The organism is Streptomyces albiflavescens, from assembly GCF_014645835.1.
GTDB classification, from domain to species: domain Bacteria; phylum Actinomycetota; class Actinomycetes; order Streptomycetales; family Streptomycetaceae; genus Streptomyces; species Streptomyces albiflavescens.
On the sequence record NZ_BMMM01000007.1, the window covers coordinates 417,593 to 472,558 of the forward strand.

Here is a 54,966-nt window from a genome sequence, read left to right on the forward strand (position 1 = left end):
GCTCAAGAACAACACGACGTTCCAGAACGCCGTCAAGGACGGCAAGTACGACGCCTGGGCGCTGGCCATGTCGGAGACGTTCAACACGAACAAGGACGACGTCACCGGCACGCCGAGCCTGGTGATGGACGGCAAGAAGCTCACCGGCTCCGACGGCAAGAACGCGCCGATGACGGTGGCCGAGTTCACCACGGCGATCGACGGGGCGCTCAAGGCCTGAGCCACCGGCACCGGGGCACCTGCCCCCGCCGACGGGCGCGTTGGGCGGCCAGTACTCGAAGAGCGGGCGAACTTTTGTCAGTTCGCCCGCTCTTGGCCTGTACTGATCGGTAACCTGATCGCCCGTGACCAGTCGATACAGATCTTCCGAGCCGCAAGACGTTCCGGGCGCCGTCAACTCCCGCGCCCCGCGCCGCCGTACGGTCGTCAAGGCCGCGGCCGCCACCGCGGTCCTCGCCGCCCCGCTCGCGGCAGCTCTGCCGGCCCGAGCCGCCGAAGCCCCCGCCTTTCTGCACGGTGTCGCCTCCGGCGATCCGCTGCCCGACGGCGTCCTGCTGTGGACCCGAGTGACGCCCACCTCCGAGGCGATACCCGGCTCCGGGCTGGGCCCGGACACCGAGGTCAGCTGGACCGTCGCCAAGGACAAGGCGTTCAACACGATCGTCGCCAAGGGCTCCACCACCGCGACGGCCTCCTCCGACCACACGGTCAAGGCGGACATCCGCGGCCTGGAACCGGCCACGGACTACTGGTTCCGCTTCTCCGCCGGCGGCACCGACTCGCCCGTCGCCCGCACCCGCACCGCCCCGGCCGCCGACGCCGCCGTGGCCGGTCTGCGCTTCGGCGTGGTCTCCTGCGCCAACTGGGAGGCGGGCTACTTCTCGCCGTACCGCCACCTGGCCGCGCGCGGCGACCTGGACGCCTGGCTGCACCTGGGCGACTACATCTACGAGTACAAGTCCGGTGAGTACGCGGCGCGTGGCACGGTCGTACGGCCGCACGCCCCCGCCAACGAGATCCTCACCCTCGCCGACTACCGCACCCGGCACGGTCGTTACAAGACCGACCCGGATCTGCAGGCGCTGCACCACAAGGCGCCTGTCGTCGCGATCTGGGACGACCACGAGTTCGCCGACAACTCCTGGTCGGGCGGTGCCGTCAACCACACCGAGGGCGCCGAGGGCACCTGGTCGGCACGTCAGGCCGCCGCGAAGCAGGCCTACTTCGAGTGGATGCCGGTCCGCCCGGCGGTCGCGGGCACCACCTACCGCCGGCTGCGCTTCGGCAAGCTCGCCGACCTCTCGCTGCTCGACCTGCGGTCCTTCCGCTCGCAGCAGGCGTCCACGGGCAGCGGCTCGGTCGACGACCCGGACCGTACGATCACCGGCCGGGCCCAGCTCGACTGGCTGAAGGCCGGGCTCAAGGCCTCCGACACCAGCTGGCGTCTGGTCGGCAACTCGGTGATGATCTCGCCGTTCTCGGTGGGCTCGCTCCCCGCGGACCTGCTCAAGCCGCTCGCCGAGCTGCTCGGACTGCCGAAGGAGGGCATCGCCCTCAACACCGACCAGTGGGACGGCTACACGGACGACCGCCGCGAACTGCTCGCGCATCTGCGTGCGAACGCGATCCGCAACACGGTCTTCCTGACCGGCGACATCCACATGGCCTGGGCCAACGACGTGCCGGTCGACGCCGGTACGTACCCGCTGTCCGCCTCGGCCGCCACGGAGTTCGTGGTCACCTCGGTGACCTCCGACAACCTCGACGACATCGTCAAGGTCCCGGAGGGCACCGTCTCCGCCGTGGCCTCGCCGATCATCCGCGCGGCCAACCGGCACGTCCACTGGGTCGACACCGACCGCCACGGTTACGGCGTCCTGGACATCACCGCCGACCGCGCGCAGATGGACTACTACGTGCTCTCCGACCGCACGGACCGGAACGCGACCTCGTCCTGGGTGCGTTCGTACCGCACGCGCACCGGCACGCAGAAGGTGGAGCGGACGTACGACCCGGTGTAAGGGCCGTTGGGCTCTGCGGACCGTCGGCGTTGTCGGGCTCTGCGGACCGTCGGCGTCGCAGGGCTCTGCGGACCGTCGGCGTCGTAGGGGCCTACAGACTGTCGAGGAAGCCGAGCGCCACCTTCCAGGTGGCCTCGGCCGCCTCCCCGTCGTAGTCGGGCAGGTCGGGGTCGGTGTACAGGTGACCGGCACCGGCGTACCGGTAGATCTCCACGTCGGCCCCCGCTCTCTGCATCTGGAGATACCAGGCACTCAGCCAGTCGTCCGTCTCGAACTGGTCGGGCTCGGCGACATGCAGCTGGACCGGCAGCTCGTCCACCGACGCGCTCTGAGCGATGTCCGACGTGCCGTGCAGGAGCAGCAGTCCGCGGGCCTTCTCGTCGCCGAGTGCCAGGGTCTGCGCGATGGAGGCGCCGAGCGAGAATCCCGCGTAGACCAGGCCGCGCTCGGAGTAGGGGGCGGCGGCCAGGACCGCGCGCTTGAGCAGCTCGTCCTTGCCGATCTCCTCGTTGAAGGCCATGCCCTCCTCCACGGTCTCGAAGGTGCGCCCGTCGAAGAGATCGGGCGTCCACACCTCGTGTCCCGCGGCGCGCAGCCGGTCCGCCGCGGCGCGCACCGCGGGCCGGGGCCCGTAGGTCGAGTGAAAGAGCATGATGTTCATGAGCCCCATGGTGCCAGCCGGGACCGACAACGCCGGGTGGCGGCCGTACCCACTTCCGTCCCGGCATCACATGTTCATCGTCGCCCGCGGCCGGTTACGGTCTCAGGCATGGTGAACGTACTGCGCCCGCTGATCGTCATAGGTGGCTCGGTCGTGCTCACGCTGCTCATCGGGTGGGCCGTGGACCACCTGCTGCGACGGGCCGACGACCGGCACCACGAGGCCACCCCGCTGTGGGGTCTGCTCCGACGCGGCCGTGTCCCCTTCCAGCTCGTCCTGTTCGCGGCCCTGCTCAGAGGCTCGTACGACCAGGCGAAGCTGCTGATGGAACACCGGGTCGGCGTCGGCCGGGCCCTGACGCTGACCCTCATCGGGTCCGCCGCGTGGCTGGTGGTACGCATCGCGACGGCGATCGTCGAGACCTCGTACACCCGCTACGCCGCCGCCCACCGCGACCCGGCGAGGGTCCGCCGGGTGCGCACGCAGGTGACGCTGATCCAGCGCGTGGTGTCCGCGATCGTCGCTGTGGTGGCGATCGCGTCGATGCTGCTCACGTTCCCGGCGATGCGCGCCGCCGGTGCCTCGCTGCTCGCCTCGGCCGGGATCCTCGGCATCGTCGCCGGTGTCGCCGCGCAGTCCACGCTCGCCAACCTCTTCGCCGGGCTGCAGATCGCCTTCGGCGACATGGTGCGCCTCGGCGACACCGTCGTGGTGGACGGCGAGTGGGGCACGGTCGAGGAGATCACGCTGACGTTCCTGACGGTACGGACGTGGGACGAACGCCGGATCACCATGCCGGTCTCGTACTTCACGTCCAAGCCCTTCGAGAACTGGTCGCGCGGCACTCCCCAGATGACCGGCATCGTCTTCTTCCACGTCGACCACTCCGCGCCCGTGGAGGCGATGCGCGAGAAGCTGCGCGACATCCTGCGCGAATCCCCGGCCTGGGACGGCCGCGACTACGGGCTGGCGGTCACCGACTCGACGCCGAACACCATGCAGGTACGTGCCCTGGTCACCGCGAAGGACGCGGACGACATCTGGACGGTCCGGGTCACGGTCCGCGAGCAGATGATCCGCTGGCTGACCGAGGAGCACCCCTACGCGCTCCCCCGCGTCAACACGGCGGAAGCGATGCTGCCGCCGGGCCGGGCACCACGTGCGGTGCGGGTCGAATCGGATGGAGCGGACGGGGCTGCGGCCCGTCCTGATCACGGTCGGACCCCGCACGAGCCACCACGGACGGGGCCGGGCCGCGGTTGACCCTCCGGCCGGACGGGCTAGGGGGCTTCTGATGGATCTCCGCGGCGTCGCGACGCCCGGCACGCACTCTCGCCGCACCGGACAAAAGCCCTAGTAGCTCCTCCCCCACGCTCGGCTTCGCTCGCGCGGGGGGACCCCCATCGAGGACTTCCGCCCGGCACGCCGAGAGCACGCACCGAACGCCGCTCCTTCTTCCACGGAGATCCATCAGAAACCCCCTAGGTCAAGCCGTTGCCCCGGGTCCCGGCGCGGAACGGGGGCTCAATGCCCGCGTTCCGCGCCCCCGTTGACCTGGATCACCTGCGCGGTGATGTGTCCGGCGCTCGGCGACGCCAGCCAGTGGAGAGTCCCGGCGACGTCCCCGGGCGTACCGGCCCGCCCCGTCGAGGTCTCCGCGACGAGCCGCTCCCGCCGGGCCGGTTCGATCTCGCCGCCGAAGAACCCGGTGTCCTCGACATAGCCGGGCGCCACCACGTTCACGGTGATGCCCCGCGGCCCCAACTCCCGGGCCAGATCGTAGGCGTACGGGTGCAGCGCGGCCTTGGACGCCGCGTACGCGCCGCTGCCGGATCCCCGGTAGGCGGCGATGGAGCTCAGGAACAGCAGCCGTCCGCCGGGCGAGGCCAGCCGCTCGCGCAAGGCCTCCGTGAGCAGGACCGCCGTCAGCGTGTTGAGCCGGAAGTTGACGGTCCAGTTGTGTGCGACGGCTTCGAGCGGGTCCTCGGTCTCGGCCTTCGGTTCCAGATTCCCGGCGCCGCCGGCACTGTGCACCAGCACGTCCACCGTGCCGAACTCGTTCCCCACGAACTCGGCGACACCGCGCACACTGTGCGGATCACTCAGATCGGCGGCGTACGTGAGCGCCCCGGGCACCCCGGCCTTCTCCAACATCTCGGCCCGCCGCCCGAGCAGCAGCACCCGATCTCCGTCCGCGGCGAACACCTGGGCCGCCGCCAGCCCGATCCCCGTACCGCCACCGCTGATCACCACGTTGCGCGCCATGAACCGATCCTACGAACCCGCACCCATCGACGGCGGGAACCACCCACGGAAGACCCGCACCAGTCAGCCGGTCAGAAGCAGGCTGTGCCCGGGCGGGCGAGCACCCGTCAACGCTCAGCGCGGCGTCACCGCAAGCTGCGTACGTCCAGGTGGCGCAACACCCGGTCCACGATCTCCGGATCGGCTCCCGGTTCACTCCGCGCCGACAACACCTCGTGCCGGGCCGCGCTCATCATCTCGCCCTGAATCCGCCGCATCCTCTTGACCCGCCGAGCCCGCTGCTCGTAGGCCTCCCTGCGCTCCTCGTCCCCCATGTCGGGACTGATCCGCACCCCGATGTCGAAGGCCCGCTTCAGCAACTGCTCGGACACCTCTTCCGGCAGTTCCTCGACCTCCTCGATCTCCTTCAGCCTCCGCTTCGCCGCCTTCGCGGCCCGGATCGCCAGCTCCTTCTCGAAGGCCTTCTCGACATCCGTGTCGGCCCGCACCCCGAGCTTCCTGACCAGCCAGGGCAGCGTGAGCCCCTGCAGTACGAGCGTCGCCATGATCACTCCGAACGCGATGAACACGATCTCGTCCCGGTCCGGGAACGCCGATCCGTCGTCCGTCTTCAGCGGAATCGCCAGCGCCAGGGCCACCGACGCGACGCCCCGCATCCCCGACCACCACATCACGACGGTCTCCCGCCACGAGGTCGGAATCTCCTCGTCGTAGTCCCGTTTCGCGTGCAGCCGTTTGGTCAGCCAGGTGGCCGGCAACAGCCACACCAGCCGTACGAGTACCACCACGACCACGATCGCCGCGGCCCACCCGAGCATCTCGCTCCATCGCCCGGCCGCCGTCCTGATCGCGTTGTGCAGCTCAAGACCGATCAGGCCGAACGCGACCCCGGTGACGAGCGTGTCCACCACATCCCAGAACGTGTATCCGGCGAGCCGCGTCATGACGTCGTCGGCGTCGGTGGCGTACTCCGCGAGGAACAGCGCGGCGGTGAGCACGGCGAGCACCCCGGACCCGTGCAGCTCCTCGGCGAGGACGTACGAGGCGTACGGCACGAGCAGCGTCAGCCCGATCTGCAGCGTGGCGTCGCCGAGCAGGTCCATCAGCTTGTTCGCGGCCCAGCCGAGTGCCACCCCGATGACCAGCGCGACGACAGCGGACAGCACGAGGTCGAGCCCGGCCTTCCACGGCGAGAAGGATCCGCTGACGACGGCGGCGATCGCGACGTGGTACAGCACGATGGCCGTCACGTCGTTGAAGAGCCCCTCCCCCTCCAGGATCGACACCAGCCGGCGCGGCAGCCCGAGCTGTCCCGCGACGGCGGTCGCCGCGACCGGGTCGGGCGGCGCCACCAGCGCTCCGAGCGCCACGGCGGCCGCGATGGGCAGGCCCGGCACGATCGCGGTGGCGACGACCGCCACGGCCGCGGTGGTGACGAACACCAGCGCCACGGCCAGCAGGAAGATCGGCCGCTTGTTGGCGGCGAACTGCCTCCAGGACGTCCGCCGCGCCGAGGCGTACAGCAGCGGCGGCAACAACAGAGGCAGGATCAGGTCCGGCCGGATGTTCACGTTGGGCACGAAGTCCAGCACGGCCAGCACGATCCCGAGAAGCGTCATCAGCACCGGCGCCGGCAGCCGGAGCCGGTCCCCCACCGGGACGCTCACCACGGCCCCGAGGAGCAGCATGAACAGCAGGGCCAGCTGGTCCACGGTCAGCGCTCCGGCGAGGTCTAGGCGATCAAGGGCGGCCAGACCTCCAGCCTGCCACGCGCTCATTCTTTCCGCCGCGACGGCCACCAGCGCGGCAGCACCTGACGGCGGGCCGGCCTGTGGGAAGGAAAACGCCCGCTACAGGCGCCCCCTGTTCCAGAGGGAGCCGCATCGCCCGGTCTACAGAGAGCGCCGCATCGCCCGGTCTACAGAGAGCGCTGCATCGCCCGGTGCGGAATGCCCGCGTCCGGGAACTCCTCGCCGTACGCCACGTACCCCAGCCGCTCGTAGAACCCCAGCGCGTGCGTCTGCGCGTGCAGGTCCACCGCGGCCAGTCCACGCGCGCGTGCCGCGTCCTCGATGGCGCGTACGAGGGCGGCGCCGACGCCGAGCCCGCGCGCCTCCCGCGTCACGGCGAGCCGACCGAGCGAGCCGACGGTGGGGTCGCCGTCGGTCTTCGCGGCCGCCGCCTCGCCGTACAGGAGCCGCCCGGTGCCGAGCGGCACCCCGTCCTCCCGGACCGCCAGCACATGCAGGGCGCCGGCGTCGTACGCGTCGTACTCGATGTCCTCGGGGACACCCTGTTCCCCGACGAAGACCTCTTTGCGCACCGCGAAGCACGCCTCGCGGTCGGCGGCGTCCTCGGCCACCCGCAGCACGTAGGAGCCGCTCCGCGCCTCGTGGGGCGCGCTCACGCGTAGCTCTCCTCGCGCACCTTGTCGAGCGCCTTCTGCAGGTCCTCGGGGTAGTCGCTCCCGAACTCCACCCACTGCCCGTCGCCGGGGTGCTCGAAGCCGAGCCGCACCGCGTGCAGCCACTGCCGGGTGAGGCCGAGCCGCTTGGCGAGCGTCGGGTCCGCGCCGTACGTCAGGTCGCCGACGCAGGGGTGCCGGTGGGCCGCCATGTGGACGCGGATCTGGTGCGTGCGCCCCGTCTCCAGCTTGACGTCGAGCAGCGAGGCCGCGCGGAACGCCTCGACCAGGTCGTAGTGCGTGATGGACGGCTTGCCCTCGGCCGTGACCGCCCACTTGTAGTCGAGGTTCGGGTGGCGTCCGATGGGCGCGTCGATGGTGCCGCTGGTCGGGTCCGGGTGGCCCTGCACGAGCGTGTGGTAGCGCTTGTCGACCGTGCGCTCCTTGAACTGGCGCTTGAGCGAGGTGTACGCGTACTCCGACTTGGCGACCACCATCAGGCCCGAGGTGCCCACGTCGAGGCGGTGCACGATGCCCTGGCGCTCGGAGGCTCCGGAGGTCGAGATCCGGTAGCCGGCGGCCGCGAGACCACCGATGACAGTCGGGCCCGACCAGCCGGGGCTGGGGTGCGCGGCCACGCCGACCGGCTTGACGATCACGACCACGTCATCGTCGTCGTGCACGATCTCCATGCCCTCGACGGGCTCGGCGACGATCTGCACGGGCGCGGGCGCCTGCGGCATCTCGACCTCGAGCCAGGCGCCGCCCTGCACCCGCTCGGACTTGCCGACCACCGAGCCGTCGACCGTGACCTTCCCCGCCGCGGCGAGCTCGGCGGCCTTCGTGCGGGAGAAGCCGAACATGCGGGAGATGGCGGCGTCGACGCGCTCGCCCTCCAGGCCGTCGGGCACGGGCAGGGTACGGATCTCGGGAATCGTGCTCACCCGTCGAGTATGCCGGACGGGTCCGACACCACTTGACCACTGCCCGAACATCAGTGCCCGCGGAGGGCACCTCGCGGGGTCAGTCCTGGTGGACGGTCCCGTCGGGGTCGAGCCCACGGAAGGACAGCAGCACGATCAGGATGCCGCCGCAGACGATCGCCGAGTCGGCCAGGTTGAAGACCGCGAAGTTCTTGGGCGCGATGAAGTCGACGACCGCGCCCTCGAAGACGCCGGGCGAGCGGAAGATCCGGTCGGTCAGGTTGCCCAGCGCACCGCCGAGGAGCAGGCCCAGCGCGATCGCCCAGGGCAGGCTGTAGAGCTTGCGCGCGAGCCGGGCGATGACCACGATCACGGCCGCGGCGATCACCGTGAAGATGATCGTGAAGGCCTCGCCGAAGCCGAAGGCCGCGCCCGCGTTGCGGATCGCCTCGAACTTCAGCCAGTCCCCGACGATCTCGATCGAGTCGTGGTGCTCCAGCTTCGCGACCACGATCATCTTGCTCACGAGGTCGAGGGCGTACGCCAGCACGGCGACCGTGAACAGGACAGCGATCCTTCGCTTGCCCTTCGGCCGCTCGTCCTTGGCCGGCGTCTCCTCCGCTCCGGAGTCCGCGGCCGAGTCCGCGCCGGACCGCTCGCCCGTGGCCGACTCGTCCGATCCGGACCGGTCGCCCGACACCGCGTTCCCGTCGGACTGCTCCGGACCGGCCCCCGCCGCTCCCGGGATGTCCGGCGTACCGATGATGCGCTCCGCCTCTGCCACGTGAGTGAGTCCCTCGACCTAGGTTCCTGACTGAGGACGAGGGTACGTCACACCCCCCGGGGCCCATGTGCTCAGGAGCCCTCCCGCGCCCTTCGGTGACGGCGATCCCGCTGCCGCTCGACCGTGGGTCGGCTAATGCCGTTCCTGCTTCTGCTTGCACTCGACGCACAGGGTGGCGCGCGGGAAGGCCTGCATCCGCGCCTTGCCGATGGGATTGCCGCAGTTCTCGCACAGTCCGTAGGTGCCCGCGTCGAGCTTCTCCAGGGCGCGCTCGGTCTGGATGAGCATCTCGCGCGCGTTGGCCGCGAGGGCCATCTCGTGCTCGCGCGTGATGTTCTTGGTGCCGGTGTCCGCCTGGTCGTCGCCCGCGCCGTCGCCGGAGTCGCGCATCAGGCCCACGAGGGCCTGCTCGGACGACGAGATCTCGGTGCGCAGCCGCAGCGCCTCCGACTGCAGCTCCGCGCGCGCCCCCTCGACCTCTTCCGGGGTCCAGGGATCCTCACCGGGGCGCACCGCGAGCTCGCCGGGTTCCGCAGCGGCGATCCGCGCCTTGGGGACCGGGGTGGGCTTCTTGGCCGCCGTGGCCGTGCCAGGAGGAGTCTTCTTCGCAACCACCGTCGTGGCTCCCGTCGTCTTCGCGGCCTGGGCCGCGCCCTCGGCCGCGGAAGCGACCGCCTTCTTGGCCGTACTGGTGCTCTTCCCGGCCGCGCTCCTCGCACCGGCCCTCTTCGTGGTGCCGCCCTTCGGCCCGGCGTCCTTCGCCGGCGCCGTCTCCTCCGGGAGGGTCCCCGTCGCGGCGGCCTTGGTTCCGGTGGCCTTGGTTCCGGTGGCCTTCTTGGCCACCACCTTCTTCGCCACCGCCGGCTTCTTCGCGTCGGCCTTCCTGACGACCGTCTTCGTAACCGTCGCCTTCGTAGGAGCCGTTTTGGTGGCTGCCGTTTTGGTCGCTGCCGTTTTGGTCGCTGCCGTCTTCGAAGCGGCCGCTTTGGTCGTCGCAGCCTTCGTAGTGGCCACCTTCTTGTTCACGGTCTTCGTGGCGGCCACCTTCTTGTTCACCGTCTTCGTCGTGGCCACCTTCTTGTTCACCGTCTTCGTCGTGGCCGTCTGCCTGCTCGCGGCCTTCGTCGCCGCCTTCGTCCCGGTCTCGGACGCCGTCTTGGTGGCCGCTTGGGAAGCCGTCTTCACCGGCTTGGCCGCGCCCGGCGCGGGCGCCACCCGCGCGCTCTTCTTCCCACCCACGTCCTTGGCCGCCGGACCCGTGGATCTGCTGGACGCCGACTGCTGTACGGCGGTCTTCTTCGCCACCATGGCCGCGGCCCCTTCACATATCGTGATCTCGCTCGCGAATCGTGCTGGGACGATAAATCGACTTCTGTCCCGCGGCAACGGGGCACACCCTCCGTTTGCCCGCCCCACGGGTCCCGCGCGCCGAGCCTGCATGCGTTGTGCCCAGCTCCCCGCCCGGTAATCCGCCGGGCCCGGCGTCCCAGGATCCGGACACCCGCGCCTCGCCATTCGGGTCACCGCGCAGGCCACCGGGGCACCCCGGAAAACCGGTCGGCCGCTGTCGCCGCGGCGCCGTACACTGGGCGGAGCGAGAAGCGTGGATGGGGACGAGTAGCGGCGAACGCGGCCAAGAGCGACCCGGGGACGGTGGAAGCCCGGGGGCAAGCGCGACGCGAAGATCACCCCGGAGCCGCCGGCAGAACACCCCCACGGGGGCCAGTAGACCCGGCATCGCGACCCCAATGAGGGGGCTCACTGGTGCACACGGGCACCGGGGAGCCAAGGAGGGTGGTACCGCGGGAGCGCGCCGCACACGGCGTCCGCAGCAGCTACGAGGTAGCAGCACAGGCTCTCGTCCCTCCGGACGGAAGGCAGAAAGTCCGCCGGAGGAAGCTCGCCGATGAAACCGACGCAGTACCGCCAGGTGCCCGCCCAGGTCGACCTGCCCGCCCTCGAGCACGCCGTGCTCGACTTCTGGCGCGAGCAGAAGATCTTCGCCAAGAGCCTTGAGCAGTCCGAGGGCCGCCCCGAGTGGGTGTTCTACGAGGGCCCGCCCACCGCCAACGGCATGCCGGGCGCCCACCACATCGAGGCTCGCGTCTTCAAGGACGTCTTCCCGCGCTTCCGCACCATGCGTGGCTACCACGTGGCGCGCAAGGCCGGCTGGGACTGCCACGGCCTCCCCGTGGAGCTGGCGGTCGAGAAGGAGCTCGGCTTCAGCGGCAAGCAGGACATCGAGGCCTACGGCATCGCCGAGTTCAACGCCAAGTGCCGCGAGTCCGTGACCCGCCACACCGACGCGTTCGCCGCGCTGACGAACCGCATGGGTTACTGGACCGACCTCGACGACCCCTACCGCACGATGGACCCCGAGTACATCGAGTCCGTGTGGTGGTCGCTCAAGGAGATCTTCAACAAGGGCCTGCTGGTCCAGGACCACCGCGTCGCCCCCTGGTGCCCGCGCTGCGGCACGGGCCTGTCGGACCACGAGCTGGCGCAGGGCTACGAGACGGTCGTCGACCCGTCCGTCTACGTCCGTTTCCCGCTCACCTCCGGTCCGCTGGCCGGCCAGGCCGCGCTCCTGGTGTGGACGACGACTCCCTGGACGCTCGTCTCCAACACCGCGGTCGCCGCGCACCCCGAGGTCACCTACGTGGTCGCGACGAACGGCGAGGAGAAGTTCGTCGTCGCCGAGCCGCTCGTCGAGAAGTCGCTCGGCGAGGGCTGGGAGACCACCGGAGAGACCTTCACCGGCGCCGAGATGGAGCGCTGGACGTATCAACGTCCGTTCGAGCTGGTGGAGTTCCCCGAGGGCACCGAAGCGCACTACGTCGTCAACGCCGAGTACGTGACGACCGAGGACGGTACGGGTCTGGTCCACCAGTCCCCCGCCTTCGGTGAGGACGACCTCAAGGTCTGCCGCGCCTACGGCCTGCCCGTCGTGAACCCCGTCCGCCCCGACGGCACCTTCGAGGAGGACGTCCCCCTCGTGGGCGGCATCTTCTTCAAGAAGGCGGACGAGAAGCTCACCGAGGACCTCCAGAACCGCGGTCTGCTCTTCAGGCACATCCCGTACGAGCACAGCTACCCGCACTGCTGGCGCTGCCACACCGCGCTGCTCTACTACGCGCAGCCGTCCTGGTACATCCGCACCACGGCCGTCAAGGACCGCCTCCTCCAGGAGAACGAGAAGACCAACTGGTTCCCGGAGTCGGTCAAGCACGGCCGCTACGGCGACTGGCTGAACAACAACATCGACTGGGCGCTCTCCCGCAACCGCTACTGGGGCACCCCGCTGCCGATCTGGCGCTGCGAGGACGACCACCTCACCGTCGTCGGCTCCCGCGCGGAGCTCACCGAGCTGACCGGCACCGACCAGTCGGGCCTGGACCCGCACCGCCCGTTCATCGACGACGTCACGTTCGCATGCCCTCAGTGTCAGCAGACGGCGACTCGCGTCCCGGAGGTCATCGACGCCTGGTACGACTCGGGTTCGATGCCGTTCGCGCAGTGGGGCTACCCGTACAAGAACAAGGAACTGTTCGAGAGCCGCTACCCGGCGCAGTTCATCAGCGAGGCCATCGACCAGACGCGTGGGTGGTTCTACACGCTCATGGCCGTCGGCACGCTGGTCTTCGACAAGTCCTCGTACGAGAACGTCGTGTGCCTGGGCCACATCCTCGCCGAGGACGGCCGCAAGATGTCCAAGCACCTGGGCAACATCCTGCAGCCGATCCCACTGATGGACCAGCACGGCGCGGACGCGGTGCGCTGGTTCATGGCGGCGGGTGGCTCCCCGTGGGCAGCGCGCCGCGTGGGCCACGGCACGATCCAGGAGGTGGTGCGCAAGACCCTCCTCACCTACTGGAACACGGTCGCTTTCCAGGCCCTCTACGCCCGCACCTCCGACTGGGCGCCCAGCCAGGCCGACCCGGCCCCGGCGGACCGCCCGGTCCTCGACCGCTGGCTGCTCTCCGAACTCCACGCGCTCACCGACCAGGTGACGCAGGCTCTGGAGGCGTACGACACCCAGCGCGCCGGAAAGCTCCTCTCGGCGTTCGTCGACGACCTGTCCAACTGGTACGTGCGCCGCTCGCGTCGTCGCTTCTGGCAGGGCGACAAGGCCGCGCTGCGCACGCTGCACGAGGTCGTGGAGACGGTCACGCGCCTGATGGCCCCGCTGACCCCGTTCATCACCGAGCGGGTCTGGCAGGACCTGGTCGTCCCGGTCACGCCGGGCGCCCCGGAGTCCGTGCACCTCTCCTCCTGGCCGGAAGCGGACCTGTCCGCCATCGACCCCGAGCTGTCGAGGCAGATGGTGCTGGTACGCCGTCTCGTGGAGCTCGGCCGTGCCACGCGCGCGGAGTCGGGCGTGAAGACGCGCCAGCCGCTGTCCCGCGCGCTGGTCGCGGCGGTGGGCTTCGAGACGCTCGACCGCGAGCTGCACGCGCAGATCACGGAAGAGCTGAACGTCAGCTCCCTCGCCTCACTCTCCGAAGTCGGCGGCTCACTGGTCGACACCACCGCCAAGGCGAACTTCCGCGCGCTCGGCAAGCGCTTCGGCAAGGGCGTCCAGGCGGTCGCGAAGGCCATCGCCGAGACGGACGCGGCGGCGCTGTCGCTGGCCCTGCGCGAGGGCACGGCGTCGGTGGAGGTCGACGGTGAGACGGTGACGCTGGCCCCGGACGAGGTGATCATCACGGAGACCCCGCGCGAGGGCTGGTCGGTGGCTTCCGACTCGGGCGCGACGGTCGCACTGGACCTGGAGATCACGGAGGAGCTGCGTCAGGCGGGTCTCGCCCGGGACGCGATCCGGCTGATCCAGGAGGCCCGCAAGAACAGCGGCCTCGACGTGGCCGACCGCATCGCGCTCCGCTGGACCTCCACGGACCCGGCCGTCATCGCGGCTCTGTCCGAACACTCCGACCTCATCGCCGACGAAGTCCTCGCCACGGACTTCGCCCAGGGCGAGGCCGACGACACCTACGGCACCCCGTTCACGGACGACTCCCTGTCCCTGACGTTCCGCCTCCGCAAGGCGTAGCACCGGGGGGCGGCGCAGGGCTTCTCGCCCCCCGCCGCCCCGCAAGGGGCGCGGGGAACTGCGCGACAAGCCCCCACCCACCCGCAGCCGAAACGCAACGCGGGGGCCAGGGGGCGCAGCCCCCAGGTACGGGACGGGCAGGGGCGGAGCGGGCGAAACAAACCCCGCCCCGCCCCACGCACACGCGAAGAAGGCCCGGGGCCGCCAGATATTTCTGGCGGGCCCCGGGCCTTCGGCGTTGCGTACCCACGCACAGATGCCCCAACGACCGCACAAAAGGGCGGGGCCCCCGGAATCCGGGGGCCCCGCCCTGAACGCTGCCGACGCCTAAGGCGTACTAGAGGCCGTCAGTTGTCGTCCTCGTCGATGAGGAACCCGCGCATCGGCGAGGGCGCCTGCTGCATCGGCGACGGCCCCTGGGGCCGCACCGGAGCCATCGGCTGGGTCATGGCCGGCGACATCTGCTGCTGCCCGCCGTAGGACGGCGCCGCAGGTGCCGGACCGCCACCCATGCCCTGGTTGCCGCCGTACGACGGCGCGCTGGCGCCTGCCGGGGCCATCGAGGGCGCGGAGGGCGACGGCAGGGAGGCCGTGGCCGGGGTGCGCGGCGGAGCGAGCGAGTCGTCCGCCTGCGTCTCCAGCTGGCGCAGCTGCGACTCCAGGTAGGACTTCAGCCGCGTGCGGTACTCGCGCTCGAAGCCTCGCAGGTCCTCGACCTTGCGCTCCAGCGTGGCGCGAGCGGACTCCAGGGAACCCATCGCGACGCGGTGCTTCTCCTGCGCGTCCCGCTCCAGGGCGTCGGCCTTGGCACGGGCGTCGCGCTCCAGACCCTCGGCGCGGCTGCGGGCCTCGCCGACGATCTTGTTGGCCTCGGAACGGGCCTCGGCGATCGCCTGGTCGGCGGTCTGCTGAGCCAGCGAGAGGACACGCGCGGCGCTGTCGCCACCGGGGCCCTGCTGCGGCATCTGCGGGCCGTGACCGCCCATGGGGCCACCCATGGGACCGCCCATCGGGCCACCCATCTGCTGCTGCATCTGCGGCTGCATCTGGCCGGGACCCTGGCCCATCGGCCCCTGACCCATCGGACCCTGGCCCATGGGGCCGGGACCCTGCGGACCACCCTGGCCGCTGGGGCCCGCGGGCAGCTGCGGCGCACCGCTGGGCAGCTGGGGCGGGCCACCCATGGGGCCGCCCATCTGCTGCTGCGGCGGGCCCGATATGCCGGCGGGCACAGGAGCGCCCGGACCGCGCATGCCCTGCGGCGGGCCCTGCTGCTGGTCCTGCTGCTCGGGCGGCTTGCGCATGCCCTGCTGTTGGTTCTGCGCGGCCGCGCGCGTGGCAGCGGCCAGCTTGGCGCGCAGGTCCTCGTTCTCGCGGAGCAGTCGCGTCAGTTCGGCTTCAACCTCGTCGAGGAAGGCATCGACCTCGTCCTCGTCATAGCCTTCTCGGAGGCGGACGGTCGTGAACTGCTTGTTCCGCACGTCCTCGGGGGTCAACGGCATCTCTTCACCTCAACGTAGTCGTCGGCATTCGGCAAGACCGTATCGTTCACAGCCGGCTCACGACGGAGATCAGGATGTAGACGATGATCATCAGTACGAAGAAGGACAGGTCGAGCGCCACGCCCCCGAGACGCAGCGGCGGAATGAACCGCCGCAGAAGCTTGAGCGGTGGATCGGTGACAGTGTAGGTGGCCTCGAGAACGACCACCATCGCCTTGCCGGGCTGCCATGAGCGGGCGAACTGGAAGACGTAGTCCATGACCAACCGGAAGATCAGCACGATGAGGAAACACATCAGCGCGATGTAGAGAACCTGCCCGACCACGCTCATGATCCGTGCTTCCCTCTCCCCTGTTTCCGTGCGTCATTCCGGTCCTGCGTCTCAGCTCTGGTTGAAGAACCCGCCCTCTGCGATGCGGGCCTTGTCCTCCGCCGTGACATCGACGTTAGCAGGCGACAACAGGAACACCTTCTGCGTCACCCGCTCGATGCTGCCGTGGAGACCAAACACCAAACCCGCCGCAAAGTCGACAAGTCGCTTCGCATCCGTGTCATCCATCTCAGTCAGATTCATGATCACCGGGGTGCCCTCACGGAAGTGTTCCCCGATGGTACGGGCCTCGTTGTAGGTCCGGGGGTGCAGCGTGGTGATCCGGTACGGCTCTCGTTCGGACACGACCTTGGGCATGATCACCGGGGCGTTCTTCTCCAGGCTTTGACGTTCTTGTGTGATGGACGCCACGGGGGCGATTCGCGCCGGACGCCCGGATTCCGCGGCGAGCGAAGCGGAATGGGGCACCGGATCGCGCGGCGCCGGAGGCTGCACCACTCGTACCGATTCATCCCGTAGAGACTGGTGTGCCTGATGTGACTGGTGCGGCGGCTCATGCCGCCGGCGGTCCCGCTCGGGCTCCGGATCAAGCTCGGGCTCGAAGTCGTCGTCGGGGTCGAATCCCCTGCCGTCGTACCCATCGTCCTCCACGAGGCCGAGGTAGACCGCCATCTTGCGCATCGCGCCGGCCATGCTCTGAGTCCTCCGCTCTGTGGTGGATCGGCTGACGACTTCCCAAGTGCCCGCGATCCACGAGGTCGTTATGCCCGCCTGTGGCGGTAATGACCATATTTTCTGCTGTGGTCCGACTTCTTGGCGACGTTACCCGAGCCTGGGTCGGACTCCGAGTACCGCAGTACCGACGCGTACATGTGTCGCTCCGGCTGCCACGGCCTGTTCGAGGTCCGTACTCATCCCTGCCGAGACCATGTTCGCAGCCGGATGGGCGCGGCGCAGGACAGTCGACAAATCCATCAGCCGCTCGAACGCCGCCTGTTGGCGCCCCGCGTACGGTCCGGTGAGCGGCGCGACGGTCATCAGCCCGTCGAGCCGGAGCCCTGGCGCCCGAGCGATGAGGTCGCCCAACTCTTCGATTCCGCCGGACCCTACGCCACCCCGCTCCCCTCTCCCGCTCTCCTCCACGTCCAGCGCGACCTGAATGAGACAGCCCACCTCACGCTCCGCCCGCACCGCCTCCTTCGACAGAGCCGTGACGAGCTTGGAACGATCGACGGACTGCACGAGATCCGCATAACCGACCACGGAACGCACCTTGTTGGTCTGCAACTGGCCGACAAAATGCCACAAGAGGGGCAGATCCGAACACTCCGCGGCCTTGGGCGCCGCGTCCTGATCCCGGTTCTCGGCGACATGACGCACACCGAGTTCCGACAGGATCCGCACATCGCTCGCGGGGTAGGTCTTGGTGACCACGATCAGGGTCACCTCTTCGCGCTTGCGCCCGGCGGCGATGCACGCCGCCGTGATGCGCTCTTCCACTTTCGCCAGATTTTCGGCGAGTTGAGCCTTACGGTCCGTCATGCCCCATCAGTCCAGCCAGACATAACCGGCGAGCCGCCCGGTGGTGCGGTCGCGCCGGTACGAGAAGTGGTCCCCCGATTCGAGCGTGCACACCGGCGACTGCTCCCGGTCGCGCACCCCGAGCCGTTCCAACTGTGCGTGCACTCCGGCGGTCACATCGACCGCGGGCGTGCCCCAACTGGTCTCGGCGTGCGCCGCCGGTTCGACGGCGGCGACATCGGCGCGCATCTGCTCCGGCACTTCGTAGCACCGCCCGCAGACGGCGGGTCCGGTGCGGGCGACGATCCGGCCGGGCTCGGCGCCGAGTTCGACCATGGCCCGTACCGCTGCGGGGACGACCCCGGCGATCATGCCGGGCCGGCCCGCGTGGGCGGCGGCCGCGACTCCGGCCACCGGATCGGCGAGCAGGACCGGCGTGCAGTCGGCGGTGAGAACGGCGAGGGCGAGCCCCCGTCGAACGGTGACGATCGCGTCGACGGACGGAATCTCCGAAGAGCCCCACGGCCCGTCCACCACCGCCACGTCCGGCCCGTGCACCTGGTTCATCCAGACCACCTGGGCCGGGTCAAGACCGAGCGCCTTGGCGGCCAGTTCTCGATTGGTCCGTACGGCGTCGGGGTCGTCGCCGACCGCTCCGCCGAGGTTGAGCTCCTCGTACGGAACGGCGCTCACCCCGCCCCACCGGTCGGTGAAGGCGAAGTGCGCGCCGCTCACTGTGCTCGTTTCGGAGCGCTGCCCTATCACTTGAGGAAGTCCGGCACGTCCAGCTCTTCGGCCGCGCTGTCCGAGTAGGCGCGGGACGGCGGGACCGGCGGGGAGGCCGGCAGCTCGTTCACCGGCTCCGGGGTCGGCTCCGGCGCCTCCTTCGGCGTGACGCTGCCGAGCGTGCCGAAGGACGGGCGGCTGTCGGGGGACCGTACCGGCGTGGGCTCCTCGCGCTGCTTGCCGGCCGAGCCGAGGACGTTGTCCCGCTTGGCCGGGGGCTGGCCGCCGTCGAATCCTGCGGCGATCACGGTGACCCGCACCTCGTCGCCGAGGGCGTCGTCGATGACCGCGCCGAAGATGATGTTGGCCTCGGGGTGCGCGGCCTCGCTGACCAGCTGGGCGGCTTCGTTGATCTCGAACAGACCGAGGTCGGAGCCGCCGGAGATGGAGAGCAGGACGCCGCGGGCGCCGTCGATGGAGGCTTCGAGGAGCGGCGAGGAGATCGCCATCTCGGCCGCGGCCACCGCGCGGTCGTCGCCGCGGGCCGAGCCGATGCCCATGAGCGCCGAACCCGCCTCGGACATCACGGACTTGACGTCGGCGAAGTCGAGGTTGATCAGACCCGGTGTGGTGATGAGGTCGGTGATGCCCTGAACACCGGAGAGCAGGACCTGGTCCGCCGACTTGAAGGCGTCGAGGACCGAGACCTGGCGGTCCGAGATGGACAGCAGCCGGTCGTTCGGGATGACGATGAGGGTGTCGACCTCTTCGCGGAGTTCGGCGATGCCGTCCTCGGCCTGGTTGGCCCGGCGCCGTCCCTCGAAGGTGAACGGGCGGGTGACCACGCCGATGGTGAGGGCGCCGAGCGAGCGGGCGATGTTGGCCACGACGGGTGCGCCGCCGGTGCCGGTGCCGCCGCCTTCACCGGCCGTCACGAAGACCATGTCGGCCCCCTTGAGGACCTCCTCGATCTCCTCGCGGTGGTCCTCGGCGGCCTTGCGGCCGACGGCCGGGTTGGCTCCGGCGCCGAGTCCGCGGGTCAGTTCGCGGCCGACGTCGAGCTTGACGTCGGCGTCGCTCATCAACAGCGCCTGCGCGTCGGTGTTGATGGCGATGAACTCGACGCCCTTGAGACCGACCTCGATCATCCGGTTGATGGCATTGACACCACCGCCGCCGACACCGATGACTTTGATGACTGCGAGGTAGTTCTGCGGTGCTGCCACGTCGAAGGCCTCTCGCCTCGAGTTACGTGTCGTCGCCTCGCACGCTCGCGATCCGACGACTGATGCCGAATGGGACGGTCCGAACGCCGACCCGAACCCTAACGCTGAAGTTTAGGGTTACCAGTGTGTCTGTTCCTTGGACTCTTCCGAACAGGACACTAAGTCGACAAGTGGCGCACGTTCAACGAACACGCCGAACCTCCCGTTTTTCTTTTCACCCTATGTGATCAGGCGTAGCGCTGCCCAACCAGGGTGCTGGCCTGCGCAGATGTGCGTCAACTCCCCGATGACGCAGGGGCGGTGGGAGCGCTTACGTCGAAGTGCCGGGCACCGGGAGCGGCTTTCATGAGAGCGGTAAGTGTCCTGGCCTTCGCGCGGCCCTTCTCGCCACTGCCCCACGCGACCGTGCGGCCGTCCTTCAACTCCAGCGAGATGGAGTCGTAGGAACGGACCTTGAGGGTACGGGTGTCACGGGCGACGGCGGCCGGAATGTCCCCGGCGACCCGCACCGCCTCGCGCACCAGTCGGTCGGTGCCGAAGCGGCGCAGCCGCGCCGACCGGGACACCGTCAATTCCAGTGCGGGCACACCCTTCGGAGCGTCGGAAACCGTAGCGAATCGCACGCCCTTGGCGTCCACTTCGATGAACTTTGCGCCCTTTTCGACAATCAGGACCGGCGTGCGTTCGGTCACTTTCAGGCCGATTCCATGCGGCCAGGAACGGACGACATCAACCGAGTCAATTCGGGGCAATTTCCGGCGCAGTCGTTCCCCAATGGCGTCGGTGTCGACGGAAATCAGTGGGGATCCGACCGGAACATCCGCCGCTTCTCGCACCTGCTCGGCCGTCAGCACCCGCATCCCGGAAGCCGACACACGCTCCACGCGCAGCCATTGCGAGCCGTACAGGACCCAGACCGTGGCGGCTCCGGCCAACACCACGGCGATCAAAAGGATGATGAGCGTACGAAGGCGACGCAGCCGCCCGAGACGGGGCGGCCGGGGCGGGCCGGACTCCAGCTTCTGCCGTTCGCCGCGCTCGGCGGTGTTCGGTCCGGCCACGCTCCCTGCCTTCCCTCATGCGGTGCTAGTGACGGCGAGAGGCGATCGCCTCGTACACCATGCCGACGAGCAGGTCGTCGGCGTCCCGGCGGCCGAACTCGCTGGCGGCACGGGACATCTCGTACAGCCGGTGCGGGTCGGCGAGCACGGGCAGCACGTTCTGCTGCACCCACTGGGGCGTGAGTTCCGCGTCGTCGACAAGGAGGCCACCGCCGGCCTTGACCACCGGCTGGGCGTTCAGCCGCTGTTCGCCGTTGCCGATGGGCAGCGGGACATAGGCGGCGGGCAGCCCGACGGCGGACAGTTCGGCGACGGTCATCGCGCCCGCGCGGCACAGCATCATGTCGGCCGCGGCGTACGCGAGGTCCATCCGGTCCACGTACGGTACCGGGATGTACGGGGGCATCCCCGGCATCTGATGCACCTGCGGCAGTTCGTTCTTCGGGCCGACCGCGTGCAGGATCTGGATGCCCGCCTGCTGGAGGTACGGAGCCGCCTGCTGGACCACCTCGTTGAGGCGGCGGGCGCCCTGCGAGCCGCCGGACACCAGCAGGGTCGGCAGCGCGGGGTCGAGGCCGAACGCGGCGCGCGCCTCGGGGCGTGCGGCGGCCCGGTCGAGGGTGGCGATGGAGCGGCGCAGCGGAATGCCGATGTAGCGGGCGTCGCGCAGCTTGCTGTCCGGCGTGGAGACGGCGACCCGGGCCGCGTACCGGGAGCCGATCTTGTTGGCGAGACCCGGCCGGGCGTTGGCCTCGTGGATCACGATCGGCACACCGAGGCGCTTGGCCGCGAGGTAGGCGGGCAGGGCCACATAGCCGCCGAAGCCGACGACCGCGTCCGCCTTGGTGCGCTCCAGGATCTGCTCGGCGGCCTTGATCGTGCCGCGCAGCCGTCCGGGGACGGTGATCAGCTCGGGCGTGGGCTTGCGCGGCAGCGGGACGGCGGGGATCAGCGCGAGTTCGTAGCCGCGCTCGGGTACGAGTCGGGTCTCAAGTCCGCGTTCCGTGCCCAGGGCCGTGATACCCACGGTCGGGTCCTGCCTGCGCAGGGCGTCCGCGAGGGCGAGCGCGGGCTCGATGTGGCCGGCGGTCCCCCCGCCGGCGAGTACGACATGCACCGAAATTCACCGCTCTCCGGACGAACGCGCCGCGGCGCGCCGTCGCATCGTGTTCCATCTCCGAGGCCCCGCGGCCCCCACGGAGCCTCTCACCGCAGCCCGCTTTCTACCAAAGCGAGGTTGCCGCATCGCGAGTGCCGCCCGCGCAGCGGGCTCGTCGCGCGCGAAGGCGATCAGCAGCCCGATGGCGAACATGGTCGGCAGCAGGGCGGAACCCCCGTAGGAGAACAGCGGGAGCGGGACTCCGGCGATCGGCAGCAGACCGAGCACCGCACCGATGTTGATCACGGCCTGGGCCGTGATCCAGGTGGTCACGCCTCCCGCGGCATACCTCACGAAGGGGTCCTCCGTGCGTCCGGCCACGCGGATACCCGCATAGCCTAGAGCCGCGAAGAGGGCGAGCACCGACAGCGTCCCCGCGAGGCCCAGTTCCTCACCGGTGACGGCGAAGATGAAGTCGGTGTGGGCTTCGGGCAGTTGGCCCCATTTTTCCACGCTCGCACCGAGTCCGGAACCGAAGAGGCCGCCGGAGGCGAGCGCGTAGATCCCGTGCACGGCCTGCCAGCACGAGGTGACGCCGGTGCCGGGTTCGGTGGCGCCGATGCAGGAGAACCGGGCCATGCGGTTCGGGCTGGTCTTGATGAGGATCACACCGAGCGTGCCGGCGATGGACAGCACGCCGACGAACAGCCGGGTCGGCGCACCCGCCAGCCACAGCAGTCCGAACAGGATCGCGGTGAGGATGATCGCCGTCCCCATGTCGCCGCCGAGCATGATCAGCCCGAGCAGCATGAACGCCACCGGGACGAGCGGCACCAGCATGTGCTTCCACTGCGTGAGCAGCCGCTTGTCCTCCTTGCGGGCGATCAGGTCGGCGCCCCACAGCACGAGGGCGAGCTTGCCGAACTCGCTGGGCTGGATCTGGAAGGAGCCGCCGAGGGAGATCCAGTTCTGGTTGCCGTTGATCGCCACTCCTATCCCGGGCACCTGCACCAGGATCATCAGGAAGACCGACCCGGCCAGCATCGGATACGCCAGCGCCCGGTGCAGCTTCACCGGCATCCGCGAGGCGACGAGCAGCAGCACCCCGCCGATCACGGCCGCCAGGAACTGCTTGCGGAAGAAGTACGACCCCGGCAGCGACAGCTGCAGCGCCGTGATCTGCGACGCCGAGTACACCATCACAAGCCCGAGCACGGTGATCAGCAGACTGCCGCCGAGGATCAGGTAGTACGCGGTCAGCGGCCGGTCCCAGGCCTTGCGGGCGCGGACGTAGAGGCGGCGTACGGGATTCTCGCGAGACGCGCGGGCGACGGGGGGCCGCCCGGTGGCCCGCTGCGCGGGAGGTCGGCCGGTACGGCTACTGGGCATCGGCGGCACCTGCCACGCTGTGGGAGGGCGTCCCGAAGGGTGTCCCCCCAGGCCGCTCGGGCACTGGAGGAGGGACGGGCCGGCACAGCGCCGTGCCACCGGCGGATAGCCGCCGACGAAGCCCCAGCCGGATCCGTGTCACGCGTCCCTCCCAGGTGTGCCCGGCGCCGTCAGGCGAGGCGGACCCGGGTCAGCCGTCGACGGCGTCGAGTTCGCGAACCGCCTCCGCGAAAGCGTCACCGCGCTTGTTGTAGTTGGCGAACATGTCCATGGAGGCGCAAGCCGGGGCCAACAGCACCGTGTCGCCGGTGTGGGCGAGCCCCCGCGCCTCCTGGACCGCCGCGAGCATCGCCCCAGTGTCGGTCCGCTCAAGGTCGACGACGGGTACTTCCGGCGCGTGTCGCGTGAGCGCTTCCCGGATGAGGGCACGGTCGGCACCGATCAGGACAACGCCCCGAAGCCGCTGTGCCGACTTGGCGACCAGCTCGTCGAAGGTCGCGCCCTTGGCGAGCCCGCCCGCGATCCACACGATCGACTCGTACGCCGCCAAAGACGCTTCCGCGGCATGGGTGTTGGTGGCCTTGGAGTCGTCGACATACGCGACCCCGTCCACGTCGGCGACGTGCGCGATGCGGTGGGCGTCCGGCTCGAAGGCCCGCAGCCCGTCGCGTACGGCCTGGGCGGGCACCCCGAAGGCGCGCGCCAGGGCCGCCGCCGCAAGGGCGTTGGCGATGTTGTGCGGGGCGGGCGGATTGACGTCCGACACCTCCGCCAGCTCCTGGGCGTTCTTCTGCCGGTTCTCGACGAAGGCGCGGTCGACCAGGATGCCTTCCACGACGCCGAGTTGGGACGGCCCCGGCGCGCCGAGCGTGAAGCCGATCGCCCGGCAGCCCTCCTCGACGTCCGCCTCGCGCACCAGATCCTCGGTGGCCTTGTCGGCCACGTTGTAGACGCAGGCGACCCGATTGCCTTCGTAGATACGGCCCTTGTCGGCGGCGTACGCCTCCATCGAGCCGTGCCAGTCGAGGTGATCGGGCGCCAGATTCAGTACGGCGGCGGAGTGGGCACGCAGCGAGGGCGCCCAGTGCAGCTGGTAGCTGGAGAGTTCGACGGCGAGTACGTCGTACTGCTCCTCGCCGAGGACCGCGTCAAGGAGCGAGACGCCAATATTGCCGACAGCAGCCGTGCGCAGTCCGGCCGCCTTCAGGATCGAGGCGAGCATCTGGACGGTCGTGGTCTTGCCGTTGGTGCCGGTGACCGCGAGCCAGGGCGCGGCGTCGGGGCCGCGCAGCCGCCAGGCGAGTTCGACGTCGCCCCAGACCGGGACGCCCGCCTCGGCGGCCGCGGCGAACAGCGGCTTGTCCGGCTTCCAGCCGGGCGCGGTCACGATGAGCTCGGTGCCCTCGGGCAGGGTCGCGCCGTCACCGAGGCGCACGGTGATGCCGAGCGCCTCCAGCTCCGCGGCCTGGGCCCGGGCGCGCTCGTCGTCGCCGTCGTTGACGACCGTGACGACCGCGCCGAGGCCGTGCAGCACCTTGGCCGCCGGGATGCCGGAGACGCCGAGCCCGGCGACGGTGACGTTCTTGCCCTGCCAGTCGGTCACTTCTTGGCTGCCCATCCTGCGTAGAAGAGGCCCAGACCCACAATGACGCACATGCCCTGAATGATCCAGAAGCGGACCACCACAAGGACTTCGGACCACCCCTTGAGTTCGAAGTGGTGCTGGAGGGGGGCCATGCGGAAGACGCGCTTGCCGGTCAGCCGGAAGGAGCCGACCTGGATGACCACCGACATGGTGATCAGGACGAAGAGACCGCCGAGCAGCGCGATCAGGAACTCGGTGCGGGAGCAGATCGCCAGACCCGCGAGCGCGCCGCCGAGAGCCAGCGAACCGGTGTCGCCCATGAAGATCTTGGCGGGCGAGGTGTTCCACCACAGGAAGCCGAAGCAGGCGCCCATCAGCGCGGAGGCGACGACCGCCAGGTCGAGTGGATCGCGCACTTCGTAGCAGGCGGCCGGGTTGGTCAGGGTCGTCGCGTTGGCGCAGGACTCCTGGAACTGCCAGACACCGATGAACGTGTACGCGCCGAAGACCATCACGGAGGCGCCGGTGGCGAGACCGTCCAGGCCGTCCGTGAGGTTCACGCCGTTCGACATGGCGAGGATCATGAACAGCGCCCAGACCACGAACAGCACCGGGCCGATGGACCAGCCGAAGTCCTGGACGAAGGAGAGCTTCGTGGAGGCCGGGGTGTTGCCGCGGTTGTCCGCGAACTGCAGCGAGAGCACCGCGAAGGCGATACCGACGGTCAGCTGGCCGGCCATCTTCGCCTTGGCCCGCAGACCCAGCGACCGACGCTTGACGATCTTGATGTAGTCGTCCAGGAAGCCCACCAGGCCCATGCCCGCCATCAGGCCGAGCACCAGCAGTCCGGAGAAGGTCGGCGGCTTGCCGGTGATCACCTTGCTCAGGAAGTACGCGATGAGCGTCGCGAGGATGAAGGCGATACCACCCATGGTGGGCGTACCGCGCTTGCTGTGGTGCTCTTTCGGCCCGTCGTCACGGATGTACTGGCCGTAGCCCTTGCGGGCTAGCAGCTTGATCAGCAGCGGGGTGCCGACCAAGGTCAGGAAGAGGCCAATGACTCCTGCGAACAGGATCTGCTTCATCATCGGGCGGCAACCTCACCCTCAACGCCACCGTCGAGCAGCGCCTGCGCCACCCGTTCGAGCCCGACCGACCTGGACGCCTTCACGAGTACGACGTCCCCTGGGCGCAGTTCACTGCGCAGCAGGTCGACAGCCGCCTGTGCGTCGGACACGTGCACCGACTCCTCACCCCACGAACCCTCGTTATATGCGCCCAGTTGGAGCCAGGACGCTTCCCTGCCCCCGACCGCGACGAGCTTGCTGACGTTGAGCCGGACGGCGAGCCGTCCGACCGCGTCGTGCTCGGCGAGCGCCTCGTCCCCGAGCTCGGCCATCTGACCGAGCACCGCCCAGGTCCGCCGCCCCTTGCCCATCGCCGCGAGCGCGCGCAGGGCGGCTCGCATGGACTCGGGGTTCGCGTTGTAGGCGTCGTTGACGACCGTCACGCCGTCCGGGCGCTCGGTGACCTCCATCCGCCAGCGGGAGAGGGAGCCCGCCTCGGAGAGCGCGCGGGCGATCTCGTCTGCGGACATGCCCAGCTCATGGGCGACGGCGGCCGCGGCGAGCGCGTTCGACACGTGGTGCTCACCGTACAGGCGCATGGTCACGTCACTGCACCCGGAGGGTGTGCGAAGGCTGAAGGAAGGCTGTCCAGTCTCCGTGAGACGGACGTTCTCGGCGCGTACGTCCGCTTCGTCGGACTCTCCGAAGAGGATTACGCGGGCCTTCGTACGGGACGCCATGGCGCGTACGAGGGGATCATCGGCGTTGAGGACCGCGGCGCCGTCCTCCGGGAGCCCTTCGACCAACTCACCCTTTGCCTGCGCGATTTGCTCGCGACCGCCGAACTCGCCGATGTGGGCGGTGCCGACGTTGAGGACGAGGCCGATCTTCGGCGGGGTGAGGTCCGCGAGGTAGCGGATGTGGCCGATGCCGCGCGCCCCCATCTCCAGCACCAGGAACTTGGTCTCCTCGGTGGCGCTGAGGGCGGTGAGCGGCAGCCCGATCTCATTGTTGAGCGAGCCGGGCGTGAAGACGGTCGGCGCCTTGCTCCGCAGCACCTGGGCGATCAGGTCCTTGGTGCTGGTCTTGCCCGCGGAACCGGTGAGGGCCACGAGGGTCGCGCCGAGCCGTTCGACGACCTGGCGCGCGAGAGCCCCGAGCGCCGCCTGTACGTCCGCGACGACGATCGCGGGCACGCCGACGGGGCGGGACGCCAGCACGGCGACCGCGCCGGCCTCGATCACCGCCTCGGCGAAGTCGTGGCCGTCCACGCGCTCGCCGGCGAAGGCGACGAAGAGGCTGCCTGTCTCCACCTCACGGGAGTCTCTGACGACCGGTCCGGTGACCTGTACCGCCGGATCCGGTATGTCGTACGTCTGCCCGCCGACGATTGCTGCGATCTCGGCGAGAGAGAGGGCGATCACAAGTTCATCCCTGGGTCTTCTGGATAGCTTCGCGAAGCACCTGGCGGTCGTCGAAGGGACGCACCACCCCGGCGATGTCCTGGCCCTGCTCGTGGCCCTTGCCCGCGACCAGCACGGTGTCGCCCGGCTCCGCGCGGGCGACGGCGGCGGCGATGGCTGCGGCCCGGTCCTCGAAGACCTGGACCTCACCGCGCTCGTGCGCCGGCACCTCGGCGGCGCCCGCGAGCATGGTCGCGAGGATCGCGAGGGGGTCCTCGGAGCGGGGGTTGTCGGAGGTCAGTACGGCCGTGTCGGCGAGCCGGGCCACGGCCGCGCCCATCGGCATCCGCTTGGTCCTGTCCCGGTCGCCGCCGCAGCCGAGCACTACGTGCAGACGACCGCTCGTCACCTTGCGCAGGGCGCGCAGGACCGATTCGACGGCGTCCGTCTTGTGGGCGTAGTCGACGACGGCCAGGTAGGGCTGGCCCACGTCCACGCGTTCCAGTCGGCCCGGGACGCCCGGTACGGCCGCGATGCCGTCGGCGGCGGTCTGCGGGTCGAGCCCGGCGACGGCGAGGGCGACGATCGCGGCGAGCGCGTTGGCCACATTGAAGGGGCCCGCGAGCGGCGACCTGGCGGAGATCCGCTCGCCCTTGGGGCCGACCGCGGTGAACGTCGAGTCCATGGGACCGACTTCGACGTCCTGGGCACGCCAGTCGGCGTCGGGGTGCCCCTCGGCGGAGAAGGTGACCACCGGGACGGTGGCCTCCTTGGCGAGCCTGCGGCCGTACTCGTCGTCGAGGTTGATGACGCCGAGTTTGCTGCGTTTCGGTGTGAACAGTTGCGCCTTGGCCCGGAAGTAGTCCTCCATGTCGGAGTGGAACTCCATGTGTTCCGGGCTGAGGTTGTTGAAGACGGCGATGTCGAAGACGCAGCCGTCGACTCGGCCGAGGACCAGCGCGTGGCTGGAGACCTCCATCGCGACCGCCTCGGCCCCGCGCTCGCGCATGACCGCGAAAAGGGCCTGGAGGTCGGTGGCTTCCGGGGTGGTGCGCTCCGACTTGATCCGCTCGTCGCCGATGCGCATCTCGACCGTGCCGATCAGGCCGGTGGAGCGAACCGTCTTCAGGCCGCCCTCGACCAGGTACGCCGTCGTGGTCTTGCCCGAGGTGCCGGTGATCCCGATCTGGAGCAGGTCGCGCCCGGGGTGACCGTAGATCGTCGCCGCGAGCTCGCCCATCCGTCCGCGCGGATCGTCGACGACCAGGACCGGCAGGCCCGTGGCGGCGCGCTCGGCGCCCGTCGGATCGGTCAGCACGGCGACGGCACCGAGACCGGCCGCCTGCGTCACGAAGTCCGCGCCGTGCAGGCGGGCGCCGGGCAGCGCGGCGTACAGGTCGCCGGGGCGCACGGCCCGCGAGTCATGGGTGATGCCCGTGACCTCCGCGGTTGACGCCGGGGCGGTGGCACCCAGCTGATCGGCCAGTTCCGCAAGGGGTGTGGCGGAGACGTGAACCGGTCGTGGCGGCCCCGGATATGTCACAGGAACGCCCTTCTGGGTGATTTGGGACTGATCAGCGTGTGGCACGGCGGTGAGCGTACCGGGCGCACCCCCGCCGGAGCGAAGCGAGGGGTTCGGCGGGGGCTGGTTCCCGGAGGCCGGGGTGATCGTTGTCACGAGCTGTTCCTGGTCCGTTGTGCGTGGGGGCTGATCAGGGCGTGCGGTCGGAGTGGATCACGGTGTGAAGCTGACGGGCAGGTTCGCGGCCTTCGCCCCGGTGGGCGGGACCTGGAGGGTCTTCAGGGCGAACTCCATGACCTGCTTGTAGATGGGTCCGCAGGTCTGGCCTCCGAAGTAGCTGCCCTTGGTGGCGTTCTGGATGGCGCAGTAGACGGTGACGCGCGGGTTGTCCGCGGGTGCGAATCCGGCGAATGACGAGGTGTAGCCGTGGTACTTGCCGGTGGCCGGATCCACGCGGTTGGCCGTACCCGTCTTGCCCGCGACTCGGTAGCCGGGGATACGTGCCTTGATGCCGGTGCCCTGCTCGTCGTCCACGACGGACTCCAGCATCTGGGCGAGGGTCTTCGCCGTCTTCTCGCTCACGACCCTTGTCTTCTTGGGGTGGGCGGCGGGGGTGAAGCGGCCGTCGGGCCCCTTCGTGCCGCGCACCAGCGTCGGCTCGATGCGTACGCCGCCGTTGGCGATCGTCGAGTAGACGGAGGCCGCCTGCATCGCGTTGATCGACACACCCTGGCCGAAAGGAATCGTGTACTGCTGCGAGGTCGACCATGTGTCGGGGGGCGCGAGGATGCCCGCGGTCTCGCCGGGGAAGCCGAGCCCGGTGTGACTGCCGATGCCGAACTTGCGCAGATACGAGTAGAGGACCCGGTTGGCCTCCTTCTGCGTCTTGCCGAGCTGGCCGGTCGCCAGGATCGTGCCGATGTTGCTGGACTTGGCGAGCACGCCGTTCAGCGTCAGGTGCCAGGTCGGGTGGTCGACGTCGTCCTGGAAGAGCCGGTCGCCGCGGTGCAGCCGGTTGGGCACGACCACATGTGTGTCGGGCGTGGCCACGTTCTCCTGGAGGACGGCGGCCATCGACATCAGCTTGGCGGTGGAGCCGGGCTCGTAGGCGTCCTGGAGGGCCGCGTTGCCCATGGCCGCCGAGTTGGCCTGGGAGAGGTCGTTCGGATCGAAGCCGGGCGAGTTGGCCATGGCGAGGATCTCGCCGGTCCGGGTGTCCTGCACTATCACGTACCCGCGGTCCGCCCTGGACTTCCTCACCTGCTCGGTGATCGCGTTCTGCGCGGCCCACTGGATGTCCCGGTCGATGGTCAGCTCGACGTCGGAGCCGGCCACGGCGGGCGTCTCGGTGGAGCCCGCGGTGGGCACCTGACGGCCGCCGGACTGGGCGTAGCGGATCTTGCCGTCCTTGCCGGCGAGTTCCTTGTTGAGCTGCTGCTCGACGCCGCCGCCGCCCTTGCCGTCGGCGTTGACCCAGCCCAGTATCCCGGCGGCGAGTTCGCCGTTCGGGTACACGCGCTTGCTGGCCGGGACCGCGAGGACGCCCGCGAGGACATTGACCGTGCTCTTGTCCGTCTCGGCCTTGGCTCCGAGCGTGGTCTTCAGGTCCTTGATCTGCTTCCAGACCTCGGGGGCCTGGCGATGCGCGAGCAGGGTGTAGCGGGTGTTCTTCGCCTTCAGCTTCTTGGCGACGGCGTCCATGCTCTGGCCGAGGATCGGGGAGAGCAGCGCCGCGGCCTGCTCGGGCGCGTCGCTCACCTTCGTCGCCGTCCGCGTGAACATCGTCGGATCGGCCGTGATGTCGTACGCGTCCACGCTCGTCGCCAACTCGATGCCGTTGCGGTCGGTGATCCCGCCGCGCTCGGCGGCCAGCGTGCGCCCGACGTACCGGTTCTGCTCGGCCTTCGCGGCATACGTGCTCGCGTCCACGGCCTGCACCTGGAGCAGCCGTACGACGAAGGCGACCATCACCAGGGTGAGCGCGAGGCTGACCATGCGCAGGCGGGGGCGGGGGCTGCCGAGCCGGATGACGCGGGGGCCGCTCGGCCGGAGTGCGCTCGGGCGGCGTGCGGGGCGGGCACCAGGGCCCGGGCGCCGCTGGCCTCCGGGGCGTACGGGCCTGGCGGGGCCGGGCACCCGGCGGCGCGGCGGTTCCCTGTCGGACACTTCCGTCACCTGCCAGGGGTCGTGGAGGGCTGTGCGGACGGGGCGGGGGCCGGGGGGACGGGGGCGGCCGCGGACGGCTGCGGGGCAGGCGTCGGAGCGGGACTCGGGGGCAGGCTCAGGGCGGGGGCGAGGGCCTCGGGCGCGAGCACCATCGGGGTGGTTGCGGAGGACTGCTGGGCGGCTCCCGGGACGCCCTTGACGGTGCCGTCGGGGTTGAGGAAGGCCGGGTCGCCGCCGGGGACCATGCCCAGTTCGCGGGCGCGGCGCTGGAGGGCGTCCGGGGCGGAGTAGGCGTCCACGTCCCGCTGCAGGGCCTGCTCCTCGTCGGTGAGGCTCTTGGTGTCCTTCTGCAGGTCGTCGAGGCGGAACGCTCCCTCGCTGAGCGCGGAGTTCAGCACGAGGAGCCCGATGAGACCGCCGCCGAGCAGGAGCACCACCAACAGGACGAAGGGGGTGCGGGCCGCCTGTCCGGCACCGGCCGGCAGCAGCCGCGCGAGCCGGGCGGCCCGCCCCCTGAGCTCCGGTTTCCTGCTCACGCGCCCTCCCTGCGGGTGTGGCGTCCCGACTGCACGGTCGCCTCTCGAGTCCGGCCTCCGGACCGCACGCTCGCCGCGCGGGTCCGGCCTCCGGGCTCGCCGAGCCCTCGCGGGTTTGGATCCCCACCCGACAACATCCCGTGGGTGTGGACATCCAACCCACGACACTTGGGGAGTTTGGGTTTCCGACTCACGCGCCCTCCCCCTCCCCGCGCCTCACTCGGCGTCCTCCCGGATGCGCTGCGCCCCCCGCAGCCGGGCGGGAGCCGCTCGCCGGTTCTCTGCCACCTCTTCCTCCGTGGGAAGTTCGGCACCGCGGGTGAGCAGCTTGAGCCGGGGCTGGTAGCGCTCGGGGACGACCGGCAGACCGGGCGGCGCGGTGGTGGCGGCGCCGGCCGCGAACACCTGCTTGACCAGCCGGTCCTCCAGCGAGTGGTACGACAGCACGGCGATGCGGCCACCGACGGCGAGCGCCTTCACGGCCGCCGGAATCGCCCTCTCCAGGACGCTGAGCTCGCCATTCACCTCGATGCGCAGCGCCTGGAAGGTGCGCTTGGCGGGGTTGCCGCCGGTGCGCTTGGCCGCCTGGGGCAGCGAGTCACGGATCAGCTCGACGAGCCGCGCGCTGTTGCTGAACGGCTCCTTCTCGCGCTCGCGCACGATCGCGGACACAATCCGCTTGGCCTGCTTCTCCTCGCCGTACGCGCGCAGGATCCGCACCAGCTCGCCGGCCGGATAGGTGTTGAGCACCTCGGCCGCGCTGATGCCGGTCGTCTGGTCCATGCGCATGTCGAGCGGGGCGTCCTGCGCATACGCGAACCCGCGATCCGCCTCGTCGAGTTGCATGGAGGAGACACCGAGGTCGAACAGCACGCCCTGGACGCGCGGGATGCCCAGGCGGTCGAGCACGTCGGGGAGTTCGTCATAGACCGCGTGCACGAGGGTGGCACGCTCGCCGAAGGGGGCGAGCCGCTCCCCGGAGAGGCGCAGCGCCTCCTTGTCGCGGTCGAGGGCCACGAGCCGGGCCTCCGGGAACCGGGTGAGCAGCGCCTCGCTGTGACCGCCGAGTCCCAGGGTGCAGTCGACGACGACGGCTCCCGGCTCGGTGAGGGCCGGGGCCAACATGTCCAGGCACCGCTGGAGCATCACCGGGACGTGTCGACTCTGGCTCAAGGGGCCCTCTCAGGTCCGGCGCGCCCGTACGCACCGCCGGGTCCCCACCCGCTCGAGAAGGGGAGGCCTGCTGGCGCCGGGTGAGTGGCGTCAGCCGACCGGGAGCGGGAGGAGGCCGAGCCGTACGTACGCGCCGCGCACGCGGGGAGACACCGGAAAATCGCCGGGTCTCCAGGGATAACACGAGCAGGGAGAGCCTCGTCTCCCGCTTCGCGTCACTTTAGTCCACGGTGTCTCGCGGTCAATCAACCGGCATGCGCGTCGCGAGGCCGGGAGCGTGCGAAGCGATAAATCGGAAAGAATCACACGGAAGGGTGCACTTCCGCCGCCCGTGTGGGTTACCTCACAAGAGGACGCGATGACGTTGTTCTCCCGATCTCACAGCAGGACCGGACCGCACGTGACCAGTACCGTCATAGCTATGACGACTTCTGCATCCGTTCCCACCGAGCCCCAAGACGCCATAGCCGGTGGCGGCACCGTCACGGACCGCCTCGTCGACGCGAACGAGCAGTACGCCGCCGCCTTCACCGACCCCGGGATGGACGCCCGTCCCGTCCTCCACGTCGCCGTGGTGGCCTGCATGGACGCCCGGCTCGACCTGCACGCCGCACTCGGCCTGGCGCTCGGCGACTGCCACACCATCCGCAACGCCGGCGGAGTCGTCACCGACGACGTGATCCGTTCCCTCACCATCAGCCAGCGGGCGCTCGGCACCCGCAGCGTGGTCCTCATCCACCACACCGGCTGCGGCCTGGAGTCCCTCACCGAGGAATTCCGCCACGACCTGGAGATGGAGGTCGGCCAGCGCCCCGCCTGGGCGGTCGAGTCGTTCCGGGACGTCGACCAGGACGTGCGGCAGTCGATGCAGCGCGTGCGCACCTCGCCGTTCCTCCTGCACACCGACGACGTACGCGGCTTCGTCTTCGACGTCACGACCGGTCTGCTGCGCGAGATCGACCCCGCCTGACCCGACTCCGCGGACCCCGTTCGCCCGCCCTCGACGCCTCGTGGGACTCTCTCTGCACGAAAAACCCCTGCCTTCCGGCGCCCAAAGGGCCGTAAGACCTGACATATCGCGGCCAGTTATCCACAGGCGAGTGACACGAACCGGTAACGGCAACAAGAATGCGGGTGTGGCATCACGCGGAACTATTCACGCGTGGTGTCCGTGTTTCGGGGTGGGCCGGTCCGCACAGGGCGTCGGCCCGAGAACGGGCCGAGGAGGGCCGGGTGACGACCTATGACGATCGAGCGAGCCTTACGGATCTGACCGCCACTGTGGAGCGTGTCCGCAGTTCGGTGGAAGGAGTGATCGAAGGCAAGCCTGAGGTCGTACGGCTTTCGCTGACCGTGCTGCTCGCCGAGGGGCATCTTCTGATCGAGGATGTCCCGGGCGTCGGCAAGACCATGCTCGCCAAGGCATTGGCGCGGTCCATCGACTGTTCGGTGCGGCGTATCCAGTTCACGCCCGACCTGCTGCCCTCGGACATCACGGGTGTGTCCATCTGGGACCAGCAGCGCCGGGACTTCGAGTTCAAGCCGGGCGCGATCTTCGCCCAGATCGTGATCGGCGACGAGATCAACCGCGCCTCGCCCAAGACGCAGTCCGCGCTCCTGGAGTCGATGGAGGAGCGCCAGGTCACCATCGACGGGCAGACCTACGAACTGCCCAGCCCCTTCATGGTGGTGGCCACGCAGAACCCGGTCGAGATGGAGGGCACCTACCCGCTGCCCGAGGCCCAGCGCGACCGTTTCATGGCCCGCGTCTCCATCGGCTACCCCAGTGCGGACGCCGAGTTGCAGATGCTGGACATCCACGGCGGGGTGAACCCGCTGGACGACCTCCAGCCGGTGGCGCACGCTCACGAGATCGTGAAGCTGATCGACGCGGTGCGCACGGTCCATGTCGCCGACCCGGTGCGGCGCTACGCGGTGGACCTGGTCGCGGCCACGCGCACGCACCCCGATCTCAGACTCGGCGCCTCGCCGCGTGCCACGCTGCACCTGCTGCGCGCGGCGAAGGCGTCCGCCGCCCTCAGTGGCCGGGAGTTCGCGCTGCCCGACGACATCCAGGCGCTCGCCGTGGCGGTCCTGGCCCATCGTCTGCTGCCCACGGCCCAGGCGCAGTTGAACCGCCGGACGGCCGAGCAGGTCGTCCAGGAGATCCTGCAGCGCACCCCGGTGCCCGCGGCTCCCCAGCAGCAGGCAGGCTTCACGATGGGCCGCGGCACGACCGCCTACGGCCAGCAGCCGCCCCGGAGGCTGTGATGACGCAAGGGGGCACGGGGCAGACCGCCGAGGAGGACAAGGGCGGGCTGCGCACCGCGCTCGCCGGGCTCACCACGCGCGGGCGCTCCTTCCTGGCCGCCGGAGTCGCCGCCGCGATCTGCGCGTACGTCCTGGGGCAGAGCGATCTGCTCCGGGTCGGCCTGCTCCTCGCGGTCCTGCCGCTGGTCTGCGCGACCGTGCTGTACCGCACCCGCTACCGGGTCGCGGGCAGCCGAAGGCTCTCCCCCGCGCGCGTGCCGGCCGGTTCCGAGGCCCGCGTCCATCTGCGGATGGACAACGTCTCGCGGCTGCCCACCGGACTGCTGATGCTCCAGGACCGGGTGCCGTACGTGCTCGGGCCGCGGCCCCGCTTCGTCCTGGACCGGGTCGAGGCGGGCGGCCGCCGCGAGGTGTCCTACCGCGTGCGCTCGGACCTGCGCGGCCGCTATCCGCTGGGACCGCTGCAGCTGCGGCTGACCGACCCCTTCGGGATGTGCGAGCTGACCCGTTCCTTCTCGACGTACGACACCCTGACGGTCATCCCGCGCGTGGAGGCGCTGCCGTCGGTGCGGCTGACCGGCGAGGCCAAGGGGTACGGCGACGGGCGCCAGCGCTCGCTGGCGCTGGCCGGCGAGGACGACATCATCCCGCGCGGGTACCGCTACGGCGACGACCTGCGCCGGGTGCACTGGCGCCTGACCGCGCGCTACGGCGAGTTGATGGTCCGCCGTGAGGAGCAGCCCCAGCGCTCCCGTTGCACGGTGCTGCTCGACACCCGGGGCATCGCCTTCCAGGGCGCGGGCCCGGACTCGGCCTTCGAGTGGGCCGTCTCGGGCTCGGCGTCGACGCTGGTGCACATGCTCGAACGCGGCTTCTCGGTAAGGCTGTTGACCGACACCGGCAGCTCGGTGCCCGGCGAGGGCGCCGACGGGTTCGCGGGCGCCAGCCAGGAGTCGGCGGACGCGGCCGGGATGATGATGGACACGCTCGCCGTCATCGACCACTCCGACGGCACAGGCCTGTCCCGGGCGTACGACGTGCTGCGCGGTGGGAACGAGGGGCTGCTGATCGCCTTCCTCGGCGATCTGGACGAGGAGCAGGCGTCCGTGCTCGGCAAGATGCGCCAGCGCAGCGGCGGGGCCGTCGCCTTCCTGCTCGACAGCGCGACCTGGGTGCGGGAACCGACGGACATCCCCGGCCCGTTGGACCGGAGCGAGGACCGATTGCGCATGCTGCGCGAGGCGGGCTGGACCGCCGTGATGGTGCCGCGGGGGGCGGGACTCGCCGACCTGTGGCGAGAGGCGGACCGACAGCGCACGCACATGGCGTCGACGGGGAGTACGACGGGGGGTGACGGCTCATGAGCGGGCGCGCGCGACTGGCACTGTGCGCGGCGGCTGCCACGATGATGGCTGCCTGCGCCCTGCTGCCACTGGTCGACCCGGCGACCTGGATCTTCCAGGCGGCGTTCCTGCTGGCGGTGCAGACCACAGCTGGGGCGCTGACCCGGCGGGTTCCGCTGGCCCGGCCGCTGACCGTGGCGGTGCAGGCGCTGGTGACGCTGATGCTGCTCACGCTGGCCTTCGCCCGGCAGCAGGCAGTCGTCGGGATCGTCCCGGGCCCCGACGCCTTCCACCAATTCGGGGTCCTGCTGCAGGCGGGCACCGACGATGTCGGGCGGTACTCGATTCCGGCGCCGCTGTCCGACGGCATCCGACTGATGCTGATCGGCGGCGTCCTGGTGATCGGGCTCGCGGTCGACGCGCTCGCGGTGACGTACCGCAGCGCGGCCCCCGCCGGGCTGCCGCTGCTCGCGCTGTACTCGGTCGCCGCGGGGCTCTCCGGAGGCGGCGCCGCATGGCTCTGGTTCCTCCTCGCGGCCGCCGGCTATCTGATGCTGCTGCTGGCCGAGGGCCGCGACCGGCTCTCCCAGTGGGGCCGCGTCTTCGGCGGGGCGCCCCGCACACCGGGCCCCGACTCCGCAGTCGGCGCCGTCGCACCGGTTCGCACCGGGCGGCGCATCGGCGCTGTCGCTCTGGGCATCGCCCTGGTGGTGCCACTCGGCCTGCCCTCCCTCGACGGCGGCCTACTGGGCCGCGCGGGAACGGGCGTTGGCACGGGCTCCGGGGGCGGCGGCACGATCTCCGCGGTGAACCCGCTGGTCTCTCTCCGCGACAGCTTGAACGTGGACGAGGACCGCCAGGTCATGTCCTACCGCACCGACACCGACGACACCCAGGACCTGTATCTGCGGATCGTCTCCCTCGACGACTTCGACGGCACCGCCTGGAAGCCCGCCCAGCGGCACATCCAGGCCGTGCCGGACACGTTCCCGACGCCGATCGGTCTCGGCAGCGACGTCCAGCGGGCCTCGATCCAGACCCGTATCTCGGCGGCCGACTGGTACGCGCAGGACTGGCTCCCGATGCCGTACCCGGCCAGCAAGGTGCAGATCAAGGGCAGCTGGCGGTACGAGCCCGTCGGACGCACGCTCGTCGGAGACCACGGCCAGAACACACGCGGCGCGCAGTACGAGGTCACAAGCCTGATCGTGCAGCCGACGGCGGCGCAGCTCGCGAGCGCGCCGGAGCCGTCGACGGCGCTGAAGCGCGAGTTCACCAAGGTGCCGGGGTCGTTGCCGCCGGTGGTCGCGGCGACCGCGCGCAAGGTCACCGAGGGCTCGACCAACCACTACGAGCAGGCGGTCAAGCTCCAGGACTACTTCGCCGTCAGCGGCAACTTCCGGTACGACACCCAGGTGCAGGTCGGCAGCGGCTCCGCCGCGATCGCGCGCTTCCTGAAGGAGAAGGAGGGCTTCTGCGTCCACTTCTCCTTCGCGATGGCCGCGATGGCCCGGACGCTGGGGATACCGGCCCGCGTGGCGGTGGGCTTCACGCCGGGCACCCCGCAGGCTGACGGTTCGATGTCGGTGGGGCTGCGGGACGCGCACGCCTGGCCCGAGCTGTACTTCGAGGGAGTGGGCTGGACCCGCTTCGAGCCCACCCCGAACCGGGGCACGGTGCCGCAGTACACCCAGACGGACACGCCCGGCACCGACGTTCCGAACGCGCCGAAGCCGACGCTGTCGACCTCCACGGCGCCCTCCGCCGCGCCGTCGGCCAGCGAGAGCTGCACGGCGCAGCAGCGGAAGCTGGAGGCGTGCCCGAGCGAGTCCTCGCCGGCGGCGGTGGGCTCCCACGACGACAGCTGGCCGTGGTTCAAGATCCTTGGGCTGACCTTGGCAGGTCTCCTGATCCTGGGAGTGCCGCTGCTGCCGATGCTCTGGCGGATGCGGCTCAGGGCCGTTCGGCTCGGCGGGCACGGCCGCACCGATGCGGACGCTGCGGCGTACACGCTGGGGGCCTGGCACGAGGTGACGGATACGGCGTGGGACCACGGGATCACGCCGGACGAGTCGCAGACGCCGCGCAAGGCCGCCGCGCGGATCGTCCGTCTCGGGGATCTCGATCCGACGGCGTCGGACGCGGTGCACCGGCTGGCCGCGGCCGTGGAGCAGGTGCTCTACGCCCCGCATCCGCGACCGGTGGCGGGCCTCGCGGACGACGCGCGGCGCATTGCGGACGCCCTGCGCACCTCCGCAAGCCGCGCCGGCCGCCTCCGCGCCCTCCTCGCGCCCCGGTCGGCCATCCGCATGGCCTGGGCCGCCTCGGCCCGCTGGACGGCCCTCAGAGCCCGTATGGCGGCCCGCAGGGAGACCTTGCTACGCCGCCCTTCGAGCCAGAACGGCTGATCGCCGGGCAGCATCCTGCGGCCCCCGTCCCGACTCGGGACGGGGGCCGCAGGCTGACCGCCACCACTGCGCTTTCGCCTGCGCTTCCGCCTTCCGTCACTGCTACCGCTACCGCTACCTCTGTGGGCCATCGCCCACGGGGAGATGGGGGTCCCCTGCTCGAGCAAAGCCGAGAGCTTGGGGGGAGGGTGGGCACAACCATCAGCGCAGGGTGCCGTTGCGACGAAGGTGCCCGGCACCAGGGCTGGGGTCGGTGGCAAACAGCGCGGCCCGGCGCTCTACGGAGTGCCGCTCTCTTTGGGACGGGTGCCGCCCCGGGCGGCGCGCAGGCGGGCGACGGCACGCCTACCCACAGCGAGGGGGACGAAGTCACCCGTGCCCGCGGCTGGGAGAGTTACGGCGCCGGGGGCTTCCGGGCATACGCGAGGGGTGTCCGCCCGGGTCGGGTGGACACCCCTCGCATGGTGTCTTCGGCTGCGGCGCTCGGAGGGCTAGTGGCCCTGTTCGTCGCGGCGACGCTGCCAGCGTTGTTCGATGCGGTCCATCACGGAGCGGCGCTGTCGGCCCTGGCGGCGAGCGGCGGGTGCGCCGGGCGCTGCCGGCTGTTCACCCGGCTTGGGAGCCTTGCGCCAACCGGTGACGGCAAGCACCGCACAGCCCAGCATGACGAGAAAGCCCACCACGCTCAGCCAGATCTGAACTGCGACCATTCCGGCCATGAGGAGCGCGATACCCACCAGGAAGCCCGCGACCGCCTGGTATACCCGTCGCCGGGTGTACGTACGCAGCCCGCTTCCCTCAAGCGCTGTCGCGAACTTGGGATCTTCGGCGTACAGCGCTCGCTCCATCTGCTCGAGCATTCGCTGCTCGTGCTCCGAGAGCGGCACGGAGTCCTCCTCATCGTGCAGTCGCCGGGGCGACCGGGGGTCCCCTTCAGGATAGGCAGGGAATCGCCCCCGTGAAACCCGCCCCTCTACGCCAATTCGCCAACCGGAACCCGCCATGGCACCCCGATCGACTGAGGCGTGCATTCCCCAGCGAACGGTCCGTCATGCCGGACGGTCTCCCTCGATCATACGGCGCCGAGCACCCGATCGGGGGGTCTGTGGCGTACTCCATCTGCCGACAAGCCCCTGATCAGCGGCGCACCACGGGAGGCGGCTCAGTCCTCGGCAGCCCCTCGCGTCTCACCGAGCACATGAAGCTGGGTCGCCACGGAGTGGAACGCGGCGAGCTCGGCCGCCGCCGCCTCCAGCTTCAGCAGCGCTTCCAGAGCCCCCGGTTCGGTGTCCACGAGGACCCCCGGAACCAGGTCGGCGAAGACCCGGACGCCGTGGACGGCAGCGACGCGAAGACCGGCGCCCTCGACCAGGGCGGTGAGCTGTTCCGCCGTGAAGCGGTGGGGTACGGGATCACTCTCGCCCCAGCGTCCGTCCGGGTCATCGAGCGCCTGCCTGGCCTCCTTGAAGTGCCCGGCCAGGGCGCGGGCCAGCACGGCTCCGCCCAGGCCCGCGGCGAGGAGGCTGAGCACGCCTTCGGGGCGCAGCGCGTCCACCACGTTGCGCACGCCCTCGGCCGGGTCGTCCACGTACTCCAGGACGCCGTGGCACAGCACCGCGTCGTAGCCACCGCGCTCGACCACGTCGAAGAGCCCGTGCGCATCGCCCTGGACGCCCTGCACTCGGTCGGCGACGCCGGCCTCGGCGGCCCGGCGCTCCAGCGCGAACAGCGCGTTCGGGCTGGGGTCCACGACCGTGACGCGGTGACCGAGGCGGGCCACCGGCACCGCGAAGTTGCCGCTCCCGCCCCCCGTGTCGAGGACGTCGAGGGACTCCCGCCCCGTGGCCTTGACCCTGCGGTCCAGAGCGTCCTTGAGGACCTCCCAGACCACGGCGGTACGGAGAGAAGCGCGGGGGCGCATCGGGTCCGACACGGCAGTTGACTCCTCGGCGCGGCACCGCCTCTTGCACGGCGGAGCGATCTTCGGGGCCTCCCGGTGGGGAGGCCGCGGGCGCCTCCACCCTATTGCCTCCGCAGCGCCCGCCGATCCTCCGTCTCACACGGCGGATCGTGGGGTGGGCGCACGGTCGCCGATACGTCGGCGCGCGGCTTCCGCGCCGGTCAGCCCGCGTCCGGCACCTCCTCGTCCGCGTCCTGTCGGGGCTGGGGCAGTACGGGCTGCAGCACGAGCATCCGCTCGACGAGGCGCAGGAACATCGCCACGTCCCGTATCAGGTCGTCGGCGTCGCGACTGCCGGCCGCGCCCTGGATGCCCGCCTCGGCGCGGGCGCGGCGGGTGGCTCCGGAGGCGAACAGGGCGCTCCACTCGGTGAGTTCGGGCGCGATTTCGGGGAGCACTTCCCAGGCGCTCCGAATGCGGGCCCGGCGTCGCGCCGTGGGCTCGGGGCGTCCCCGCGCGGCGAGGACGGCGGCGGCCGTGCGCAGGGCGGCCAAGTGGGCCGTCGCATAGCGCTCGTTGGGCGTTGGGAGGGCCGTCGCCTCCTCGAGTCCGGCGCGGGCCTGGGCGAGCAGATCGAGGGCGGCGGGCGGGGCCGTGGCCCGGCGCAGCACGGGGTGCACGTCGCTCGCCGGGCCGGTCAGTGAGGGGGCAGGGCCGGTGGCGCGGCGCCGGTGGGCGGCGGCTGCGGAAGAGCTGGCCATGACGAACCTCCTGTCGTCTGTGTGACGGCACTGTGGCCGTATGTGCCCATCGTGAGGTATGCCACTGACAATCCGTTCTGACCTGGGCTTTTGCTTCGATCGTAGGTTCGGGTTATTTTTGCACTGACCAGTCAGTTCAAAAGTAGTTCCAGGGGATGGGGAAGCGGTGGACGGTCCACAAGGACTGGGCGTCACGGCCGAGGGCTTCGGACTCGAGGGGCCCCGCGGCTGGGCGTTCCGCGGAGTCTTCGTCGACGCGGAGCCCGGCTCGCTGATCGCGATCGAGGGGCCCTCGGGATCCGGCCGTACGTGCCTGTTGCTCGCGCTCACGGGCCGGATGAAGCCGACCGAGGGGACGGCCGCCGTGGGCGGGTCGAGGCTGCCGAAGCAGATGGCCGCGGTGCGCCGGGCGAGCGCGCTCGCGCACGTACCCGGCGTCACGGACCTCGACCCGGCCCTGACCGTCGGGGAGCACCTGAGCGAACGGGCGCTGCTGCAACGGCGGTTCGGTGATTCCGTGCGCGGACTGCTGCGGCCGCGTGCGGAGCGGACCACCGAAGCGAAGCTGCGGATCGACACCGCTCTGGCCGCCGCAGGGCTCGACCGGGAGGCCCTGCCCAAGGGCTCCCGGACCGCCGTACGCGACCTGGAGCGGCTCGAAGCCCTGCGGCTGTCCGTCGCACTGGCCCTCATCGGCAGGCCGGGTCTGCTCGGCATCGACGACACCGACCTCAAGCTCTCCGACGCCGAACGGGCCGAGGCCTGGGCCCTGTTGAAGTCGCTCACCGAGTCGGGCACCACTGTCGTGGCGGTGTGCAGCGAGGCCCCGGAGGGCGCCACCGTCGTCAACCCCCAGAAGAACCCCCAGAAAAACCAGCAGCAGAACCAGCAGCAGAACCAGCAGAAGAACCAGCAGAAGGAGACGGCCGATGCGCTCGCCGAAACTGGCCGCGCTTGAGCTCAGGCGCTTCGGCCGGGGCAAGCTCCCGCGGGCCGCGCTGGCCGCGCTCCTGTTGCTGCCGCTGCTGTACGGCGCCCTCTACTTGTGGTCGTTCTGGGACCCGTACGGCCGCCTGGACCGCATCCCCGTGGCGCTCGTGAACGACGACAAGGGGGCGAGCGTCGCGGGCAAGAAGATCGCGGCGGGCGAGGACATCACCAGGGGGCTGCGCGACAGCGACACCTTCGAGTGGCACGAGGTGAGCGCCGCCGAGGCCCGCGAGGGCGTCGAGGACGGCACGTACTACCTGTCGTTGACCATGCCGGCCGACTTCAGCGAGCGGATCGCCTCCAGCTCCGGGAACACGCCGGAGACGGGCGCGCTCCAGGTGCGTACGAACGACGCCAACAACTACATCGTCGGGCAGATCTCCCGGACGGTGTTCAGCGAGGTGCGCACGGCCGCCTCCACCAAGACCTCGCGGTCGTTCCTCGACCGGATCTTCATCTCGTTCTCGGACATCCACGGAGCGACCGAGAAGGCCGCCAAGGGCGCCGACAAGCTCAAGGGCGGGATCGGCAAGGCGAAGCAGGGCTCCAAGGACCTCGCGGACGGCCTCAAGGAGGCCAAGAAGGGCAGCGGAAAGCTTTCCGGGGGCCTGAAGAAGCTCAACAAGGGCGCGGGTGACCTGGAGGACGGTTCGCGGCAGGTCGCGGACGGCACGCAGTCGCTGGCCGACAAGGTCAACGGGGTCGCGAACAAGGTGGGCCCCTTCCTGAAGGACAACGAGAAGTCGATCGGCGACACGGCCCAGCTCGTCGCCGACTCCGCCGCGGGGATCCGCCACAACCTCGACACCCTGGTGGAGACGGCCCCGGCCGCGGCCAAGGGTGCCCACACGGCCTCCACCGCGCTGAACGCCGTCTACAAGGCGCGCTGCGAGACCCTGCCGCTCCCCGACGCCGCGTGCCCCGACCTGAAGAAGGCCAAGGAGGCGGCCGCGGACGTGGCCGCGGTCGCCGACGACGTGAACACGCTGATCGACGACCAGGACGGCGATCTCGACAAGCTCGACAAGAACCTGGCCACGCTCCAGAAGCAGGCCCAGGCTCTCGCCGACCGCTCGCCACACCTCTCGGAGGACCTCGACGACGCCGTCTCCAAGATCAACAAGCTGAACGAAGGTGCCGAGAAGGTCGCCAAGGGGACCAAGAAGCTGCACACCGGGCTCGGCACGGCCAAGACCGGCGCGGCGGACCTCGACACGGGCGTCGGCAGGCTGAAGACGGGCGCGAACGACCTCGACGGCGGCATGTACAAGCTTGTCGGCGGCTCCGGGAAGCTCGCCGGCGGACTACACGACGGCGCCGATCAGATCCCCGACTACGACAAGCCCGACCGCGACCAGCGCACCCAGGTCATGGCCGACCCCGTGCAGCTCGCCTCCAGGGACCTGCACAAGGCGCCGAACTACGGCACCGGATTCGCCCCGTACTTCATCCCGCTGTCCCTGTGGGTGGGCGCCATGGTGGCGTACATGCTGATCCAGCCGCTCAACCGGCGCGCGCTCGCGGCGGGTGCCTCCGCGTGGCGCATCGCGCTGGCGGGCTGGCTTCCGGTGGCCGCCGTGGGCGTGCTGCAGACAGCGGCCCTGATGTCCGTGCTCCACTGGGCGATCGGCCTGGAGATGGCGCGGGCGGCCGGGACGGTGGGCTTCCTGTTCCTGGTGACGGCATGCTTCGCGGCGATCGTGCAGTGGCTGAACGCACGCTTCGGAGCGGCGGGCCGGATCCTCGTGCTCGCCTTGCTGATGCTCCAGCTGACGTCGGCGGGCGGCACGTATCCCGTCCAGACCAGCCCGGGCTTCTTCAACGCGATCCACCCGTTCCTGCCGATGAGTTACGTCGTCGAGGCCCTCAGGAGGCTCATCACGGGTGGCGGCCTGGGACCGGTATGGCAGGCGTGCGCCGTCCTGGTGGGCTTCACGGCGGGCGCCCTCGCGCTCACCGCCCTGTCGGCGCGCCGCAAGCAGGTGTGGACCCTCGACCGGCTGCACCCGGAGCTGAGCCTGTGACCGCTCACGCAGCCGCTCCTGTGACAATCGGGGCCATGGAAAGCAGCAGCACCACGGCGGGCGGCGGTGGCCGTCGCGAGGCGACCCGGCAGAAACTCTACGAGGCGGCCGTCACCCTGATCGCCGAACAGGGCTTCTCCGCCACGACGGTGGACGAGATCGCCGAGCGCGCCGGGGTCGCGAAGGGCACGGTCTACTACAACTTCGCCAGCAAATCGGTCCTCTTCGAAGAGCTGCTGCGGCACGGCGTGGGACTCCTCACCGCCTCCCTCCGGGAGGCGGCCGAGAAGACCGCGCGTGACGGCGGCAGCAAGGTCGACGCGCTGGACGCGATGATCCGGGCCGGGCTCGTCTTCATCGACCGCTACCCGGCCTTCACCCAGCTGTACGTGGCCGAGCTGTGGCGCACCAACCGGACCTGGCAGTCCACGCTGATGGTGGTCCGGCAGGAAGCGGTCGCGGTCGTCGAGGACGTGCTGCGCGACGGTGTGGCGAACGGCGAGCTCAGCGATGAGATCGACATCCCGCTGACGGCGTCCGCGCTGGTCGGCATGGTCCTGGTGGCGGCCCTGGACTGGCAGGCCTTCCAGCCGGAGCGCTCCCTGGACGACGTCCACGCGGCGCTGTCCCGGCTGCTCCAGGGGCGCGTCAGCGGCAACCGCTGAACCGGGACGCGGAGCGCGTACGAAAGCGCCGGTCCGATGTGGCCGCGTCCCCCGCGGGCCACCTCGAACCGGCGCTTCGCCGTACTCCCCCGTGCCTCCCCCTACACCCCCGTTGGGCCCCCGTTCGGTCGTCCCCGGGTTCCCCCGTGCCTCACTCCCGCCGACCGAGTCGGCGGAAGGAGCGGCCAAGGGCGCGAGATCCGTTCCGCCGCCCCGTGTCGGCGGTACCGGAGCCGCGCCCTCTTCCGTGCCTCCACTCTCTCGTTCGCGCAGGTCGGGCCCATCCGCGCGGGTACTCATCTCGCTCACTGAGTACGGATACTCAGTCCTGCGCACTCATGCCCAGGAAGCACCGTTGTCGACTGGTTACGATCGCGTCCGTGTCCGTACTCCCCCTGGTCTTCACCAGCGGCTGGGCCAGCGGCATCAACGCGTACGCGGTGGTGCTACTCCTCGGCGTCTTCGGCGCGACCGGTCTGAGTGACGACGTTCCTGAGTCCCTTCAGCGCCCTGAGATCCTGATCACGGCGGGCGTTCTCTTCCTCTGCGAGGCGGTCGCCGACAAGATCCCGTACGTGGACTCGGTGTGGGACTCGGTGCACACCGTGATCCGGCCGGTGGCGGGCGCCTGGGTCGGGGCGCTGCTCGCCGGGCAGAGCGGTTCCCTCTCGGATCTGGCGGCGGGCGCGATCGGAGGTTCGACAGCGCTCGCGAGCCACACCGTCAAGGCCGGGACGCGGATGGCGATCAACACCTCGCCGGAGCCGTTCAGCAACTTCGTGATGAGCACCGCCGAGGATCTCGGCGTCGCCGGGATCCTCACCTTCGCGATGTTCCACCCCGAGGCCGCGGCGATCATCGCGGGTGTCCTGCTGCTCGCCGGCCTTGTGGTGCTCTTCTTCCTCGTCTCGCGGATCAGGCGGTTCCTGCGCCGCCGGGCGCAGCGCCGGGAGGAGAGACGAGCGGCGCGGACGGGCGTACCACCTGACTGACCTCCGCGGACGGGACTGTCGGTGGCGGCCGATAAAGTCCCTGGCATGGCACGAATTGCGGTGATCGGCGCCGGGATGGGCGCGATGGCGACCGCCGCCCGGCTGGCCGTCGCGGGCCACCGGGTGGTGGTGTACGAGCGCGCGGCGACGTACGGCGGTGCGGTGCGCCGCTTCGAGCGCGACGGCTTCGCCTTCGACACGGGCCCGGGGCTGCTGCCGCTGCCCGCGGTCTACCGCGACCTGTTCGTCAAGACGGGCAAGCAGCCGCTGGAGGAGTGCGTCGAGCTGGTCCAGGTGGACCCCTCGTCGCGGCATCTCTTCGCCGACGGCACACAGATGTCCCTGCCGAACGCCTCGCGCGCCGGAGTCGTCGCCGCGCTGGACGAAGCCCTCGGGGCGGGCGCGGGCGAGCGCTGGGGCGACTTCCTGGTGCGGGCCCGCGAGGCCTGGGACCGCACGCGTCGGCCGCTCCTGGAGGAGCCGCTGTGGCCCAACTGGTCGGTGCTCGCCGACCGCGAGCCCTACCCCTCGGTCCCGCACAAGAAGCTGCTGCGCACCCGCCGGGCCACCACCCTCGCCGAGGTCGCCGCCTGGGAGCTGCGCGATCCGCGTCTCACGGCCCTCCTGGAGAACCACGCCCTCGCGTACGGGCTCGATCCGCGCACCGCCCCGGCCGGCGCCGCCGTGCTGCCCTACATGGAGCACGCCTTCGGCACCTGGTACGTGCGCGGGGGCATAGGGGAGTTGGCGCGCGCGATGTACGAGCGGTGCCTCGCCCGCAGAGTCGAGTTCCGCTTCGATGCCTCGGTGGCGCGGATCGCCGAGAAGAACGGCCGGGCGGCGGGCGTGGAGCTCGACGACGGCACGGTCGAGGACGCCGACTTCGTGGTCGCCGGCGTAGCGCCCGGTGTGCTGGACGGCCTGGTCCCGGGGACGGCGCTACGCGGGGCCGACGAAGTCCCGCCGCAGCGCGGGGCGTCGAGCCGGCTGACCGTGCTGCTGGCCCTGCGCGGTGGGCGGCCCGAGGAGGCGGCGCATCGGACGGTGGTCCACACGCCCGACCGCGAGGACGAGTTGAGCCGGCTCTTCGGTGAGCGCCCGGGACTCCCGGCCGCGCCCACCGTCACGGTGTCGCGCCCCGACGACCCCGCGCTGGTGCCGGACGCCGAGCACGAGGCGGCCACGCTGACCGTCACCGTGCCGTCGGGCCTTCCCGTGTCCGAGTCTGCAGTGGAGAGGGTCCTCGGCGTCGCCGAGCGCGCCCTGCCCGGCCTCCGCGACCGCCTGCTGTGGCACGAGGTGCGCACCCCGGCCGACATCGCGGAGGCGACCGGCGTGGACGGCGGCGCGGTCCCCGCCCCGGCGCTCGCCGCGGCGGACGGCCGTCTGCTGCACCCGTCGAACAGCACCCGTGTGCCTGGGCTGTTCGCGGTGGGCGGCTGGGCGCACCCGGGCGGCGGCCTCCCGCACTCGGGCATGTCGGGCGCGCTGGTGGCCGGACTGATCGTGGAGGGACCGGAGTTCCGGGGCTCGCAGTGAGCATGCCGGTGCGCCGATGGAGCGGCGGTCGCCCGGACGCCGACAGTCTCAGCGGTCCGGGCGGCAGGCCTCAGTACCGGTACTGCTCGTCGTACCCCGTGCCATTGCCATTCCCCTGGTACGGATACGGCTGCTCGGGCGGGAGTTCGCCGCCGTACGACTCGTCGGCGCGCTGCTGCGGCACCCAGACACCGCCGGACGGGGTCTCGCCGCCGTAGGTGCCGGTGGCGTACTGGTCCTGGCCGTAGCCCTGCTGCTGCATGTACTGCTGCTGATCGCCGCCGTACGTGGTGTCGTACGAGGCACCGGTGTACGTCTGCGTGCCGACGTACGGGTCGGAGTAAGCGGCGTACTGCTGCTGGCCGTTGTCGTAGGCGTACTGCTGCTGGTTGTAGCCGTCGTACGCGTAGGCCTGCTGGTCCTGGTTCTGCCCGGCCGTCGCGTAGGCCTGCTGGTCCTGGGACTGGGCGGCGCCGGCGTAGGACTGGTCGCCGGTCGCCGCGTACCCGGTGTCGCTGTAGATGCCGTACGAGCCGGTGTCGTCGGGCAGCGGCTGCGGCTCGTACACGGCGGTGGTCTCGGCGGCCGCGGGCCCGCCGGAACCCGTCGGCGTGTACCGGTCGGACTGCGCGGGCGAGAACACGTCGTCCTCGCCGGCGTACTCGTCGTCCTGCTGATAGGCAGCGCCGTCGGTCGCTTCGAGGTCCGAGACCTCCAACGTCGGGTCCTGGTACTCCGGCTCGCCGCGGCGCCGCTTGCTGGGCTTACCGGGCGCGGAGCGGCCGTTGATGGCCCAACCCTGGGCAAAGCCACGGCGGAACGACAGGGTGACGTACGTCTGGCCGAGAGCGAAGGCGGCCGCGCCCAGGCCGATGACGACCACGGAGGGCATCAGCACGCCGAGGACCACACCGAGGAAGCCGACGAAGGCGAGCAGCCGGTAGCGCAGCCGCGCCTTGTACTGCAGCAGCACCTCGCCTAGCAGCCACAGCGCGACAATGCCGAACGCGAAATAGAGGACCGTCCAGCCCATGTACGCCCCTCTCCCTGTGGCCGCTACGCAGTCTGTCGTACGCAGGTGCGACCGGTCTAGGCCCGCTGTGGGTGGTGCAGGCCCAGATTCTCGTAGATTTCCAGCGTCGCCGTGGAGTTGTTCAGCGTAATGAAGTGCAATCCGGGGACTCCCTCGGCCAGCAACCTCGCGCAGAACTCCGTCGCGAACTCGATGCCAATGGAGCGTACAGCCGCCGGATCGTCTTTGGCTGTGAGGATCCGCTCTTTCAGGGCGTCCGGGAACGAGGCGTTACTGAGCTTCGGGAGCCGCTCCAGCATCTTCACGCTCGTCACCGGCATGACCTCGGGGATGACCGGGGTCGCACAGCCGGCCGACGCGACGAGGTCGCGCAGGCGCAGATACGACTCCGGGTGGAAGAACATCTGCGTGATCGCGTAGTCGGCGCCGGCGCGGCACTTGTCGACGAAGTGCGCGACGTCCAGGTCCCATTCGGTGGACCGCGGGTGCATCTCCGGGAAGGCGGCGACGCCGACGCAGAAGTCGCCCGACTCCTTGATGAGTTGGACGAGTTCGGCCGCGTAGGTCAGGCCTCTCGGGTGCGGGACCCACTCGCCCATGGGGTCGCCGGGCGGGTCGCCGCGGACCGCGAGCATGTTGCGGATACCGGCGTCCGCGTACTGGCCGATGATGTTGCGCAGCTCGGCGATGGAGTGGTTGACCGCGGTCAGGTGGGCGACCGGCGTGAGCGTCGTGTCGACGACGATCTGCTGGGTCTCCTTGACCGTGCCCGCGCGTGTGGAGCCACCGGCTCCGTAGGTCACGGAAACGAAGTCGGGAGCGACGGCCTCGACCCGGCGGAGGGCCTTCCACAGGTTGCGCTCGCCCTTGGGGGTCTTCGGCGCGGAGAACTCGAACGAGTACGTCGTCTTGCCGGTCGCGAGCATGTCGCGCACGGTGCGTGCGCGATCAGTCCTGGTGGAAGCAGATCCGAGGGCCATACCCGCAGGTTAGCCAGGGGGCGCCGGTCCCCCAACCGAACCGATGGGATTTGTCCGATTCGTCGACTTCTTGTCCACCCCTCGGACACTTTTCGGACGGCGGAGCGGGACGGCCGCTCCGGACGGTCACCGGATGACTACCGGATGACTCCGGATGACTAGGCGTGACGAAGTCGCTTCGCGAACTCGTCGGCCGCCGCGCCCGGGTCGTCCGCCTCGGTGATCGCCCGTACGACGACGACACGCCGGGCGCCGGCCTCCAGCGCCTCGTCGAGATTGCCGAGGTCGATACCGCCGATGGCGAACCAGGGGCGGTCGGTACCCAGCGAGGCCGTGTAACGGACCAGGTCGAGCCCGGGCGCGTGGCGGCCCGGCTTGGTGGGGGTGGGCCAGCAGGGGCCGGTGCAGAAGTAGTCCACGCCCTCCTGGACGGCGGCGGCCGCCGCCTCGGACTCGGCGTGGGTGGAGCGGCCGATCAGGACGTCGTCGCCGAGGATGGCGCGGGCCGCGGGGACCGGGAGGTCGCCCTGGCCCAGATGGAGTACGTCGGCACCGATCGCGTGGGCGACGTCCGCCCGGTCGTTGACGGCGAGGAGCCGGCCGTGGCGTGCGCAGGCGTCCGCGAAGACCTGGAGGTGCTCCAGCTCCTCGGCTGCCTCCATGCCCTTGTCGCGCAGCTGCACGATGTCGACCCCGCCCTCCAGGACGGCGTCCAGGAACTCGGCGAGGTCACCCTGGCGCTTGCGGGCGTCCGTGCACAGGTAGACGCGGGCGTCGGCGAGCTGGGCGCGTGCGGTGGCGGCGGCGTTCTCGGGCATGCGTGTTTCCCCCGTTGTCGGTGCGTACGGACCGCGGTGGCCCGATGGCCTTTCGGCGCGTACGGACCACAGTGGTCCGTGGCTTCTCGGCGCGTACGGACCACGGCGGGTCCGTGGCCTTTCGGCGCGTACGGACCACGGCGGTCCGGTGGCCTTCGGCCGGGTGCTCGCCGTGGTCCGTACGCCGGACGGTTGTCAGGTCAGACGGCGAGCGCCTGGGCGCGGCGCTTCACCTCCGTGCCGCGATTCTCGCTCAGAGCCTGCGCGGGGGTGCCGGGCAGGGTCGGGTCGGGGGTGAAGAGCCACTCGAGCATCTCTTCGTCGGTGAAGCCGTCGTCCCGCAGGAGCGTCAGGGTGCCGGACAGGCCCTTGACGACCTTGTCCCCGTCGATGAAGGCGGCGGGGACGTGCAGCGCGCGGTTCTCACCACGGCGTACGGCGATCAGCTGGCCCTCCTTGACCAGCTGCCGGACGCGGGTCACCTCGACGCCGAGCTGTTCGGCGATGTCGGGGAGGGTGAGCCAGGCGGGGACGAGAGCATCGATCTTTGCGTCAATCTCGGTCACGGGACAAGCCTGCCATCCCGGACTGACACTCGGTACCCGAGTCCCGCCCTGGCCGGGGTATCGCGCTCCTGCGATCGGGTGGGTTTCGGCCGCTCGGCACCGCCGGAAAGGCCGCCGGACACCCGGTCGTGGCGTCACGCCGCGGCGCCGTCGCGCCGCGGCGATCTCCGGCTCCGCCGAATCGGGTGCGCCCTGCGCCGACGGTGAGGTCTCGGCTACACCGCCGTGGCCGCCTTCAGTGGCTTCGACGGGTCCGCCAGAAGTTCCGGGTTCATCGGGGTGCCCGCCTCGATGAGTCGGCGGCCCTGGGCCAGATCCCTGGGTCGGCCCACCGCCAGGAGGGCGACCAGGCGGGTGTCGCGCAGCCAGCAGACCGTCCAGGCGGCGCCGGAGGGGTCGCCGCGCCAGAGGGCCGTGTCGGCGGGGGCGTGGTGGCCGACGTACTGGACGAAACGGCCGAACTGCTCGGACCAGAAGTACGGGACGGGGTCGTACGCCGAGGGGGCCTCGCCGATGATGTTCGCGGCGACCGTGCGCGGACCCTGGAGGGCGTTGTCCCAGTGGTGGACCAGGAGGCGGTCCTCATACCTGCCCGAAGGGAAGGAGGCGCAGTCGCCGACCGCGTAGACGTCCGGTACGGAGGTGCGCAGATGGTCGTCGGCCACCACCTCGCGGTGGGCGCCGAGCGCGATGCCGGAGCCGGCCAGCCAGGCGGTCGCGGGGCGTGCGCCGATGCCGACGACCACGGCGCCCGCGGGTACCCGGGAACCGTCGTCCAGCACCACCGCGCCGGGCTCGATGCGCTCCACGCGCGCGTGCGTACGCAGCGAGGCACCGCTGTCCGCGTACCAAGCCGCCATCGGCGCGGCGACCTCGGCGGGCAGCGCGCCGGCGAGCGGCCGGTCGGCGGCCTCGACGACCGTCACCGCGCACCCCGCCTCGCGCGCCGCCGTGGCGAACTCTGCGCCGATCCAGCCGGCCCCGACGACGACGATGTCGTGCTGCTGGGCGAGGACGGGACGCAGCCGCTCGGCGTCGTCCAGGGTGCGCAGCAGATGGACCCCGGGCACTCCCTCCGCGCCCGGCAGCTGAATCGGTTCCGCGCCGGTCGCGATGACCAGGACGTCGTACGGCACGGGCCCGGTGGCGGTGTCCAGCTCATGGTCCTCGGGGCGCACGCCCAGCGCCTCGCGTCCGAGCTGCAGTTCGATGTCCAGCGCGTCGAAGTCGACGTCGAAGGCGGAGCCCTCGGCCTTGCCCAGCAGTACGGCCTTGGACAGCGGCGGCCGGTCGTACGGCTGATGAGGCTCCGCACCGATCAGCGTCACGCTGCCGGTGAAGCCCTGTTCGCGCAGGGCGACCGCGGTCTGCACACCGGCCATGCCCGCGCCCACGACGACGACTCGCCGTGCCGTACGCCCCTGCGCCTGCGTCTGCTCGCTCACCTGATCACCATAGACAACTGACAATTTGTCAGTCAGGGGACGTGCTCAGTGACCTGTTGCACACTGCACGTCCGCTGCTTCCACCGCTCACTCGTCCGCTTCTTCCACCACGCTCGTCCCGCTGCCCGTCTGCGACTCCCATTCCCAGGTCTCCTCCAGACGTACGCGCCCGTCGGGCAACTCGACCACGCGGGACACGCAGTGCCCCGACGCGGTGCTGCCGTCCCGCTTCAGCTGCACATACCGGAAGTCGAGGCGGTCCCCCTTTCGGGTACCCACGAGATGCCCGCGTACGACATCGCCGCCCGCGTAATCGGCCCAGATCTCGCCGTCCTTCTCGTGGTACGTAAACCGGGTGCGGGTACCCACCTGACCCGGCGCCTGGTCGGCGACCGGGGCGAGGACGAGGCCGTCGAGCGAGCGGGGCATGGACGGGGGCTCCCTTACTGAGACAGGTGGCGGCGGGCTAGGGTGGCCAACGTAAAGCACTCGCGGGAGCCCGGACGCACCGGGCTGAGAGGGAGGCTGGGACGGCCTCCGACCGTACGAACCTGATCCGGGTCATGCCGGCGAAGGGAGGGGCTGGACGCCCATGTCGCCTACACGTACGTCAGACGTTCTCGTCATCGGGGGCGGAATCATCGGGCTGGTGACGGCCTGGCGGGCCGCGCAACGCGGGTTCACGACCGCCCTGGTGGATCCCGAACCGGGCGGCGGAGCGGCCCAGGTCGCGGCCGGAATGCTTGCCGCCGTCACCGAACTGCACTACGGCGAGCAGACCCTGCTGGGCCTCAACCTCGCCTCCGCACGCCGCTATCCGGACTTCACCGCCGAGCTCACCGAGGCGACGGGCCAGGACCTCGGCTACCGCCAGTGCGGCACGCTGGCCGTCGCGCTGGACGCCGACGACCGCGCCCATCTGCGCGAACTGCACACCCTGCAACGTCAGTCGGGGCTCGACTCGGAGTGGCTGAGCGGGCGCGAGTGCCGCCGTCTGGAGCCGATGCTCGCACCCGGCGTACGCGGCGGTCTGCGGGTCGACGGCGACCACCAGGTCGATCCGCGACGACTCGCGGGTGCCCTGGTCACGGCGTGCGAGCGGGCCGGGGTGGTGTTCCACCGGACGTGGGCGGAGCGGCTGACCGTCGTACGGGACCGGGCAGCCGGAGTGGTCACCACGGACGGCACCGAGTTGACCGCGGGCCACGTGGTGCTCGCCGGCGGCAGCCTCAGCGGGCGCCTGGCGGGCGTACCCGACGACGTCCTGCCGCCCGTGCGCCCCGTGAAGGGGCAGGTGCTGCGGCTGACCGTGCCGCAGCGGTACGCGCCCTTCCTGAGCCGTACCGTCCGCGCCGTCGTGCGCGGAAGCCAGGTCTATCTGGTGCCGCGCGAGAACGGCGAGCTCGTCGTGGGCGCGACCAGCGAGGAGCTGGGCTGGGACACGACGGTGACGGCGGGCGGCGTGTACGAGCTGCTGCGCGACGCCCATGAGCTGGTGCCGGGGATCACCGAGCTGCCGCTCACGGAGACCCGGGCGGGGCTGCGCCCCGGCTCCCCCGACAACGCGCCGCTGCTCGGACCGACCGAACTGGACGGCCTCCTCCTCGCCACCGGGCACTACCGCAACGGCGTGCTCCTCACGCCCGTCACCGGTGACGCGATGGCGCACGTCCTGACCACCGGTGAACTCCCTGATGTGGCCCGCCCCTTCACCCCCCGGCGCTTCGGCGCCGCCGCCCTCACGGAGCAGCCCGCATGAACATCTTCGTGAACGGAGAGCGGCAGCGGATCGCCGCGGGGACCGCTCTCGACACGCTCGTCGCGGCCCTCACCGTCGCCCCGTCCGGCGTGGCCGCCGCGCTCAACGAAACCGTCGTCCCGCGCGCGCAGTGGTCGTCCACCGCCCTCTCCGAGGGTGACCGCGTGGAAGTCCTCACTGCCGTCCAAGGAGGCTGACCCATGGCCGACGATCCCTTTGTCCTCGGTGGTACGTCCTTCTCGTCCCGGCTGATCATGGGTACGGGCGGTGCGCCCAGCCTCGATGTGCTGGAGCGCGCGCTGGTGGCGTCCGGTACGGAGTTGACGACGGTCGCGATGCGACGCGTGAACGCGTCCGTGCACGGCTCGGTCCTGTCCGTGCTCGACAAGCTCGGCATCCGGGTGCTGCCGAACACGGCGGGCTGTTTCACCGCGGGCGAGGCCGTGCTGACCGCCCGTCTCGCGCGGGAAGCCCTGGGCACGGACCTGGTCAAGCTGGAGGTCATCGCCGACGAGCGCACGCTGCTGCCCGACCCGATCGAGTTGCTGGAGGCCGCGGAGACGCTCGTCGACGACGGGTTCACCGTGTTGCCGTACACGAACGACGACCCCGTCCTGGCACGGAAGCTGGAGGACGTCGGCTGCGCCGCGATCATGCCGCTCGGTTCGCCCATCGGGTCCGGGCTGGGGATCAGGAACCCGCACAACTTCCAGCTGATCGTGGAGCACGCGCGCGTGCCGGTCATTCTGGACGCGGGGGCCGGTACGGCGTCCGACGCGGCGCTCGCGATGGAGCTGGGGTGCGCCGGTGTGATGCTTGCCTCGGCGGTGACGCGGGCGCAGGAGCCCGTCCTGATGGCGGAGGCCATGAAGCACGCGGTGGACGCCGGGCGGCTCGCCCACCGTGCGGGACGGATTCCTCGGCGGCACTTCGCCGAGGCGTCGTCTCCTTCGGAGGGCTTGGCGCGCTTGGATCCCGAGAGGCCCGCCTTCTAGACGAGTCATTCCGATGTGATCAGTGGTCATAAGCGATCAAGGATCGTATGGCGGGCTGGCCG

General features: G+C 70.7%; 48 protein-coding genes and 1 riboswitch (1 of these 49 running past the window's edge). Of the genes, 16 read left to right on the plus strand and 32 right to left on the minus strand.

Annotated features, from left to right (window positions below; translation table 11 throughout):
* Positions 1-220, plus strand: the 3' end of a protein-coding gene (locus IEY95_RS21670; RefSeq protein ID WP_189187733.1) for a thioredoxin domain-containing protein. 629 nt of this gene lie to the left of the window's left edge; only the last 220 of its 849 coding nucleotides appear in the window; the start codon falls outside the window, past its left edge; it ends in the stop codon at positions 218-220.
* 124 nt (positions 221-344) lie between these two features.
* Entirely contained in the window at positions 345-2,021 is a 1,677-nt protein-coding gene (locus tag IEY95_RS21675) for an alkaline phosphatase D family protein (RefSeq protein ID WP_189187734.1), read from the plus strand.
* A gap of 91 nt (positions 2,022-2,112) precedes the next feature.
* Here IEY95_RS21675 and IEY95_RS21680 read toward each other — a convergent pair whose 3' ends face one another.
* Entirely contained in the window at positions 2,113-2,682 is a 570-nt protein-coding gene (locus IEY95_RS21680) for a dienelactone hydrolase family protein (RefSeq protein WP_189187735.1), read from the minus strand.
* Between the two features lie 108 nt (positions 2,683-2,790).
* Between IEY95_RS21680 and IEY95_RS21685 the strand changes: the two genes are divergently transcribed.
* On the plus strand, positions 2,791-3,945 hold the full coding sequence (locus IEY95_RS21685) for a mechanosensitive ion channel family protein (protein ID WP_189187736.1): 1,155 nt from the start codon (positions 2,791-2,793) through the stop codon (positions 3,943-3,945).
* Between the two features lie 261 nt (positions 3,946-4,206).
* Here IEY95_RS21685 and IEY95_RS21690 read toward each other — a convergent pair whose 3' ends face one another.
* The 6 genes from IEY95_RS21690 to IEY95_RS21715 all read right to left on the minus strand — a co-directional run bounded on the left by IEY95_RS21690 (position 4,207) and on the right by IEY95_RS21715 (position 10,366).
* On the minus strand, positions 4,207-4,947 hold the full coding sequence (locus tag IEY95_RS21690) for an SDR family NAD(P)-dependent oxidoreductase (RefSeq protein ID WP_189187737.1): 741 nt from the start codon (positions 4,945-4,947) through the stop codon (positions 4,207-4,209).
* Between the two features lie 125 nt (positions 4,948-5,072).
* Positions 5,073-6,659 (minus strand): Na+/H+ antiporter, encoded by a 1,587-nt coding sequence (locus tag IEY95_RS21695; RefSeq protein WP_189187794.1) that lies wholly within the window; start codon positions 6,657-6,659, stop codon positions 5,073-5,075.
* 206 nt (positions 6,660-6,865) lie between these two features.
* Positions 6,866-7,354 (minus strand): GNAT family N-acetyltransferase, encoded by a 489-nt coding sequence (locus IEY95_RS21700; protein WP_189187738.1) that lies wholly within the window; start codon positions 7,352-7,354, stop codon positions 6,866-6,868.
* Positions 7,351-8,295 carry an RluA family pseudouridine synthase gene (locus IEY95_RS21705; RefSeq protein WP_189187739.1) on the minus strand — a complete coding sequence of 315 codons (945 nt, stop codon included), beginning with the start codon at positions 8,293-8,295 and terminating at the stop codon, positions 7,351-7,353. Before IEY95_RS21705 ends, IEY95_RS21700 begins: the two co-directional genes overlap by 4 nt.
* Positions 8,296-8,374: 79 nt before the next feature.
* Positions 8,375-9,058 (minus strand): signal peptidase II, encoded by a 684-nt coding sequence (gene lspA, locus IEY95_RS21710; protein WP_189187740.1) that lies wholly within the window; start codon positions 9,056-9,058, stop codon positions 8,375-8,377.
* Positions 9,059-9,190: 132 nt separating this feature from the next.
* On the minus strand, positions 9,191-10,366 hold the full coding sequence (locus tag IEY95_RS21715; RefSeq protein WP_189187741.1) for a TraR/DksA C4-type zinc finger protein: 1,176 nt from the start codon (positions 10,364-10,366) through the stop codon (positions 9,191-9,193).
* A gap of 598 nt (positions 10,367-10,964) precedes the next feature.
* Between IEY95_RS21715 and ileS the strand changes: the two genes are divergently transcribed.
* The gene (ileS, locus tag IEY95_RS21720; RefSeq protein WP_189187742.1) at positions 10,965-14,108 is read left to right on the plus strand and encodes an isoleucine--tRNA ligase; all 3,144 of its coding nucleotides are present in this window, start codon (positions 10,965-10,967) and stop codon (positions 14,106-14,108) included.
* A 347-nt stretch (positions 14,109-14,455) separates the two neighbouring features.
* Here ileS and IEY95_RS21725 read toward each other — a convergent pair whose 3' ends face one another.
* From IEY95_RS21725 to rsmH, 16 genes are all read right to left on the minus strand, one after another.
* Positions 14,456-15,610, minus strand: coding sequence for a DivIVA domain-containing protein (locus IEY95_RS21725; protein WP_189187743.1), 1,155 nt, complete (start codon positions 15,608-15,610; stop codon positions 14,456-14,458).
* A 46-nt stretch (positions 15,611-15,656) separates the two neighbouring features.
* On the minus strand, positions 15,657-15,941 hold the full coding sequence (locus tag IEY95_RS21730) for a YggT family protein (RefSeq protein ID WP_028803186.1): 285 nt from the start codon (positions 15,939-15,941) through the stop codon (positions 15,657-15,659).
* A 51-nt stretch (positions 15,942-15,992) separates the two neighbouring features.
* A complete protein-coding gene (locus tag IEY95_RS21735; RefSeq protein ID WP_189187744.1) occupies positions 15,993-16,634 on the minus strand; it encodes a cell division protein SepF in 642 nt (213 codons plus the stop codon).
* 129 nt (positions 16,635-16,763) lie between these two features.
* Positions 16,764-17,483, minus strand: a complete 720-nt coding sequence (locus IEY95_RS21740) for a YggS family pyridoxal phosphate-dependent enzyme (RefSeq protein ID WP_189187745.1) — start codon at positions 17,481-17,483, stop codon at positions 16,764-16,766.
* Positions 17,484-17,489: 6 nt separating this feature from the next.
* Entirely contained in the window at positions 17,490-18,227 is a 738-nt protein-coding gene (pgeF, locus tag IEY95_RS21745; protein ID WP_189187746.1) for a peptidoglycan editing factor PgeF, read from the minus strand.
* Positions 18,224-19,414: a cell division protein FtsZ gene (gene ftsZ, locus IEY95_RS21750; protein WP_189187747.1), complete on the minus strand. Its 1,191-nt coding sequence runs from the start codon at positions 19,412-19,414 to the stop codon at positions 18,224-18,226. Before ftsZ ends, pgeF begins: the two co-directional genes overlap by 4 nt.
* Before the next feature lie 275 nt (positions 19,415-19,689).
* Positions 19,690-20,475: a cell division protein FtsQ/DivIB gene (locus IEY95_RS21755; protein WP_189187748.1), complete on the minus strand. Its 786-nt coding sequence runs from the start codon at positions 20,473-20,475 to the stop codon at positions 19,690-19,692.
* Between the two features lie 25 nt (positions 20,476-20,500).
* Complete coding sequence (murG, locus tag IEY95_RS21760) at positions 20,501-21,592, minus strand: undecaprenyldiphospho-muramoylpentapeptide beta-N-acetylglucosaminyltransferase (RefSeq protein WP_189187749.1); 1,092 nt, start codon at positions 21,590-21,592, stop codon at positions 20,501-20,503.
* Positions 21,593-21,598: 6 nt separating this feature from the next.
* Positions 21,599-22,963, minus strand: coding sequence for a putative lipid II flippase FtsW (gene ftsW / locus IEY95_RS21765; protein ID WP_189187750.1), 1,365 nt, complete (start codon positions 22,961-22,963; stop codon positions 21,599-21,601).
* A gap of 190 nt (positions 22,964-23,153) precedes the next feature.
* Positions 23,154-24,581, minus strand: a complete 1,428-nt coding sequence (murD, locus tag IEY95_RS21770) for a UDP-N-acetylmuramoyl-L-alanine--D-glutamate ligase (RefSeq protein WP_189187751.1) — start codon at positions 24,579-24,581, stop codon at positions 23,154-23,156.
* Positions 24,563-25,636 carry a phospho-N-acetylmuramoyl-pentapeptide-transferase gene (gene mraY / locus IEY95_RS21775; RefSeq protein ID WP_189187752.1) on the minus strand — a complete coding sequence of 358 codons (1,074 nt, stop codon included), beginning with the start codon at positions 25,634-25,636 and terminating at the stop codon, positions 24,563-24,565. The genes murD and mraY overlap by 19 nt, the downstream gene beginning before the upstream one ends.
* A complete protein-coding gene (locus IEY95_RS21780) occupies positions 25,633-27,039 on the minus strand; it encodes a UDP-N-acetylmuramoyl-tripeptide--D-alanyl-D-alanine ligase (RefSeq protein WP_189187753.1) in 1,407 nt (468 codons plus the stop codon). Before IEY95_RS21780 ends, mraY begins: the two co-directional genes overlap by 4 nt.
* 4 nt (positions 27,040-27,043) lie before the next feature.
* Complete coding sequence (locus tag IEY95_RS21785) at positions 27,044-28,561, minus strand: UDP-N-acetylmuramoyl-L-alanyl-D-glutamate--2,6-diaminopimelate ligase (RefSeq protein WP_189187795.1); 1,518 nt, start codon at positions 28,559-28,561, stop codon at positions 27,044-27,046.
* Between the two features lie 192 nt (positions 28,562-28,753).
* Entirely contained in the window at positions 28,754-30,706 is a 1,953-nt protein-coding gene (locus IEY95_RS21790; protein WP_308429329.1) for a peptidoglycan D,D-transpeptidase FtsI family protein, read from the minus strand.
* Positions 30,707-30,711: 5 nt separating this feature from the next.
* On the minus strand, positions 30,712-31,242 hold the full coding sequence (ftsL, locus tag IEY95_RS21795; protein WP_189187755.1) for a cell division protein FtsL: 531 nt from the start codon (positions 31,240-31,242) through the stop codon (positions 30,712-30,714).
* 216 nt (positions 31,243-31,458) lie between these two features.
* Positions 31,459-32,415 carry a 16S rRNA (cytosine(1402)-N(4))-methyltransferase RsmH gene (gene rsmH, locus IEY95_RS21800; protein WP_189187756.1) on the minus strand — a complete coding sequence of 319 codons (957 nt, stop codon included), beginning with the start codon at positions 32,413-32,415 and terminating at the stop codon, positions 31,459-31,461.
* A gap of 421 nt (positions 32,416-32,836) precedes the next feature.
* Between rsmH and IEY95_RS21805 the strand changes: the two genes are divergently transcribed.
* The 4 genes from IEY95_RS21805 (at position 32,837) to IEY95_RS21820 (ending at position 38,437) form a co-directional block, all read left to right on the plus strand.
* On the plus strand, positions 32,837-33,385 hold the full coding sequence (locus IEY95_RS21805; RefSeq protein WP_189187757.1) for a beta-class carbonic anhydrase: 549 nt from the start codon (positions 32,837-32,839) through the stop codon (positions 33,383-33,385).
* Positions 33,386-33,648: 263 nt separating this feature from the next.
* Complete coding sequence (locus IEY95_RS21810) at positions 33,649-34,686, plus strand: AAA family ATPase (protein ID WP_189187758.1); 1,038 nt, start codon at positions 33,649-33,651, stop codon at positions 34,684-34,686.
* Entirely contained in the window at positions 34,686-36,050 is a 1,365-nt protein-coding gene (locus IEY95_RS21815) for a DUF58 domain-containing protein (RefSeq protein WP_189187759.1), read from the plus strand. The genes IEY95_RS21810 and IEY95_RS21815 overlap by 1 nt, the downstream gene beginning before the upstream one ends.
* The gene (locus IEY95_RS21820) at positions 36,047-38,437 is read left to right on the plus strand and encodes a transglutaminase TgpA family protein (RefSeq protein WP_189187760.1); all 2,391 of its coding nucleotides are present in this window, start codon (positions 36,047-36,049) and stop codon (positions 38,435-38,437) included. The genes IEY95_RS21815 and IEY95_RS21820 overlap by 4 nt, the downstream gene beginning before the upstream one ends.
* Positions 38,438-38,928: 491 nt before the next feature.
* On the opposite strand, the gene IEY95_RS21825 is transcribed toward IEY95_RS21820, so the two are convergent.
* From IEY95_RS21825 to IEY95_RS21835, 3 genes are all read right to left on the minus strand, one after another.
* Positions 38,929-39,324 carry an SCO2097 family morphological protein gene (locus tag IEY95_RS21825; RefSeq protein ID WP_189187761.1) on the minus strand — a complete coding sequence of 132 codons (396 nt, stop codon included), beginning with the start codon at positions 39,322-39,324 and terminating at the stop codon, positions 38,929-38,931.
* A gap of 275 nt (positions 39,325-39,599) precedes the next feature.
* Positions 39,600-40,370 carry a methyltransferase gene (locus IEY95_RS21830; RefSeq protein ID WP_189187762.1) on the minus strand — a complete coding sequence of 257 codons (771 nt, stop codon included), beginning with the start codon at positions 40,368-40,370 and terminating at the stop codon, positions 39,600-39,602.
* Positions 40,371-40,558: 188 nt separating this feature from the next.
* Positions 40,559-41,098 carry an SAV_6107 family HEPN domain-containing protein gene (locus IEY95_RS21835; protein ID WP_189187763.1) on the minus strand — a complete coding sequence of 180 codons (540 nt, stop codon included), beginning with the start codon at positions 41,096-41,098 and terminating at the stop codon, positions 40,559-40,561.
* A gap of 166 nt (positions 41,099-41,264) precedes the next feature.
* Here IEY95_RS21835 and IEY95_RS21840 point away from each other — a divergent pair, with 166 nt between their 5' ends.
* The 5 genes from IEY95_RS21840 to IEY95_RS21860 all read left to right on the plus strand — a co-directional run bounded on the left by IEY95_RS21840 (position 41,265) and on the right by IEY95_RS21860 (position 47,308).
* Positions 41,265-42,056, plus strand: a complete 792-nt coding sequence (locus tag IEY95_RS21840) for an ATP-binding cassette domain-containing protein (RefSeq protein ID WP_189187764.1) — start codon at positions 41,265-41,267, stop codon at positions 42,054-42,056.
* Positions 42,028-44,112: a YhgE/Pip domain-containing protein gene (locus IEY95_RS21845; RefSeq protein ID WP_189187765.1), complete on the plus strand. Its 2,085-nt coding sequence runs from the start codon at positions 42,028-42,030 to the stop codon at positions 44,110-44,112. The genes IEY95_RS21840 and IEY95_RS21845 overlap by 29 nt, the downstream gene beginning before the upstream one ends.
* A gap of 35 nt (positions 44,113-44,147) precedes the next feature.
* Positions 44,148-44,777 carry a TetR/AcrR family transcriptional regulator gene (locus tag IEY95_RS21850; RefSeq protein WP_189187766.1) on the plus strand — a complete coding sequence of 210 codons (630 nt, stop codon included), beginning with the start codon at positions 44,148-44,150 and terminating at the stop codon, positions 44,775-44,777.
* Positions 44,778-45,157: 380 nt separating this feature from the next.
* Positions 45,158-45,769 carry a DUF4126 domain-containing protein gene (locus IEY95_RS21855; protein WP_189187767.1) on the plus strand — a complete coding sequence of 204 codons (612 nt, stop codon included), beginning with the start codon at positions 45,158-45,160 and terminating at the stop codon, positions 45,767-45,769.
* A gap of 45 nt (positions 45,770-45,814) precedes the next feature.
* Positions 45,815-47,308 (plus strand): phytoene desaturase family protein, encoded by a 1,494-nt coding sequence (locus tag IEY95_RS21860; protein WP_189187768.1) that lies wholly within the window; start codon positions 45,815-45,817, stop codon positions 47,306-47,308.
* 70 nt (positions 47,309-47,378) lie between these two features.
* On the opposite strand, the gene IEY95_RS21865 is transcribed toward IEY95_RS21860, so the two are convergent.
* From IEY95_RS21865 to IEY95_RS21890, 6 genes are all read right to left on the minus strand, one after another.
* Positions 47,379-48,341, minus strand: coding sequence for an SCO2102 family sporulation regulator (locus tag IEY95_RS21865; RefSeq protein ID WP_189187769.1), 963 nt, complete (start codon positions 48,339-48,341; stop codon positions 47,379-47,381).
* 56 nt (positions 48,342-48,397) lie between these two features.
* Complete coding sequence (gene metF, locus IEY95_RS21870) at positions 48,398-49,321, minus strand: methylenetetrahydrofolate reductase [NAD(P)H] (protein WP_189187770.1); 924 nt, start codon at positions 49,319-49,321, stop codon at positions 48,398-48,400.
* Between the two features lie 158 nt (positions 49,322-49,479).
* The gene (thiE, locus tag IEY95_RS21875; RefSeq protein ID WP_189187771.1) at positions 49,480-50,139 is read right to left on the minus strand and encodes a thiamine phosphate synthase; all 660 of its coding nucleotides are present in this window, start codon (positions 50,137-50,139) and stop codon (positions 49,480-49,482) included.
* A 200-nt stretch (positions 50,140-50,339) separates the two neighbouring features.
* Positions 50,340-50,705 (minus strand): Rv2175c family DNA-binding protein, encoded by a 366-nt coding sequence (locus tag IEY95_RS21880; protein ID WP_028803215.1) that lies wholly within the window; start codon positions 50,703-50,705, stop codon positions 50,340-50,342.
* A 215-nt stretch (positions 50,706-50,920) separates the two neighbouring features.
* Positions 50,921-52,150, minus strand: coding sequence for an NAD(P)/FAD-dependent oxidoreductase (locus tag IEY95_RS21885; RefSeq protein WP_189187772.1), 1,230 nt, complete (start codon positions 52,148-52,150; stop codon positions 50,921-50,923).
* An 87-nt stretch (positions 52,151-52,237) separates the two neighbouring features.
* A complete protein-coding gene (locus IEY95_RS21890) occupies positions 52,238-52,579 on the minus strand; it encodes an avidin-fold protein (protein WP_189187773.1) in 342 nt (113 codons plus the stop codon).
* A gap of 52 nt (positions 52,580-52,631) precedes the next feature.
* Positions 52,632-52,745, plus strand: a riboswitch (TPP riboswitch).
* Here IEY95_RS21890 and thiO point away from each other — a divergent pair.
* The 3 genes from thiO to IEY95_RS21905 all read left to right on the plus strand — a co-directional run bounded on the left by thiO (position 52,743) and on the right by IEY95_RS21905 (position 54,904).
* Complete coding sequence (gene thiO, locus IEY95_RS21895) at positions 52,743-53,909, plus strand: glycine oxidase ThiO (RefSeq protein ID WP_189187774.1); 1,167 nt, start codon at positions 52,743-52,745, stop codon at positions 53,907-53,909. Its footprint overlaps the riboswitch before it by 3 nt.
* Entirely contained in the window at positions 53,906-54,106 is a 201-nt protein-coding gene (gene thiS / locus IEY95_RS21900; RefSeq protein WP_189187775.1) for a sulfur carrier protein ThiS, read from the plus strand. The genes thiO and thiS overlap by 4 nt, the downstream gene beginning before the upstream one ends.
* 3 nt (positions 54,107-54,109) lie before the next feature.
* The gene (locus tag IEY95_RS21905; protein WP_189187776.1) at positions 54,110-54,904 is read left to right on the plus strand and encodes a thiazole synthase; all 795 of its coding nucleotides are present in this window, start codon (positions 54,110-54,112) and stop codon (positions 54,902-54,904) included.
* Positions 54,905-54,966 lie beyond the last annotated feature (62 nt).

Bases quoted from the DNA above. Each gene is read 5' to 3' on its own strand.
- metF (WP_189187770.1), bottom strand. From the start codon at position 49,321: ATGGCCCTCGGATCTGCTTCCACCAGGACTGATCGCGCACGCACCGTG.
- IEY95_RS21680 (WP_189187735.1), bottom strand. From the start codon at position 2,682: ATGAACATCATGCTCTTTCACTCGACCTACGGGCCCCGGCCCGCGGTG.
- ftsW (WP_189187750.1), bottom strand. From the start codon at position 22,963: ATGCCCAGTAGCCGTACCGGCCGACCTCCCGCGCAGCGGGCCACCGGG.
- IEY95_RS21835 (WP_189187763.1), bottom strand. From the start codon at position 41,098: ATGGCCAGCTCTTCCGCAGCCGCCGCCCACCGGCGCCGCGCCACCGGC.
- IEY95_RS21815 (WP_189187759.1), top strand. From the start codon at position 34,686: ATGACGCAAGGGGGCACGGGGCAGACCGCCGAGGAGGACAAGGGCGGG.
- ileS (WP_189187742.1), top strand. From the start codon at position 10,965: ATGAAACCGACGCAGTACCGCCAGGTGCCCGCCCAGGTCGACCTGCCC.
- murD (WP_189187751.1), bottom strand. From the start codon at position 24,581: ATGGGCAGCCAAGAAGTGACCGACTGGCAGGGCAAGAACGTCACCGTC.
- thiO (WP_189187774.1), top strand. From the start codon at position 52,743: ATGTCGCCTACACGTACGTCAGACGTTCTCGTCATCGGGGGCGGAATC.
- thiE (WP_189187771.1), bottom strand. From the start codon at position 50,139: ATGCCCGAGAACGCCGCCGCCACCGCACGCGCCCAGCTCGCCGACGCC.
- IEY95_RS21820 (WP_189187760.1), top strand. From the start codon at position 36,047: ATGAGCGGGCGCGCGCGACTGGCACTGTGCGCGGCGGCTGCCACGATG.
- IEY95_RS21805 (WP_189187757.1), top strand. From the start codon at position 32,837: ATGACGACTTCTGCATCCGTTCCCACCGAGCCCCAAGACGCCATAGCC.
- IEY95_RS21740 (WP_189187745.1), bottom strand. From the start codon at position 17,483: ATGACGGACCGTAAGGCTCAACTCGCCGAAAATCTGGCGAAAGTGGAA.
- IEY95_RS21730 (WP_028803186.1), bottom strand. From the start codon at position 15,941: ATGAGCGTGGTCGGGCAGGTTCTCTACATCGCGCTGATGTGTTTCCTC.
- mraY (WP_189187752.1), bottom strand. From the start codon at position 25,636: ATGATGAAGCAGATCCTGTTCGCAGGAGTCATTGGCCTCTTCCTGACC.
- IEY95_RS21715 (WP_189187741.1), bottom strand. From the start codon at position 10,366: ATGGTGGCGAAGAAGACCGCCGTACAGCAGTCGGCGTCCAGCAGATCC.
- IEY95_RS21865 (WP_189187769.1), bottom strand. From the start codon at position 48,341: ATGGGCTGGACGGTCCTCTATTTCGCGTTCGGCATTGTCGCGCTGTGG.
- IEY95_RS21860 (WP_189187768.1), top strand. From the start codon at position 45,815: ATGGCACGAATTGCGGTGATCGGCGCCGGGATGGGCGCGATGGCGACC.
- IEY95_RS21735 (WP_189187744.1), bottom strand. From the start codon at position 16,634: ATGGCCGGCGCGATGCGCAAGATGGCGGTCTACCTCGGCCTCGTGGAG.
- IEY95_RS21890 (WP_189187773.1), bottom strand. From the start codon at position 52,579: ATGCCCCGCTCGCTCGACGGCCTCGTCCTCGCCCCGGTCGCCGACCAG.
- IEY95_RS21685 (WP_189187736.1), top strand. From the start codon at position 2,791: ATGGTGAACGTACTGCGCCCGCTGATCGTCATAGGTGGCTCGGTCGTG.
- IEY95_RS21725 (WP_189187743.1), bottom strand. From the start codon at position 15,610: ATGCCGTTGACCCCCGAGGACGTGCGGAACAAGCAGTTCACGACCGTC.
- IEY95_RS21845 (WP_189187765.1), top strand. From the start codon at position 42,028: ATGCGCTCGCCGAAACTGGCCGCGCTTGAGCTCAGGCGCTTCGGCCGG.
- IEY95_RS21690 (WP_189187737.1), bottom strand. From the start codon at position 4,947: ATGGCGCGCAACGTGGTGATCAGCGGTGGCGGTACGGGGATCGGGCTG.
- IEY95_RS21850 (WP_189187766.1), top strand. From the start codon at position 44,148: ATGGAAAGCAGCAGCACCACGGCGGGCGGCGGTGGCCGTCGCGAGGCG.
- IEY95_RS21905 (WP_189187776.1), top strand. From the start codon at position 54,110: ATGGCCGACGATCCCTTTGTCCTCGGTGGTACGTCCTTCTCGTCCCGG.
- thiS (WP_189187775.1), top strand. From the start codon at position 53,906: ATGAACATCTTCGTGAACGGAGAGCGGCAGCGGATCGCCGCGGGGACC.